Here is a 51,556-nt window from a genome sequence, read left to right on the forward strand (position 1 = left end):
ACCGGCGGGAGAACCCGTTGATCGCGAGGAAGGCGTGCGCGGCGTTCGCCGGGTCGATCCCGACGCCCTGCACGAACCGGTTCGGGAAGTCACCCGGCAGGGAGAGCTGGTGCCAGCTCGACGGGTCGTCGACCCTGCCGACCGCGACGCCCCGGGCGAACCCGGCGTTGTTGCACGGTCCGCACCAACCGACGTACGCCATGCCGCCGGAGACGGCGACCGAGGTGGCGGTGTGGCCCGCGCCCAGGTCGAGGACGTTCGTCCAGCCCTTGCCGTTCTGGATGGCGTAGCCCTTGGTGTTCACCCAGACGTGCTGGCCGCCGGCCACCCAGACGTTGGCGTCGTGGTCGTCCGGCGCGAACGGCGCGATGAACCGGGCCAGTTCGTCGCCCGGCCGCGAGGTGTACGGCTGGATGTCCCGCGAGGTGGAGTCCGCCTGCGTGCCCGAGCCGGTGTTGGCGTTGCAGTTCTCGGTCACCCGCATGGCCAGGTTGGTGTACTCCTGGACCTGCCGGCAGCCGTTCGCCGGGTCGGCCTGCGAGTCGCCGCCGTCACCACCGAAGTGCGACCCCATCACGGTGTCGCCGGGGCGCAGGATCGAGGTGCCGTTGTCCTGCAGGCCACCGGAGACGATGGTGCCGGCCTTGGCCGGGTCCTTGCCCACCGCCACCGAGTAGTACTGGAGCGCGTCGATGGTGCCGTCGTTCAGGCTCTGCCAGTCGGTCGCGTGCCCGTCCTTGTCGGTCCTGCCGTTGATCGGCCGGCGGTACACACCACCGTCGTTCCCGACGTAGACGAACCCGTTGCCGACCGCCACGGAGTGCTGGTCGGAGTGGGTGGTCTTGTTGCACTTGTTCTGCGCGTCGTAGATGCTCCAGCAGGAGAAGTTGAAGTTCCAGTACGGACCGACGGTCTTCCAGGTGGCCCCGGCGTCGGTCGACTCGTAGACCTCCTCCAGACCCGCCCAGAGGTGGTTCGGGTTGGCCGGGTCGACCGCGAGGAACTGGTTGTACCAGGCCTGGATGCCCGGGCCGTAGCCCTTGCCCATCACCGTCTGCTTCAGAGCCGAGCCGGAGTTGCCCAGCTTCGACGAGTCGGCGATCTTGTTCCACGGGCCGGCCGGGTTGCCGGTGTTGGAGACGTAGATGCCGTCCAGGTAGCTGTTCACGTTGCCGGCCGGCTTGTTGAGCAGCCGCGGCGACTGGTTGATCGCGTACAGCTTGCCGCCGTCGGCGGAGAAGGCGAACGTCACGTAGCCGATGTCGTCGGCCGGCATCGCGCCGGTCGGGTTGACCTTCGTCCAGCCGCCGGCGGTGTAGTCGGCGGTCTCGTAGAAGCCGTTGTAGGTGTCGCCGGAGCGCCAGGCCGAGGCGACCACCACGTGCTTCGGGTTACGCGGGTCCTGGGCTACGTCGTTGACGATGTTCTTGTACGCGGCATTCGCGTCACCCGCGTTCGCCCCGCCGGGCAGGTAGCTCGGGTTCGGGGTGAACTCCAGCTTCCAGGCGCCGGAGGTGGTGCTCATCGCGTGCGAGAACAGGCCCCGGTTGGTGGCGACCCAGACCTTGCCGTCGAAGAACCGCAGCTTGTTGATGACCGTGCTCTCCAGCTCGGTCCCGCCGACCCGGTCGGTCGCCTTGAACGTGCCGGACTTCGGGTTGGCCAGCCGGTAGACGCCGGCGCCGACGTACGAGGTGCCGCCGGTGTTCGCCTCGCCGGTGGCGTACCAGAGCGAACCGTCCCCGGCGAGCACGATGTCGCCGCTGGACAGCGTGGGCAGCGCGTCCGTGATCGGCGTCCAGCTCCCGCCGCCGGTCGAGGAGCGCCATACGCCGCCGTCCGCGCCAGCCGCGTACACGTAACCGCCGTTGTCCGCGGCCAGGCCCGTGATCCGGCCGGTGACCAGGCCGGCACCCCCGGAGGAGTTGGACGCGTAGTCGCGGTAGCGCGGGTCGTCGCCGTCGTACTTGATGTTGGTGACCTCGCGCCAGCTGCCCTTGGTGGTGGGCAGCGCGTTGAGTTGGCTCAACGCGTTCGAGTACGCGCCCGGCGCGACGATGCCCGGGGCGTAGCGGGCCTGGGCGAACTGCTCGGCGATGGTGCGGGCCTCGAAGGCCTCCTCGCCGGCCTCCTCGGACGACTCGCCGGCCGCCATCTCCATGAACTCCCTAGGGTGCCAGGGCATGTTGGCGCCGGGCTCGTCCGCCAGGCCGAGCTTCTCCTGTACCTCGTGGTTGGTGGCGACGACGCCACCGAGCGCGGCGGCCAGCACCACGGCGCCCGCGATGGTCGCCGGCTTGCGCCAGCGGGATGTGGACATGTGAATCCTCCGGGATTCAAGGGAGTCCGGGTCGGTTGGCCCGGGTGGGAACCATGGCGGCGGTTGGCAGCCATGGCGCTTAAAAGCTGGACGGATGGTCCAAATTGGACCCGTTCCAAAGCTCGCGGCGACCGGCGGCTCACCCGTGTCGGCGGCGCGGGAGGGTCAGGCGACGGTCGGCGGGGCCCGGGTCGGCAGGGTGCCGCGCGGCGGCAGCGGCACGGCCGGCTGCCGGTAGCGGGTCGGGGCGGCGGCCGGGCCGGGCGTGCCTCCGACGCGCACCAGCGCGGCCGGGAGGAGATCGTCCGGTCCGTCGTTCGAAACGACGCCGGCGCGGTGGTCACCACGGTTCCCGTCAGGAAGGGCCGTCCACACGTCCGACGGAGCGTCGAGGTGCGCCAGGCGCGCCACGACGGCTCGGGGGTCGCCGGAGGGCGGGGCCGGACGGTCCGGCGTGGTGACGTCAACGGGCCGTCCGTGCGGTGGAAGCGCGGACGGCGCGTCGTGGACGATCGACCGGTGCGCGGCGGTGACCACCGCGCCGGGCTCAGGGGTCTCCCCGCGGCCGGGCACACCCAGTCCGGCCAGGACGAACGCCAACGCGACGACGACGGCGGTCAACCGGTCGAACACGCGCATGGGCAACCCTGCCGGGACGAGGGGACGCCGCCCGGGCGAGCGGCACGGTGGCCGCCAGCGGCGCAGTTGGCGAGGAGAGCGGTAAGGGTCGATCGCTTGCTGCGGGACAACGCTAGCAACAACTTTCCCAGCCGGGCAACGGGAGGGCGCTCGTACTTTCGGCTGGTCAGCGCTCGACTCGTGACATCGCTCCGGGCAGGAGTGCCAACGAATGAAACAGGGGCGCGGCCGGTCGGCCGCGCCCCTGTTGGTGTGCGCTCAGTGGAAGAAGTGGCGGGTGCCGGTGAGGTACATGGTCACCCCGGCCTCCTTGCAGGCGGCGATGGTCTCCTCGTCGCGGATCGACCCGCCGGGCTGGACGATCGCCCGGACGCCGGCCTCGATGAGGATCTTCGGACCGTCGGCGAAGGGGAAGAAGGCGTCCGAGGCGCAGACCGCACCGCGCGCCCGGTCGGCGCCGGCCCGACGGACCGCGAGCTGCGCCGAGTCGACCCGATTCACCTGGCCCATCCCGACGCCGACGGTGGCGCCGTCCTTGGCCAGCAGGATCGCGTTGCTCTTCACCGCGCGGACCGCCCGCCAGGCGAACACCAGGTCGCGCAGGGTCGCCTCGTCGGCCGCCTCGCCGGTGGCCAGCCGCCAGTTGGCCGGGTCGTCGCCCTCGGCGTCGATCCGGTCCCGCAACTGCACCAGCACCCCGCCGGTGACCTGCCGCCACTCGGCGGGCAGCGGGTTGAACGCCGGGGCGCGCAGCAGCCGGATGTTCTTCTTCCCCTGAAGGATCTCCACGGCGCCGGGCTCGAACCCGGGCGCCACCAGGACCTCGGTGAAGATGTCCGCCACCTGCCGGGCCAGCTCGACCGAGACCTCGCCGTTCACCGCGATCACCCCGCCGTACGCGGAGACCGGGTCGCAGGCGTGCGCCTTGCGGTGCGCCTCGGCCACGTCCGCGCCGACCGCGATGCCGCACGGGTTGGCGTGCTTGATGATCGCCACCGCCGGCTGCCCCGGGAAGTCGTTCGCCGCCCGCCAGGCGGCGTCGGCGTCGACGTAGTTGTTGTACGACATCTCCTTGCCGTGCAACTGCTCCGCCTGCGCCAGCCCGGCCGGGCTCGCCGGGTCGGCGTAGAGGGCGGCCGCCTGGTGCGGGTTCTCGCCGTACCGCAGCACCGCCTGCCGCCGCAGCGCCAGGCCGGCGAACTCGGGCCAGCCGTCGGCGGCCGGGGCCAGGGTGGCCGCGAACCACTCGGCGACGGCCACGTCGTAGTCGGCGATGTCGGCGAAGGCCCGGGCGGCGAGCGCCCGGCGCTGGGCCAGCGTGAAGCCGCCCTCGGCGAGCGCGGCCAGCAGCGCCGGGTACGCCGCCGGGTCGGTCACCACGGCGACCGAGGCGTGGTTCTTGGCGGCGGCCCGCACCATCGCCGGCCCGCCGATGTCGATCTGCTCGACGCACTCGTCCTGGTCGGCGCCGGAGGCGACCGTGGCCTGGAACGGATAGAGGTTGGAGACCAGCAGGTCGATGCCGGCGATGCCGTGCTCGTCGAGCTGGGCGACGTGGGCGTCCTTACGCAGGTCGGCGAGGAGGCCGCCGTGGATCTTCGGGTGCAGGGTCTTCACCCGGCCGTCGAGGATCTCCGGGAAGCCGGTCACCTGCTCGACCGGGGTCACCGGCACGCCCGCGCCGGCGATCGTCGACGCGGTGCTGCCGGTCGAGACGATCTCCACGCCGGCCTCGTGCAGGGCCCGGGCCAGCTCGACCAGGCCGGTCTTGTCGTAGACGCTGACCAGGGCCCGCCGGATCGGGCGGCGGGCCTCCTCAGTGGTGCTCACGGAACACTGACCTTTCTGCCGGTGATCGTCCAACCTTCACGGACCAGCCGACCGACCTGCTCGACGAGCTGGCGCCGCTCGGCCTCCTTGATGCGCTCGGTGAGCGTCTCCTCGTCGTCGTCGTCCCGCACCGGCACGGCGACCTGGGCGACGATCGGCCCGGTGTCCATCCCGGCGTCGACGAAGAACAGCGTGGCCCCGGTGAGCTTCACCCCGTAGGCGAGGGCGTCCCGAGGGCCATGGATGCCGGGGAACGCCGGCAGCAGGGTGTTGTGGGTGTTGAGGTAGCGGTCGCCGAACGCGGCCAGGAACTGCGGGCCGACCAGCTTGAGGAAACCGGCGCTGATCACCAGGTCGGGCCGGTGCTCGGCGACCCGGGCGGTGAGCGCGGCGTCCCAGTCGGCCCGGGTCGGGTGGTCCTTCAGCCGCTCCACGAAGGTCGGCACCCCGGCCGCGACGGCCCGGTCCAGGCCGGCGATCCCGTCCCGGTCGGCGCCCACGGCGACGACCCGGGCGCCGTATCCGGGGTCGGCCGTGGCGTCCAGCAGTGCCTGAAGGTTGCTGCCGGAGCCGGAGACGAGGACGACGAGGCGGGCGACGGACGCGGGCTCGGTCACCCGGCCACCCTATCGGGCAGGTCGGGCCGTCCAACGTGCGGGCGGCGACGTCGCGGGTGATCTCCGGGTGGCACGGGCACGATACGCTGCCGTCGCCCGGTGCCTGGCGTACGCCCGGCCCGGCGTCGGCATCGTGACCTTGGTTCCGGGCCCGTCCGCCGCGGGGCCCCGGTGCTGGGCGGAATGATGAGCGGCAGCAACGGACCATGGACCGTCGACCCCAGTTTGAGGAGCACCCCGCAATGCAGCCCGGTTACCCCGGTCAGGACCCGTACGGCCAGCAGCCCAACCAGGACCCGACCTCCCCGCAGTACCAGGACCCGTACGCCCAGCCGCCCGCGGCGCCCTACGGGCAGCAGCCCACCTCCGGCCAGCCGCACGACCCGTACGCCCAGCCGCAGGCGCCGCAGTACGGGCAGCAGCCCACCTCGGGCCAGCCGTACGGCCAGCCGACCTCGGGGCAGCCCTACGGGCAGCAGCAGCCGTACCAGGACCCGTACGCGCAGCAGCAGCCGTACGGCGCCGCGCCGACGTACCCGGCCTCGGGCTACCCGCAGCCGAAGGCGCAGAGCAACACGCTCGGCCTGATCAGCATGATCACCGGTATCGCCTCGATCGTGCTCGCCCTCTGCTGCACGCCGCTGGGCATCGCCTCCGGCATCGCCGGCGTGGTGCTCGGCATCATGGGCCAGAAGAAGGTCCAGCAGGGTGAGGCGACCAACGCCGGCCAGGCCAAGGCGGGCCTGATCTGCGGCGGCATCGGCATCGTCCTCTGCATCATCAGCGCCATCGCCGGCGCCGCCATCAACCTGAGCAACCTCAACTCCTGACCGGAGCGGAAAGGGGGCGTCCGGCACCGCCCGGGCGCCCCCTTTCCATGCCCGCCCCCACCGCCACCGGGTGAGCAAGAGGTTTAGCGTCGGGATCTCGTCGTCTCCCGACGCGAACTCCTTGATCAGCGCGGCGGGGCGGGTGGACGAGGAGTGGCGGCGGGGCGCGAGGAGGCGGGGCGGCTGGGGGTCTGCGCGCGGGCCAGCGTCTTGGTGGCGGCGGCGCCGAGCAGGGTGCCGGCGGCGACCACCAGGGTCGCCACCCCGGCCACCTGCCACCAGACCGGGCCGATCTCGACCAGCCGGCCGCCGCCGAGCGGGCCGCCGGAGAGCGCGGCGGCCAGGCCGAGCAGCGCCCCGGCGACGGGGCCGGCGAGCGCCGCCGGGACGAGCAGCGCGGGCCAGCCGAGCGTCGCCCGCTCGTCGGCGGCGATCCGCAGCAGCCGCCGGGCCAGCAGCCAGCCGGCCGCCATACCGGCCAGCACCGGCACCGCGAGCAACCCCGCGCCGGCCCCGTCCATCGGGCCGCGCGGCAGCCCGGCCAGCAGCGGTACGGCCGGTAGCGCGCCGAGCGAGACCTCTCTGATCTGGACGGCGGTGCCGGTGCCGACGGCGAACCCGGGCCCGAGCAGGTAACTGGCCGACCAGACGGTGGCGTTCGGCGCGTACGCGAGGCTGACCAGGGTGATCCCGGCCTGACCGGCCACCCCGGTCCGGTAGGCGCCGATCATGTCGGCCGCGTCGCCGCCCCCGGTCGCCACCGAGAGGCCGGCCGCCCCGGCACCCGCCCCGAGCAGCAGCAGCCCGGCGACCAGCCCGGTCCGCACCCCGTCCCGCAGCGACGGCGGCGAGCGCCGGGCCAGCAGCACCGACACGGCGGTGGTACGCGCCGCGCCGACCAGGGCGCAGGCCGTACCGAAGATCGCGAAGGTCACGCCGGCCCGGACCGGGGACACCCGCGGGCCGCCCGCGCCGACCGCGATCGCGGCGACGGCGCCGAGCAGCGCGTACCCGATCCCGACGGCGACCGCGGCGGTGAGCGCCTGCCGGGGCGAGCGGCCACCGCGCGCGCCGATGGCCCGGCTGACGTGCACGCCGGCCCTGGTGAGCCGCCAGACAGCGAGCGCGGTGAGGGCGAGCGGCGCCAGGCCGAGCGGCCCGGCGGAGGTCTCCAGCGGCACCCCGTGGCCGAGCAGCCAGCCGGCGGCGCCGGCGCGCAACGCGCCGGGCAGCGACCCGGCGTCCGCGCTGAGCTGGGCCAGGCCGAGCACCAGGGTGACCGGCAACCAGGACGTCACGGCGGCCCAGCCGGCCGCCACCCCGGCGGCGACGGGCAGCGGGGCCCGACCGCGCGACGGCTTCCCGGAGCGGGGCGCGGGCACCCGGGGCGCCGGTCCGGCGCGGCCGGTCGGCCGGGCGCCGTCGGCGACACCGGCGGCAGGGCGGCGGGGCTGGTCAGGGGTGACGGGTGACATCGGGCTCTACTCTGGCATGTCACACGGGCGGCGGCAGTCCGATACCGCTCCGGCAGCACGGCGAGTTCCCTGATCCACCGGCCCGACCGCGGTGATCCGGTTAGCCTCGGCCCAGGACGCGACCGCTCGTCGCGGCCCGGCCCGCTCGGAGGAAGCCGTGAACGCTCCGTATCCGCCGCCGCCACCACCGCCGGCCACCGGCCGGGACCGGACCACTCTCTGGGGCGTCCTGGGGATCGTCCTCGGCCTGCTCTGCTGCGGCATCCTGGGCATCGTCCTCGGCTACCTGTCGATCCGGGACGCGCGGCGCTTCGGGCGGTCCCAACTGCTCGGCTGGCTGGCCATCGCGCTGGGCGTCATCAACCTCATCGCCAGCGCGATCGTCCGGGCGCGGGGCGCCTACTACCACCCCTACTGGTACCGCTGAGACGGCGAGGGGGCCGACCGGACCCGGTCGACCCCCTCGGCCGTGACACGACCGCTCAGCGGCCGGACATGATCTCCCGCATCAGCTTGGCGGTCTCGGTCGGCGTCTTGCCGACCTTCACGCCGACCGCCTCCAGCGCCGCCTTCTTCGCGTCGGCGGTGCCCGCCGAGCCGGAGATGATGGCGCCGGCGTGGCCCATGGTCTTGCCGGGCGGGGCGGTGAAGCCGGCGATGTAGCCGACCACCGGCTTGGTCACGTTGGCCTTGATGAACTCGGCCGCCCGCTCCTCGGCGTCGCCGCCGATCTCACCGATCATCACGATGGCGTCGGTCTCCGGGTCCGCCTCGAACGCGGCCAGCGCGTCGATGTGGGTGGTGCCGATGATCGGGTCGCCACCGATGCCGACGCAGGTCGAGAAGCCGATGTCGCGCAGCTCGTACATCATCTGGTAGGTCAGCGTGCCGCTCTTGCTGACCAGGCCGATCCGGCCGCTGCCGGTGATGTCGGCCGGGATGATCCCGGCGTTGGAGGCGCCCGGCGAGGCGATGCCCGGGCAGTTCGGGCCGATGATCCGGGTCCGCTCGCCCTTCGCCACGTTGTACGCCCAGAACGCGGCGGTGTCGTGCACCGGCACGCCCTCGGTGATCACCACGGCCAGGTCGATGCCGGCGTCGATCGCCTCGATGACCGCGGCCTTGGTGAACTGCGGCGGCACGAAGATGACCGTGACGTCCGCGCCGGTCTCCTTCATGGCGTCCGCGACGGACGCGAACACCGGCAGCTCGGTGCCGTCGAAGTCGACCTTCTGACCCGCCTTGCGCGGGTTGACGCCGCCGACGACGTTAGTGCCGGCGGCGAGCATCCGCCGGGTGTGCTTGGAACCCTCGGAGCCGGTCATCCCCTGCACGATGACCTTGGAGTCCTTGGTCAGCCAGATAGCCATTGTCAGACCCCCGCAGCTGCCAGCTCGGCGGCCCGCTCGGCCGCGCCGTCCATGGTGTCGACCCGCTGGATCAGCGGGTTGTTCGCGTCGTCGAGGATCGCCCGGCCGGCCTCGGCGTTGTTGCCGTCGAGGCGGACGACGAGCGGCTTGGTGGCCTTCTCGCCGCGCTGCTCGAGCAGCGCCAGCGCCTGCACGATGCCGTTGGCGACCGCGTCGCACGCGGTGATGCCGCCGAAGACGTTGACGAAGACGCTCTTCACCGACGGGTCGGAGAGGACGATCTCCAGGCCGTTCGCCATCACCTCGGCGCTCGCGCCGCCGCCGATGTCGAGGAAGTTGGCCGGCTTGACGCCGCCGTGCCGCTCACCGGCGTACGCGACCACGTCGAGGGTGGACATGACCAGGCCCGCGCCGTTGCCGATGATGCCGACCTCGCCGTCGAGCTTGACGTAGTTGAGGTCCTTCTCCTTGGCGGCCTGCTCCAGCGGGTCCACCGACGCCTGGTCGACCAGGGCCTCGTGGTCCGGGTGCCGGAACGCAGCGTTCTCGTCGAGGGTGACCTTGGCGTCCAGCAGCAGCAGCTTGCCGTCCTTGGTCGTGGCCAGCGGGTTGACCTCGACCAGCGTGGCGTCCTCGGCGACGAACGCCTGCCACAGCTTGACCGCGACCTCGACCACCTGGTCGGCGACCTCGGCCGGGAAGCCGGCCGCGCTCACGATCTCGCGCGCCTTCGCCTCGTCCACGCCGGTGTTGGCGTCGATCGGGGCCTTGACGACCTTCTCGGGGGTGTCGGCGGCGACCTGCTCGATGTCCATGCCGCCGGCCACGCTGGCGATGCAGAGGAAGGTGCGGTTCGCCCGGTCGAGCAGGTACGAGAAGTAGTACTCCTCGGCCACGTCCGCGGTCACGGTGATCATGACCTTGTGGACCGTGTGACCCTTGATGTCCATGCCGAGGATGTCGGTGGCGCGGGCCACCGTCTCCTCCGCGCCCTCGGCCAGCTTCACGCCGCCGGCCTTGCCGCGGCCGCCGACCTTCACCTGCGCCTTGACGACCACCCGGCCGCCGAGGCGCTCGGCGATCGCGCGGGCCTCCTCCGGGGTAGTGGCGACGCCGCCGGCGAGCACGGGCAACCCGTGCCGCTCGAACAGGTCCCGCCCCTGGTACTCGTACAGGTCCACGATTGCGCGTCCCGTCCCGTCTCCGCGGCGCGCCCTCGCGCCGCCACCAGCGTTGGAAAATCAGTTTGACGCCTGTCATCAGAAGAGACAGGCCATTTGCCGCAGCCTAACGAGATGGGAACCAGGGGCAACCGAGCGGGTGCGTGGTGTGCGGTAATGCACAGCCGCCGGACGCCTCGGGTCAGCCCACCCGGCAGCGGCCGGCCGCGTACCCGATCACCGCCCGCATGATCTCCTCCTCGGAGCGGTCGGCGTACCGGACGGTGGCGGTGAAGCCGGTGCCGAAGAACGCCTGCTGCATCCCGGAGTCCAGCGCGGTGAACGCCCCCAGGCCGGTCCCGGCGCGCGGGTCGCGCGGCTTCACGCAGAGCATCTTCTCCAGCGCCCAGCGCCGCAGGTAGATCCGGTCGATCGCCTCCCAGGGCAGCCAGATCGCCTGCCCCCGCGTCGGCCGAGTCTTGATCCACAGCCCGGCCGGCCCCACCGCGAGCAACGGACCGCCGGAGGAGACCAGCCAGAGCTGCAGGCCCAGCGGCAGCGCGGCGAACAGCAGGAACACCGGGATGACGAACAGCAGTACGGGGCCGCCGTCGCCGGACGCCGCGATGCCGATCGGGCAGGCCAGTACCAGACCGATGAAGAGCATCAGGCCCCCGAAGAGCAGCGCCCGCCGGCCCAGGCTCGGCCGAGCCACGAACGGCAGGTCCTCCGGGATCCGTTTCGCCGTCCGCGTCGGCGGCGGCGGCCACTGCCCCGGCCCGAACCCACCCGGGTACGCCGGCCCGGCAGGGTGCCCCGGCCCGCCCGGGTACGCGTGCTGCGGCGGCCCGGGCCAGGCCGCGCCGGGCTGCTGCCCCGGCGCGCCGGGGTGATGTGGCGCGGACCAGCCCGGAGCCGGGTACGTGTGCTGCGGCGGCCCGGACCAGCCCGGCGTCGGCGGCTGGTGCGGCGGCGCGGGCCAGCCGGGGACGGCCTGGTGCGGCGCGGACCAGCCGGGACCAGGGGGTGTGGGCGCGTCTGGCCCGGTGGGCGGCCATTCGCCGCCGGCGTCACGCTGCGGGTACGGCGGCTGGGTCACGGCGGGCTCCCGGCGGGATCGTCGACCGCGGAACGCGGTACGGGCAGCCACACGATACGACTCCCGGCGGGAAGGCCCGGAGAGCCGGGCTGCTCGGGTGCCGCCCCAGGGCACCGGATCGGCGCGACGTCAGATGATTGGGCGCGGGTCAGCCGTCCGGGGGATTTGCGGATGGGGCGTAACCGCCCGGTGGGGGCGTCGTTGAGTCTGATGTCGGAGCGCTGGTACAGCGCGACGACGGGAGCGGCCGATGCCCTGTCGGTCGAGGGGTGGCGGCGGGGCATCGTGCATAGAGGGGCCGGACGTGTGAGGGGTGCGTCCGGCCCCTCCCCCTGTCCGGGTTCCGGTCCCGGTCGCTCCAGGTCGGCGACACCCCGGGTATCCCGCCACTCCGGCACTCCGGCGCGGCTCAGCGGTCCGACCCCGGTCGGCACGCGACCCTGCCGGACCGGACGCCGGTCAGGCGACCGGCTGGGCGACGTTCTGCCGGACCCAGTCGACGATGGACTGCGTGGTGGCGCCCGGGGTGAAGATCTTCGCGACGCCGAGCCGCTCCAGCTCGGGGATGTCGGCGTCCGGGATGATGCCGCCACCGAAGACCACGATGTCGGCCGCGTCCCGCTCGGCGAGCAACTCCAGGACCCGCTTGAAGAGCGTCATGTGCGCCCCGGAGAGCACGGAGAGGCCGACCGCGTCGGCGTCCTCCTGGATCGCGGTCTCCACGATCTGCTCCGGGGTCTGGTGCAGGCCGGTGTAGATGACCTCCATGCCGGCGTCCCGCAGGGCGCGCGCGACGACCTTCGCGCCCCGGTCGTGGCCGTCCAGGCCGGGCTTCGCGACGACGACCCGGATACGAGAGCTCATCAGCGCACACCTTTCACCGGCTACGGCACTGTCACCTGAACGAACGGTAACCCGCCCGGCCGGCTGCCGGAAACCCGGGCCGGCACCCTTGGGGGCCTGTCTTCATACGGGCCCCTCCCGGCCGACCGCGCCCGTCCGCGCGGCACCCGGCCGGCGGCCACCCGGAGCGCCGCGGCCATTACCGTGCGGCGCCGTACGCGGAAAGCCGGACACCTCCGCCGAACGGTCACTGTGCGCGACGAACGGACGGTTACCGGGCCACCCGACCGGCGGCACGAGACATGACAAGAGCGGATGTAAAGGGACAGAAAGAAACACCATTTCGGCGCTTTGGCTTGTGACCAGAGTGGCGGTTGGCTAACGTGTCCACGGTTGTCATCAGGTCCACGGACGGGTGACGACGCGGCCACCGGACGTTCGACGGAGCTTCACCGAACGGCTCGAGGTCGCATCGGATCCCCGACAACGGAGGGTGTGCGTGCGCCAGCGCCTGTCGTCTGAGCCCGATAGATATCGCGGTCGACGCCGCGTACCCACCCCCCCGCGGAGCCGCTACGCCGCGGTCGTGACCACCGCCTTCGTGGGAGCCGGCATCGTTGCCCTCGGCGCGAACGCCCTCCCCGACGCCAAGAGCGTCAGCCCTTCGGTCCTCGACGAGCTCAAGCAGGCGTCGGTCACCAGTCAGGACGCGGCGAGCCGGGCCGACAGCGCCGACCGGGCGACCCGCGACAGCCGCGCCCAGAGCAAGGCCTCCACCGAGCAGGACGCCTGGCTGCTGCCCCTGCACGGCTACGACTTCAACTCGCCCTACGGCATGCGCTGGGGCAAGCTGCACAGCGGCATCGACCTGGTCGCCCCGGAGGGCACCCCGTACGTCGCCATCCACGGCGGCACGGTCACCAAGGCGGGCTGGTTCGGCGGCTACGGCTACGCGGTGATCGTCCAGCACTCGGACGGCAGCGAGGCCATCTACGGCCAGTCCTCGGCGATCAGCGTCAAGGAGGGCCAGCAGGTCAAGGCCGGCGACCAACTCGGCCTGGTGGGCAGCACCGGCCACGCCTACGGCTCCCACCTGCACCTGGAGATCCATGTCAACGGGCAGCCGCTGGACCCGGTGCCGTGGCTCAAGGACCGCGGAGTGGACATCCAGCTGCAAATCGAGGCAATCTACAGCGAGGTAGCCGCGTCCTAACGCTGCGTACCGCCCGCTCGCCGCCCGGATCGCTCGATCCGGGCGGTTTTTCGTGGGGGCAAAGTTGGCTGGGTCACAGCGGGAAGTGTGAGCAGCGCCACGACCGCACATGATCCTTTTCTCGAGCAAATCGCACCGGAATGGGCTGAACCCGGACACGAGCGATCACCAGTCCGGCCCGTCCTCCCGGACCCAGTACCCACCACGACCGGAGCCGACACCAGTATTTCGAGGTCACGTGCCCCTCGACTGATGAAGGTCCCCGTGCAGGAAGACAGCTCCACCCCGAACGAGAACATCCCGGCCGCCCCCGGCCGGCACCGGCGGCGCGCCAGCACGGGTCGGCGGGCCACCTACCTCGTCCTCGGCGCCGTCGCCCTGGTCGCCCTCGGCCTCGGCGGCGTCTCCGTGGCCACCGCCGACCGCGGCACCCCGGCCCCGGCCGCCGTCGACTTCGACGCCCAGGCCCGCGCCGAGGACGCCGCCCGGGCCGACCGCTCCGTCCGTGAGTCGATCGCCCCGGTCACCCCGTCGGCCACCCCGGTCAGCCCGTCCCCGAGCCCGACCGCGGCCAGCCCCACGCCGACGAGGACCGCCACCGCCAAGCCGAAGCCGCAGCCGAAGAAGACCGTCAAGCCGAAGCCCAGCTGGGTGATCCCGATGAAGGGCGCCACGATCACCTCCTGCTACGGGCCGCGCTGGGGCACCCTGCACGCCGGCATCGACTTCGCCATGCCCGCCGGCACCCCGATCCACGCCGCCGCGGCCGGCACCGTCGTCAAGGCCGGCGACGCCAGCGACGGGTACGGCAACTCGGTCTTCATCGACCACCACAACGGCTACCTGACGCACTACGCGCACCAGAGCCGGCTGATCGTCAGCGTCGGCGACAAGGTGAGCGCCGGCCAGGTCATCGGCTACGAGGGCGCCACCGGCGACGCGACCGGCCCGCACCTGCACTTCGAGGTGCATCAGGGGCAGATGTGGAACCAGATCGACCCGGCGCCGTTCCTGCGCGCCCGGGGCATCAACGTGGCCTGCTGACGGCCACGGCACGAGGAGAGACCCGGTCCGGCACCCGCCGGGCCGGGTCTCGCCGTCAAAGCTTGTCGATCGGGGCGTGCCGGAGCACCAGCCACATGGTCTGATCACCGAAGTCGATCTGTGCCCGGGCGCCCGGGCCGTGCCCCTCCACGGCCAGCACCCGGCCCAGCCCGTAGCGCTGGTGGTTGACCCGGTCCCCCACCGACACCTTCGGCACCTGCCGCAGCTCGCTGGCGGTGGACAGCCGGCTGCCGTCCACGCCGAGCCGCTTGGCGAGCTGGGTCGCCTTCGGCGTACCCCCGGTGAAGCCGCCACGCCCGCCGGGCGCGCGGTCCGCGCGGCCGCCGACGCCACCGCCCCCGCCGGCCCAGGAGGTGTACGAGGCCTCGACGCGCTCCCAGCGGACCAGCTCCGGCGGCAGCTCCTCGAGGAAGCGCGACGCCGGGTTGTATGCCGGCGCGCCCCAGGCCGAGCGGGTGACCGCCCGGGACAGGTAGAGCCGCTGCCGAGCCCGGGTGATGCCCACGTACGCCAGCCGCCGCTCCTCCTCCAGCTCCCGGTTGTCGCCCAGCGAGCGCAGGTGCGGGAAGACGCCGTCCTCCAGGCCGGTCAGGAAGACCACCGGGAACTCCAGGCCCTTCGCCGTGTGCAGCGTCATCAGGGTGACCACGCCCTGGTGCTCGGGGTCGTCGGCGGGGACCTGGTCGGCGTCGGCGACCAGCGCCACCTGCTCCAGGAAGCCGGCCACGGTGGCCCGCTCGCCCTCCTCGCCCAGCGCCTCGATCCGTTCGGTGTATTCCCGGGCGACGCTCACCAGCTCCTGGAGGTTGTCCACCCGGCCGGCGTCCTGCGGGTCCAGGCTCTCCTCCAGCTCGGTGAGGTAGCCCGAGCGGGTCAGCAGGGCCTCCAGCACATCCTCCGGGGTGCCCGTCTCGGCCAGCTCGCGGGCGGAGTCGAGGAGTGCGACGAACTCCGCGATCCCGTTGGCGGCCCGGGTGGAGATCCCGGGCGCGTCCTTGGCCCGGCGCAGCGCCGCGCCGAAGGAGATCCGGTCCCGGCTGGCCAGCGCCTCCACGCACGCCTCGGCCCGCTCGCCGATGCCCCGGCGCGGGGTGTTGAGGATCCGGCGCAGGCTGACCGTGTCGTCGTCGTTGACCACCGCGCGCAGGTAGGCCAGCGCGTCGCGGACCTCCTTGCGCTCGTAGAACCGCACCCCGCCGACCACCTTGTAGGGCAGGCCGACCCGGATGAACACCTCCTCGAAGACCCGGGACATGGCGTTGGTGCGGTAGAAAACGGCCACGTCGCCGGGGCGGGTGTCGCCCTGGTCGACCAGGCGGTCGATCTCCCGGGCCACCCAGTCCGCCTCGGCGTGCTCGGTGTCGGCCACGTACCCGACGATCTGCTCGCCGGCCCCGGCGTCGCTCCACAGCCGCTTGGGCTTGCGAGAGGTGTTCCGGTCGATCACCGCGTTGGCGGCGTTGAGGATGGTCTGGGTGGAGCGGTAGTTCTGCTCCAGCAGGATCGTCCGGGCGTCGGTGAAGTCGCGCTCGAACTCCAGGATGTTGCGGATGGTCGCGCCCCGGAACGCGTAGATCGACTGGTCGGCGTCACCCACCACGCACAGCTCGGCCGGCGGGATCCCCTCGGTGCCGGAGACGAGCTCCTTGATCAGCACGTACTGGGCGTGGTTGGTGTCCTGGTACTCGTCCACCAGCACGTGCCGGAACCGGCGCCGGTAGCTCTCCGCGACGTGCGGATGCGACTGGAGCAGGTGCACCGTCGTCATGATCAGGTCGTCGAAGTCCAGCGCGTGCGCCTCGCGCAGCCGCCGCTGGTAGAGCGTGTACGCCTCGGCCAGCGCCCGTTCGTTGGGCCCCTTGGCCCGGGCGGCGAACGCCTCCGGGTCGACCAGCTCGTTCTTCAGGTTGGAGACCTGGGCGGCCAGGCCGCGTGCCGGGTAGCGCTTCGGGTCCAGGTCCAGCTCACGGGCGACGAGCTGCATCAGCCGGCGGGAGTCGTCCGCGTCGTAGATCGAGAAGGTGGACTTGAGCCCGGCGTGCTCGTGCTCGGCGCGCAGGATCCGGACGCAGGCCGAGTGGAAGGTCGACACCCACATCAACCGGGCGCGCGGACCGACCAGGGCGGCCACCCGGTCCTTCATCTCACCGGCGGCCTTGTTGGTGAAGGTGATCGCGATGATCTCGCCCGGGTGCACGTCCCGCGCGGCCAGCAGGTAGGCGATCCGGTTGGTCAGCACCCGGGTCTTGCCGGAGCCGGCACCGGCCACGATCAGCAGCGGGGAACCGGCGTGGGTGACCGCGTCCCGCTGGGGACCGTTCAACCCGTCGAGGAGAGCCTGCGGGTCCTGCCGGGCCGACGGCTCCAGGTCGTGGCGCGGCGACAGACGCGCCGAGCTGGAGTCGTCGTAGGCCCCGGGCCGGCGCGACGGGGTCGGCCGGGACTCCGGCGCGGGCGGGGACGCGGGGATGTCGAAGAGAGGATGCATCGCACGGCGAGTCTATGCCGACGGGCGGACACTTCCCGCCCATGCCGGCCCGGACGAGACGGAGCCGTCACCGCCGTGCCCCGTCCCACCTGTTGGCCGGTTTCCTTGCGCGACGCGCCCGCCGGTCGGCATACTCGACGACGTGTTCGGTCAGCGCTTCTACTTTTACTACGGCACCGGGAGTCCGGCAGCCGTAGGTCGCGCCTGATCACAGACCTGCGAAAGCCCCGGGCTCCTGGAGCCCGGGGCATTTTCGTCCCGGGATCCGGGCACCGGGCCCGAGACCCGGAAGGTACGACGATGATGACTGACGTGGTGGAGTCCAGCGGCAGCCTGGCACGGAACGAGCGGCCCGACGGCGCCGACCCGACCGGGGCCGCGGCGGCGCGGACCGGCACCGGCGACTCGGCGGCCGCCGAGCGGATCGTGGCCATCCGCGAGCGGATCGACGAGATCGACCGCACGATCATCGCCCTCTGGCAGGAGCGGGCCGCGCTGTCCCAGGAGGTCGGAGCCACCCGGATGGCCTCCGGCGGCACCCGCCTGGTGCTGTCCCGGGAGCGGGAGATCCTGGAGCGGTTCCGGCAGGCGCTCGGGGCCGACGGCACCCAGCTCGCGCTGCTGCTGCTCCGCGCCGGTCGTGGCCCGCTGTGAGGGGCCCCGACATGACGAACCGCCTGCCGGCGTCGAGCTGACGCCGGCAGGCGGTTCGTGGTCGGTCAGGCCGCCTCGTGGGTGGGGACGATCTCCCGCCGCTCCGCGAAGTGGCAGGCGCTCGGGTGGTCCGAGCCCGGCCGGATCTGGAGCAGCGGCACCTCCTGGGCGCAGACGTCCTGCGCCTTCCAGCACCGGGTGCGGAACCGGCAGCCCGAGGGCGGGCTCACCGGGGAGGGGACGTCGCCGGTGAGCCGGATGATCGCCTTGTTGTCCCGCAGCGTCGGGTCCGGCACCGGCACCGCCGAGAGCAGCGCCTGGGTGTACGGGTGGGTCGGCCGCTCGTAGATCTCGTCCTCGGTGCCGATCTCCACCATCTTGCCCAGGTACATCACGGCGACCCGGTCGGAGAGGTGACGCACGACCGAGAGGTCGTGGGCGATGAAGACGTACGACAGACCGAACTCGGCCTGGAGCTTCTCCAGCAGGTTCATCACCTGCGCCTGGATCGACACGTCCAGGGCCGACACCGGCTCGTCGCAGACGATGACCTCGGGCCGCAGGGCGAGCGCCCGGGCGATGCCGATGCGCTGCCGCTGGCCGCCGGAGAACTGGTGCGGGTACCGGTTGATGTGCTCCGGGTTCAGGCCGACCAGGTCGAGCAGTTCCTTGACCTTGCTCCGGCGGCTGCCGCGCGGGGCCACCTCGGGGTGGATCTCGAACGGCTCGCCGATCAGGTCACCGACCGTCATCCGCGGGTTCAGCGAGGTGTACGGGTCCTGCATCACCAGCTGGATCTGCCGGCGCAGGCGCCGCAGGGCCGAGCCGGAGAGCCGGGAGATGTCCTGCCCCTTGTAGAGCACGTGACCGCTGGTCGGCCGCTCCAGGTTCATCAGGACCCGGGCGAGCGTCGACTTGCCGCAGCCGGACTCACCCACCACGCCCAGCGTCTCGCCGGCCTTCAGCTCGAAGGAGACGCCGTCGACCGCCTTGACGTGCCCAATGGTCTTCTTGAACACGACACCCCGGGTCACGGGGTAGTGCTTGACCAGGTCACGAACCTCGATGATGTTCTCAGTCACGGTTCACGAGCTCCTCGGCGAAGTGGCACGCGCTGGCCCGGCCGCTGCGGATCTGCAGCAGCGGGGGCAGCTTCTCCCGGCACACCGGCTGCGCCATGGGGCAGCGCGGGTTGAACGGGCAGCCCGACGGGATGTTCATCAGGTTCGGCGGGAGGCCCTTGATGGTGCGGAGCTCCTGCCCCTTCTCGTCCAGCCGCGGGATCGAGTTCAGCAGGCCGAGGGTGTACGGGTGCGCCGGCTTGGCGTACAGGTCGTACACGTCGGCTTCCTCGACGATCCGGCCGGCGTACATCACCGCGATCCGGTCCGCGACGTCGGCGACCACGCCGAGGTCGTGGGTGATCAGGATCATGCCCATCTGCCGCTCCCGCTGGAGCTCGCCGAGCAGGTCCATGATCTGGGCCTGCACGGTCACGTCCAGCGCGGTGGTCGGCTCGTCGGCGATCAGCACCTCCGGGTCCAGCGCCAGCGACATCGCGATCATGGCGCGCTGCCGCATACCGCCGGAGAACTGGTGCGGGTAGTTGCTGAACCGACCCTTGGCGTTCGGGATCTTCACCTGGTCGAGCATCTCGATCGCGCGCTTCTTGGCGTCCGAGCGGCTCATGCCGCGCCGGATGCGGAACTGCTCGGCGATCTGGAAGCCGACGGTGAAAACCGGGTTGAGGGCGGAGAGCGAATCCTGGAAGATCATCGCAATGCCCTCGCCGCGGATGCGGCGCCGCTGCTCGGCGGACATCTTGAGCATGTCCTTGCCGTGGAAGCGGACCTGGCCACCGGTGACGAAGCCGGGCGGAGTGTCGAGGATGCCCATGATCGTCTGCGCGGTGACGCTCTTGCCGGAGCCGGACTCGCCGAGCACGGCGAGGGTCTCCCCCGCGTCGACGTGGTACGTCACCCCGTTGATGACCTTGGCGACGCCGTCCCGGGTGCGGAACTCGACCCGCAGGTCGTCAACCTCGAGCAAGCGGCCGGAGGGGCGGCCGGATCCGTCGGCGCCCGGCGCGGACTGCTCGGACACGAGAATGTCGGACAACTGAGTCTCCCCTATCGGAGCTTCGGGTCGAGGGCCTCGCGGACCGCCTCGCCGAGCATCACGAAGCTCAGCACTGCGGTGACAAGGAACGCGGCGGGGAAGAAGAGCAGGAAGGGCGAGACCCGGATGTAGTTCTGCGCCTCACTGATCATGATGCCCCAGGACACGACCGGGCTCTTCAGACCGATGCCCAGGAAGGACAGCGTAGCCTCGGCGCCGATGAAGCTGCCAACCATGATGGTCCCGTAGACCAGCAGCGGCGCGAGGCAGTTCGGCAGCAGGTGCTTGAGGATGATCCGGCCGGTGCCGGCGCCCAACGCCCGGGCCGCGACGATGTAGTCGGCCTCCTTGGTGGCCAGCACCGAGGAGCGCATCAGCCGCATCACGACCGGCCAGCTCAGCACGCTCAGCGACAGGATGACCAGACCCATGATCGTCCACTCGCCGTTGTCCGTGCCCGAGCCGTTGAAGGTGGTCAGGATGACGATCGAGCCGAGCACGAACGGCAGGCCGAAGAAGATGTCCGCGATCCGGGAGAGCAGCGCGTCCACCCAGCCGCCGCGGTAGCCGGCGATGATGCCCATCGTGCCGCCGATCAGCAGCGTGCAGATCACCGAGAGCAGCGCCACCACGATCGAGGCGCGGGCACCGTAGATCACCCGGGAGTAGACATCCCGGCCCTGCACGTCGTAGCCGAACCAGGCGTGGGCCGACGGCTCCACCCGGCTGCGGGACAGCGTGCCGTTGACCGCGTCGCCGGAGGTGAACAGCGACGGGAAGGCCGCCATCAGCACGAACAGCACGATGAACGCGGCAGAGATCCAGAACAGCGGCTTGCGGCGCAGGTCGCGCCACGCGTCGCCGAGCAGGCCGCGCGGCTTCTCCTGCTTCTGCGCCGGCAGGCCGGCGTTGGCCGGAGCGCCGATCTCGGTCGGCTGCTCGGGGCGGGGGGTGCTGACAAGCGATGCGGCGCTCGGGTCACTCATAGCGAATCCTCGGGTCCAGGGCGGCGTAGAGCAGGTCCACCAGCAGGTTCATCACCAGATACACGACCACCAGCACCACCACGATGCCGACAACGGTAGCGCTCTCCTTGGTGACGATGGCGCGCAGCACCTGGCGGCCGATGCCGTTGATGCCGAAGATGCCCTCGGTGATGATGGCGCCACCCATCAGGGCGCCGAGATCGGTGCCGAGCAGGGTGACGACGGGGATGAGCGAGTTACGCAGCAGGTGCACGCCCACCACCCGGCGCATGGGCAGGCCCTTGGCGATGGCGGTACGGACGTAGTCCGCGCGGCGGTTCTCCGCGATGCTGGTGCGCGCCACCCGGGCGATGTACGCCGACGAGGCGCTGCCCAGCACGAAGCCCGGCAGGAGCAGCTCGGTGATCCGCATCTCGCTGGAGACGGTAGGCGTGATGATGCCCCACTTGACGCCGAAGAACCACTGGAGCACGAAGCCGATGACGAAGACCGGCAGGGCGATCAGGAAGAGGCTGGAGACCAGGACCAGGTTGTCCAGGAAGCCGTTGCGCCGGAGACCGGTCAGCACGCCCGCGCCGAGACCGATGACGGCCTCGATGATGAGCGCGACCACCGCCAGCTTCAGGGTGTTGGGGTACGACGTCGCGATGATGTCGCTGATCGGCCGATTACCGAAGGTAATGCCGAAGTCACCCTGGAACAGGTTCTTCATGTAGCTGGCGTACTGCACCCAGATCGAGTCGTCGAGGTGGTACTTCGCGGTCATGACCGCGCGGTAGTTCTCCGGGCAACCCCGGTCACCGCACTTGCCGGCGAACGGGTCGCCGGGCACCGACCAGACGAGCCAGTAGATCAGGAATGTCGTGCCGATGAACACCGGCACGAGTTGCAGCAGCCGTCTCAAGAGATAACGGCCCATGGGGTGGTCCTCCAGACAAGGGGCGCGTCGGATCAGCCGACACGGGTGGCGACAACGTGCGAGGGGTTTGTTGTACACCCCCTCGCGGAACGGCCCCGGGTCGGGCTCACCGGTAGGCGAGCCCGACCCGGGGTCAGACCGTTCGGATCAGAGCTCGACCGAGGTGATGTCGAGCTCGCCGACGTTGGTCAGCTCGATCTTCTTGATCTTCTCCGAGTGGCCGGACTGCTCACCACTGAAGTAGATCGGGATGGACGGAACGTCCTGGTCGATCAGCTTGACAGCGTCCGCGAACTTCTTGTGCGCCTCGTCCAGGCTGGGGGCCGCGGAGGCCTCCTTGGCCAGAGCGTCGACCTGCGGGTTGCTGTACAGGCCGTCGTTCGAGGAGCCACCGGTCACGTAGAGCGGGTTGATCCAGTTCTCCACGTCCGGGTAGTCCTGCTGCCAGCCGGCCCGGTACATGCCGGTCATCTTGTGGGCGTTGATGTTGGCCCGGAAGACCGCGAAGGTCGGCACGCCCACGGCGACGGCGTCGATGCCCAGGTTGGTCTTGATCTGCTGGGCGACCGCCTCCATCCACTCCTTGTGGCTGGCGTCGGCGTTGTACGACAGGGTCAGCTTGCCGGTGAAGCCACCGGCCTCCTGGAGGAGCTGCTTGGCCTGGGTCGGGTCGAACTTGCAGGCGGTGCAGTTGCCCGGCTCGGCGCCCGGGGTCAGCGGGTTGGCCCAGCTGTCGGCCGGCTTGCGGTTACCGAAGAAGATCTTGTCGGTGACCTCCTGCCGGTTGATCGACAGCGAGATCGCCCGACGCAGCTTCGGGTTCTGGAAGCGCTTGTCGTAGATCGGGAAGGCGATGATGCCGGACGACGGGATCGTCGTCTGGATCGCCCGCTCGCCCAGGTCGGTCTTCCACTTGTCGCCAGCCAGCGACGAGACCGGAACCTGCTGCATGAAGTCCAGGTTGCCGGCGAGCAGGTCGTTGTACGCCGCCGTGTCGTCCTGGTAGATCTTGACGGTGACGTCCTTGATCTTCATCTTGTCGCGCAGGTTGTAGTCGTCGAAGCGGGTCAGCTTGATGTCGACGTCGTCCTGCCACGAGACGAACTTCACCGGGCCGTTACCGACCGGCTTCTTGCCGAACTCTTCCGGCTTCTGGGTGAAGAAGACGTCCGGCAGCGGCATGAAGGCGCTGTAGCCCAGCTTGGTCGGGAACACCGCGGTCGGCGCGGAGAGGGTGACCTCGAAGTTCCAGTCGTCGACGACCTTGAGGCCGGACATCTCCTTGACCGACGGGGTCGGGGCCTTCTTCGGGCCGTCGCCGTCCGGGTCAGCCGGGTTCAGGTCGGAGTAGCCCTGGATGTCGGCGAAGAAGCTGGCGTTCTGCGCGCCGTTCGGGGCGTACGCCGCCCAGTTCCAGGCCTTGACGAAGTTCTCGGCCTTGACGGTGGTGCCGTCGTGGAACTTGGTGTTCTGCTTGATCTTGATCTTGAAGACCTTGGAGTCGCTCGTGTCGATCGACTCGGCAAGGGCGTTCTGCGGGGCGCCACCGTTGTTCGGGTACTCGACCAGACCGGTCCACAGCCAGTCGATGATCTTGCCGCCGCCGGTCTCGGTGGTGTTTGCCGGAACCAGGGGGTTCTCCGGCTGGGTGCCGTCGATGACGATGGCGCCGTCCTTGCTGGCGCTGGCGTCGCCACCGTCGTTGTTCCCGCTCGAGCAGCCGGACGCGACGAGCGCGAACGCCGCGCCCACCGCGAGCGCGCCGCTCGCCCGCTTCGAGACTCTCATTCCGAGGGGCCTCCTCTTTCTAACCTGGTTCCGTCGTGAGTTTCACGCACGTCTGGGGGGTGACACCAACCGCCGGCCCGAACCACAGGCCGCCGGCTTACCGCAGAGGAAATCGGGACACCCCAGGGGTACCGATCCGCCGGGCACCGCGCCCCCGACCAGGACACCGCGCAGGGCCGGCGGCCACGCGGCGTCACGCGAAGGTGGCGTCACGTGGTCGGCAGGCCCGACGAGGTGCCTCAGACCGGGGGGTGAGGTGCTGCAACTGTGACACTCACCGGCCGGTTCCGTGAAGGTGCCGTTATCAAGACGTTAGTTGGCCGCCACGTTGCCGATACTTGAGAAAAGATCATGAAATCGGCGAGTCGTACCAGTCCGAACAGGCAAAACACGGTCACATCGGGCGAAGAACCGCGCGTAGGCTCACGGCTGTGAGCTTTCCTGCCTCCGCTCCGGTGCTTCCCGACGTCCGCCGGGCGCTGGCGGTTTTTGCCCATCCGGATGATGTCGACTTCGGCTGTGCGGGCACCATCGCTGGCTGGGTGGATGAGGGTATCGAAGTGGCGTACCTCATCGCCACCCGGGGGGACTCCGGCGGCTTCGACGACACCCCGCGCGCGGAGCTGCCCGCCCTGCGCGAGGCGGAGCAGCGGGCCGCGGCGGCCGCCGTCGGCGTGCACCGGGTCGACTTCCTCGACGGCCACCCCGACGGCATCCTCACCCCCGGCCCGGAGCTGCGGCGCGACATCGCCGCCGGGATCCGCCGGTTCCGCCCGGACCGGGTGCTGACCAGCTCCCCGCTGCGCCGCTGGGAGCACCTCACCGGCCCGAGCCACCCCGACCACCTGGCCGTCGGCGAGGCCACCACCTGCGCCGTCTACCCCGACGCGCGCAACCGCTTCGCCTTCCCGGAGCTGCTCGACGCGGGCCTGGAGCCGTGGGTGGTCCGGGAGCTCTGGTACGCGGGCGGCCCGGGGCCGGACCACGTCGTCGACGTGACCGACCGGGTCGACCGCAAGATCGCCGCGATGCGGGCGCACCGCTCGCAGACCGCGGACCTGGACGTGGTGACGTGGGTGCACGACCTGCTCGGCTCGATCGCCGGCACCGCCGGACTGCCCGCCGGCCGGCTGGCCGAGGCGTTCACCGTGCTGCGCACCGACTGATCGGAACCGGTCGCGGACACCGGACGGGTCAGCAGGCGCCGCAGCCGCGAGGGCGGCCCCTCCCGACGCGGACAGCGCGCAGCCCCGGCGCCACCCGGGCCGGAGCGGGACTCCCGGGCGGTCAGACCAACCGGCGGTCGGCCGCCCAGCGGGACAGCTCGTACCGGTTGGACATCTGGAGCTTGCGCAGCACGTTGGAGACGTGCGTCTCGACCGTCTTGATCGAGATGAACAGCTCCCGGGCGATCTCCTTGTACGCGTACCCCCGGGCCAGCAGCCGCAGCACCTCGCGCTCGCGGTTGGTGAGCTGGTCCAGCTCCGGGTCGGCGACCGGCGCGTCCGGCCGGGCCGCGAACGCGTCCAGCACGAACCCGGCCAGCCGCGGGCTGAACACCGCGTCCCCGTCGGCCACCCGGCGGATCGCGTCGGTCAGCTCCTCCGGCGAGATGGTCTTCGTGACGTAGCCCCGGGCCCCGGCCCGGATCAGCCCGATCACGTCCTCCGCCGCGTCGGACACGCTCAACGCCAGGAACCGCACCTGCGGGTGGGTACGCCGCATCGCGTCCAGCACCGCCCGGCCACCGCCGTCGGGCATGTGCACGTCGAGCAGCACCACGTCGGGCTGGGTCGCCGCGATCCGGCTGACCGCCTCGGCCACCGTGCTGGCCTCACCGACCACCTCGACGCGCGCGCCGAGCTCGGCGCGTACGCCCGCCCGGAACATGGCGTGGTCGTCGACGAGGAACACCCGCAGCCGCCCGTCCCGGGGCTGCGCCTCCTCGACCGGTTCGTGCTCGGCCATGGTCACCTGTCCTTTTCCGTCGTGCCGCCCGAGCCGCTGATCGGCAGGATCAGCCGGACCTCGGTGCCCTCCCCCGGCGCGGAGCGGATCTCCGCCCGGCCCCCGTGCCGCTTCATCCGCCCGATGATCGAACCCCGGACGCCGTGCCGGTGATCCTCCACCGTATCCGGGTCGAAGCCCTTGCCGCGGTCCCGGACGAAGGCGCTGACCTGGTCCGGCTCCACCTCGGCGTAGAGGGACACCGTCTGCACCCCGGCGTGCCGGGCCGCGTTGACCAGCGCCTCCCGGGCGGCCGCGACCAGCGCGCCCACCCGCTCGTCGGTCTCCCGGTCGCCCACCACCACGGTCTCGACCGTGATGGCGAAGGTGTCCTCCACCTCCGCGGCGGCCTGCTCCAGGGCTGCGGCGAAGCGCTCCGTCGGTGAGGCGGTCGGCTTGTAGAGCCAGTTCCGCAGCGACCGCTCCTGCCCCCGGGCCAACCGCTGCACCGTCTTGACGTCGCTGGCGTTGCGCTGGATGAGGGCCAGGGTGTGCAGCACCTGGTCGTGCACCATCGCGGCCAGCTCGGCCCGTTCCTGCTCCCGGATGCGTCCCTCCCGCTCGGAGCGGAGCTGGTTCCAGGTGCGCCAGAGCACCGGGCCGGCCACCACGCCCACGCCGGCCAGCCCGACCAGCGCGAAGATCACACCGTTGAGCACGGCGTCGAAGTTCTGCACCGGGGAGTAGACCGCCGCCACGCCGATGATGCCGACCGCGACGAGGACGCCGCCGCCGACGAAGCGGAGCACGAACGCGCGTCGGTCGCTCTCCTCCACCACCGCGCCCAGCCAGGGCACCGGCATCGACCCGCCCCACTGCTGGCGGCGCTCCGGCGCGGACTGGTGCCAGATCACGCCGGCGCCCACCGCGATGATCGCGACCAGCCAGCCGGCGGTGCCGGCCGCGCCGACCGAGTGGAAGGCCATCATCTGGACCAGCAGCACGCCGAGCCCGATCGCCACGAACGGCAGGAGCTGGGCGAGGTCGCGGCGGGGCGGGACGCCGGTGTCGCCGGGGCGCGGTGGCACGACCGCCCAGAAGGCGGCGTAGAGGAGCAGTCCGAGGCCGTTCAGCCCGAGCAGCACCATGAAGGCGATCCGGACACGGAGCACGGAGACGCCGAGGTGCTCGGCGATGCCGGCGGCCACCCCCGCGGCCAACCGGTGCTCGGTGGCCCGGTAGAGCCGCGGCGGGGGTGGGGTCGTGGTGGTGCTGATCGGAGGCTCCCAGGTCGGGGACGGAGTGGTGCGTCCCGATCGTCACACGCCCGGACCGCCCCCGACCACGGGGACGCCCCCGACATTCGGGGCCGCGGATCTCAGGGTGGGGTCAGGGTCGGGTCCGGAGGACGCTCGGGCGAGCGGGGCAGCAGGATCGAAGGCATGACCGACGACCCTGCCCGTCCGCCCCGGCCCGGGGCGGCACCACAGGACGGGCCACCGCCACCCCCGTCGGGGCCGGCGGCCACCCCCACCGACGCCCCGACGCCGCCGCCGGCCGGATCCGCCGGCCCGCCACCGGGCGCGTCGACCGCGGGGTCCGCACCGTTCGCCGACGCGCCACCGCCCGGGTACGCCCCACCGCCCGGCACCGCGGGCTTCACCTCCCGGTACGGGCTGGTCCGCCCGCGGGACGGCCGCTACCTGGCCGGCGTCTGCGCCGCCATCGGCCGCGCCACCAACACCGACCCGGTGCTGTGGCGGGTGCTGCTCGCCGTGCTGGGCTTCTTCGGCGGCATCGGCATCCTGGTCTACGTCACCGCCTGGCTGATCATCCCCGGCGAGGGGGACACCGCCTCGCCGGTCGAGTCGATGCTGGGCCGGGGCCGGTCGAGCATGTCCCCGATCACCGTGATCGTGCTCAGCATCGCGGTCGCGGTCGGCTTCGGCTACGTCGTCACCAACGCGTTCCGGGCGATCCTGCTCGGTGCGGTGATCCTCATCGGCGGTGCGCTGCTGCTCAACCGGGACCAGCGCGGCCCGCTGGGCCGGCGGCCGGCCGCGGCCGGGCCTGGCACGCCGCCCGGTCCGGCCGCCTGGCCCGGTTCCGGCGCCACTCCGTCCGCCGGCACGCCCGCCACCGGCCCGGCCTGGTCCGGCTCCGCCACCGCCGGCCCGGCCGCCGCGCCGACGACCGGCGCGGCGGGCTGGCCGACGAGCGCCCCGGCGACCCCGGCCTGGCCGGAGGCCCCGACCGCCACGACCCCGACCTGGGCGGCGGCGTCCGCCGAGACCGTCGACCAGCCGGTCGGCGGCACCCGGCCGGCTTCCGACGCCGGGCCCGCCCCGGAGGTCGCAACGGGCTGGTCCAACCCCGAGCGCACCGCCGCGCAGCCGGCCTGGCCGGCGACGGGTCACCCCGCGGAGCCGGCTCCGGTCTCCGGCGCGGCGTGGCCGGGCGACGCGACACCGGCCTGGTCCGGCGCGCCGACGACGGGCAGCCCGCTCGGCCAGCCGGTCTCCGTGCCGCCGCCCGCGCCGGTGGGCGCGCCGCTGGCACCGGGCGGCTACCGGCCGCCGTTCGCGCCGCACGGCCCGTACGCCCAGGCGTACCCGCCGGCGCCGCCGGCCCCCGCCCGGCCGGCACGGCCACCGAAGCGGCCGAAGGAGCGTTCCGCGCTCGGCGCGGTCACCTTCTCGCTGATCTTCCTGGCGCTGGGCGTGGTGACCCTGCTCGACCTGCTCGACGTCTTCACGGTCGGTGCGGCCGGATACTTCGCCGCGGCGCTGGCCACCATCGGCCTCGGGCTGCTGGTGGGCACCTGGTTCGGGCGGGCCCGCTGGCTCATCGCGCTCGGCCTGGTCACCGCAGCGGCGCTCGGCATCGCCACCGTCGCCGATTCCTACGACCGGATACGCGGCATCGACGGCAACGTCACCTGGGCCCCGGCCGACTACCGCGACCTGGCGGTCCGCTACCAGAACAACTTCGGCGACGCGGTGCTCGACCTGCGGGCGGTGGACTTCGACAAGAAGGACACCCAGATCACCGTGGACATCAACTTCGGCAAGGCGACGGTGGTCGTACCGCCGAACGTGGACGTCACCACGGTGACCGACGTGAACGCCGGTGACGCCACGGTCTTCGGCCGGCGGACCAGCGCGGTCAACGGCCGCCAGGGGGAGACCACCGACCTCGGGCCGGACGGCCGCGGCGGGGGCACCCTGCGCCTGCTCATCCACGTGAACGCCGGAGACCTGGAGGTGACCCGGTGAAGGCCCACCGCACCGACCTCGTGTCGTTCGCCTTCGGGCTGGTCTTCCTGGCCCTCGCCGTCTGGTGGCTGCTCGCCCGGATCCTCGGGCTGGCCCTGCCACCGGTGGGCTGGTTCCTGGCGGGCGGGCTGATCGTGATCGGGCTGCTCGGCCTGGTCGGCGCGCTGCGCTCCGGGCGCCACGCCGACAGCGAAGCGGTCCACCCGCGACCCGATGCGACGGTCGCGGCACCCTATGTGGACGCCGCCCCGACCGGCGGCCCAGCCACCGCCCCGGTGGCTGACGAGTGGGCCACCGACGCGGTGGCCGAGGCGCCCGTTCCGGCGTGGGAGGACCGGCCCGCCGGCGGGGAGCCGCGCTGGTCGCCCACCACGCCGCCGAGCGACCGTGGGGACGGCGACCCCGCCACCCGCGAGCTGCCCGTCGAACCGGCGGGGGCAGTCCTCGGCGGGAGCGAGCCGGTGACCCGCGAGCTGCCCGCGATGGACGGTCCGGAGCAGGCGGCCGAACGGGACGCATCGGATGGTCCGGGCACCGGCGGGGGTGCGGCCGGTCGGGCGGAGCCGCCGCCGGGCTGACCGCGGCGGTGCAATGCCGGGACGCCGCCGCCTATGCTGGCTGGTGGAGATCTCGCCTCCGCCGGCCGGCCCCCCGGGTGGCGCGGCCGCGGCCGGTACCCCCGGTCGTCGGGCCCCGTCCCGCCCCGGCCGGCCAGGTCACCGTGGTGGTCCCGCCGCCGTCCGTCTCTACGTCGTCAGGAGCCCGTCCGACATGACCCAGTCCCCCGCCGTGCGCACCCCCGGTCCGTCCGGTCCGGTCCGCGTCGGCGAGCGTGCCGCCCGTACCCTCGTCAGCGAGTTCGCCCGGCGCAACGACCCGAAGGCCGGCCTGCTGGTCGGCGCGACCCCGGAGTCCCCGGTGCTGGCCGCGGCGATCGAGGCACTGCTCCCCGGCGACCGGCTCACCGTCGTGCCGGCGGAGGGCTCCGCCGCCGCACTCCGCGAGCACGTGTCGGCCCAGGGCCGCTGGGTCGCCGAGCGGGTACGGGTGGTCGACACCCTCGCCGAGGCGGACGCCGCCGAGGTGGTCATCGCCGCCGAACCGTTCACCGGCACCGCCGACGAGGCCCGGGTGGCCGTCGACGGGCTGTCGAAGTACCTGACCGAGGGCGCGGTGCTGAGCGTGGCCGCGCCGGTCTTCCGCAGCGCGGGCGCCGGGGCCGAGCTGGACCGGCAGGGTGTGCTGCACGGCGCCCGCGCCGATCTGGTGCTGCGCAACTCCCCGCCGGTACGCGTGCACCACCTCCGCTTCACCCCGGCGAGCGCCGCGCTGGCCGCCCAACTGTCGCCGGCGTACCGGCCGTCGAGCGTGCCGCTGACCCGGACCATGCACATCGACTCCAACGGCGTCGCGGCGGCCGGCATCAGCCTCGGCCTCGCCGCGCTGGCCAGGGTGACCCGGCCGAAGTCGAAGCTCTGGCTGCTGCCGGCGCTGGCCGCCGCGCCGGTGGCCGCGTTCTTCCGGGACCCGGAGCGGGACGTCCCGGAGGACCCGTCGGCCGTCGTCGCCGCGGCGGACGGCCAGGTGCTCTCGGTGCAGCGGTTGCACGACGAGCGCTTCGGCGACGGCGAGTGGCTGCGCGTCGCGGTCTTCCTGTCGGTGCTGGACGTGCACGTCAACCGGTCCCCCGTGGCCGGCAAGGTGGTCGACTACTTCGTCGCGGACGGCGGGTTCGTCAACGCGATGAAGCCGGAGGCCGAGCACAACGTGGCGGCCTACACGGTGCTGGACACTGCGCACGGCACCGTGGTGGTGGCGCAGCGGACCGGCCTGATCGCCCGGCGGATCGTGCAGCGGGCGCCGGTCGGCGCGCTGCTCGCGAAGGGTGAGCGCTTCGGCCTGATCCGGTTCGGCTCGCGGACCGACGTCTACCTGCCGGCGGACGCGGCCGAGCCGCTGGTCGGCCCGGGCGACAAGGTGGTCGGCGGTGCGACGGTGATCGCCCGCTGGGTCTGATCCCCGGACACGAAAAGGGGCGCCGCTCGTCGCGGCGCCCCTTTCTCGTGGTACGGGTCAGGCGGTGCGGCGCTGGTGCAGCCAGAGCACCGGGCCGCTGATCAGGTAGCCCACCACCACGACGGCGAAGGTGAGCCGGATGTCGACCAGCGCGCCGACCACCGGGGCCAGCCAGAGCCACGGCGGCAGCTTCACCAGCCGGGCGAGCTTCGCGTACGGGAAGCTGGAGACCATGGCGAAGGCGAGCAGGGCCACCCCGCCGACCATCACCAGGCCGGAGACCGGCACCCCGATCGCCACGGTCAGGGCCAGCACGGCCGCCGCCATGGTGGTCGGCACGCCGCAGAAGAACCGGCCGTCCTTGGGCGAGACGTTGAACCGGGCCAGCCGGATCGCGGCGCACCCCGCGACCAGGGCGCAGGCCACCGCGGCGGCCGCGGCCGGCACCGAGCCGGCCAGCGAGGCGTAGACCACCACCGGGGCGGCGAGGCCGAACGAGCACATGTCGGCCAGCGAGTCCATCTGGGCGCCGAACGGGCTGGCCACGCCGAGCTTGCGGGCCAGCGCGCCGTCCAGGCCGTCGAACGCGACGCAGGCGATCAGGCAGAGCGCCGCCACCCGGACCTCGCCCCGCATGGCCAGGAAGATCGCCAGCATGCCGAGCATCAGGCTGCTCAGGGTGCAGGCGTTGACCAGGGTGAACTTGGCCCGGCGGGCGGCGGTGCGCTCGCCCGGCAGGAGTGGGATCGACATCGCCGACGGCTCGTCGACCGGCGCCGCGGGGGCGAGCGCCGGGCTGACCGGGGCCACCGCCTCGACCTCCGGGTCGAACCGGCCGTAGCGGCGGCGCTGGCGGTCCGCCCAGCGGTGGTCGGGGGTGACCAGGTCGCTCGCGGAAGCGGCGCCGTCCCGACGGCCCACCCGGACCAGCAGCACCTGGCGGGCGAACGTGCTGCTGCGGCGCAACCGGCCCGCCCAGCGACGCCCTGCGGGGCGCGGACTGTCACTCGTACGACGCCGGCGCCATGGGGCTCTCGGCACGTTTCCTCCATCACCGGATCGGCTGACCGCCGTGGGGCGGGTGTCCGGCTGTCTCGTGCCGGACCCTTTCTGGTCCGGCAGCCCGTTTGCGGAGTACACCATTGCACAGGGATGTGGGGCTTGGCGATAGCTGCCGCCGGTACTTATAACTCCCTTAACCGCGCGAACCGCTCACATATCCTGATCCCGGGCGTCATCGCCCGTTTTCGTCCGCCCAATCCCTCCCGACTGTACCGGAGCTCCCCCACCCCGACCCGGCCGGCGGGCGTCACCTACCTCGATGTCCGGTTGCCCGGGCAGCCACCTCCGTCATCCGCAGGCCACGGAGCCGATCCGGAGCGAACCAGGCGGCCCGCGCGGTGGACCCACCCGCCAGCTCCGTCACCACCGCCTCGGTCGGGGCGTCGACGCTCACCCGGTAGATCACCCGGACGCTGTGCCAGTCCATCGGCCGCCCCTCCGGGCCGAGCGCGGCGGGATTGTGCAGGTTGTCCACCGCGAGCAGCTCGACCACCCGGCCGAGCTGGCCGGCCTCCTCGACCAGCTCGCGGAGCAGCCCGGCCGTCGGCTGCTCGCCGTGGTCGGTGCCGCCGCCGGGCAGGTGCCACTTCCCGGCCCCCGGGTACCCGTCGGCGATCATGGTGAGCAGCACCCGCCCGGCCGGATCGGTGACCAACCCGTACGCGGCGAAGCGCTGCCCGCGGTCGGTGGGCAGCGGCCCGAACGGCGGCCGGGGCGTCTCCCGGGCGGCGTGCGCCGGCAGCGGGTCGACGGGCAGACCGAGCAACTCGGCGGTGAACGGCAGCAGGGCGTGTTCCCGCGCCTCGTCGAGGGTGCACCAGCGGGCCCGGTCCGTGGTGTTGTCGGGCTCGTCCCGGAGCGTCCCGCCGACGGCGGCGACGTCGAAGATGATCCGGTCGGTGTGCAGGGCGACGCCGAGGTCGGCGTAGCGGGTCACGTCGGCGACCGCGTCCCGCAGCCCGGTCACCCGGACCGTCAGCCCGGTCTCCTCGGCGAACTCCCGGACCGCGGCGGTCTCCGGGTGCTCGGCGTGGTCGACGCCACCCCCGGGCAGCTGCCACACGCCGGGGAAGTCGGCGCGGGCGGACCCCCGGACGAGCAGCACCCGCCCGGCCTCGTCCCGGAGGACCCCGTACGCCCCGATCCGCCGCCGCTGCTCCACCCCGCACCACTCCCGTCGCCGCCGTACGCACGTCGATCATGAGGTTAGCGGCCCGGCGCCGGGGCACCGCACCGTCAACCTCATGATCAACCAGGACGGGGGCAGCGGGTGGTCAGATGAGTTGGGCGGCGTGGACGGCCTCGGCGGTGACCTCGGTGAGGCGGTCGGTGGGGAGGGCGCCCAGCTCCTCCCGCCGGAACCAGCGGGCCTCGCAGGTGGAGCCGCCGACGTCGGCCACGGTGGGCGGGGCCGGCTGGTCGACGACCACCCGGTAGAAGGCGCGTACGCCGTGCCAGTCGATCGGGTAGCCCTCCGGGCCGAGCGAGGCCGCGTCGCGGTGGCTGGCGACGCCGAGCAGCTCGACCAGGCGGCCGGTCTGCCCGGTCTCCTCGACCAGCTCACGGATCAGCGCGGCGCCCGGCTGCTCCCCGTAGTCGGTGCCGCCGCCGGGCAGGTGCCAGCAGCCGGCGCCCGGGTAGCCGTCGGAGACCCGGGTAAGCAGCACCCGCTCCTCCGGGTCGGTCACCACCGCGTACGCGGCGAAGCGCTGCGCCCGGTGCAGCCCGTCCGGCCCCGGGACCGCGTAGAACGAGGGGAACTCGGGGACCTCCTCCGGGACGACGTCGTCCGTGCGGGAGGGCAGGCCCAGGGCACGCGCGGTGAACGACCGGAGCGGCAACTCCCGGGCCTCGTCGAGGGTGACCCAGCGGGCCAGGTCCGTCGGCCGGCCCTCCCGGTCGGTCAGCGTCCCGCCGCGCACCGAGACGGTGTAGAGCAGCCGGTCGGTGTGGATGGTGATGCCGCGCTCGGGCAGCGCCCGCATGTCGGCGATCACGTCCCGGAGACCGGAGACGGCGACCGAGAGCCCGGTCTCGGCCGCGGTCTCCCGGACGACGGTGTGGTGGGGGTCCTCACCGTGGTCGACCGCCCCACCGGGCAGCGACCAGGTGCCGGGGGTGCCGGAGCGCTCCGATGCGCGGACCAGCAGCACCCGGTCGTCTGAATCGGCACAAACTGCGTATGCCGCGATCCTGCGGAGCGGCTCCAGCGAGGTAGTCACGGGACAAAATTCTCCCCCGCTGTCGTTACCCCGATCGAAAAGAGTCAGATTCCTGACTCTTGGCTGGCGCCTCAGGGATCGGTCAGGGTAGAGGTCCGGGCGCTCACCGAGGTCGGCCGGCGCGCCGCGCGGCACCGTGGACGCATGACCTCTCCGAGCACCCCTCAGGCCCCGTACAAGCAGCTCCGTCGTCCCACCACGGACCGGATGGTCGCCGGCGTCGCCAGCGGCCTCGGCCGCTACTTCGCCGTCGACCCCACCCTGGTCCGGGTCGTCTTCGCCGTCGCCACCCTGCTCACCGGCGGGGTCGCCGCGCTGGCGTACCCGATCATGTGGTTCCTGATGCCCGAGGAGCCGGCGGGCGCCCCCGCCTGGCCGCACCCGGCGGGCACCGCGCCGGGCTGGCCGCCGGTCCCGCCGCAGCCGACCACCCCCACCCACGCGGGGGCGACGCCGCAGACCGCGCCCACTCCGGCCGCCGCACCGCCCCCAACCCAGGTTGGGCCGACGCCGGAGCCGGCGCCCGGGACCGCGCCTCAGCCGCCGACGCCGCCGGCGGCCTGAGCCGGGCTCACTCCCACTCGATGGTGCCCGGCGGCTTGCTGGTCACGTCCAGGACCACCCGGTTCACCTCGGCGACCTCGTTGGTGATCCGGGTGGAGATCCGGGCGATCACGTCGTAGGGCAGCCGGGACCAGTCGGCGGTCATCGCGTCCTCGCTGGAGACCGGACGCAGCACCACCGGGTGGCCGTAGGTGCGCCCGTCGCCCTGCACGCCGACGCTGCGCACGTCGGCCAGGAGCACCACCGGGAACTGCCAGACGCCCCGGTCCAGCCCGGCGGCGGACAGCTCCTGCCGGGCGATCAGGTCGGCCTTGCGGAGCACGGCGAGCCGCTCCTCGTCGACCGCGCCGATGATCCGGATGGCCAGGCCCGGGCCGGGGAACGGGTGCCGCCAGACCATCGCCTCGGGCAGCCCCAACTGCAGGCCGAGCGCGCGGACCTCGTCCTTGAACAGCGTGCGCAGCGGCTCGACGAGCGCGAACTTCAGGTCCTCGGGCAGGCCACCGACGTTGTGGTGGCTCTTGATGTTGGCGGTGCCGGTGCCGCCACCGGACTCCACCACGTCCGGATAGAGGGTGCCCTGCACCAGGAACTCGACGTCGCCGTGCGCGGCGACCTCGCGGGCGGCGGCCTCGAAGACCCGGATGAACTCCCGGCCGATGATCTTGCGCTTCTGCTCGGGGTCGGTCACCCCGGCCAGCGCGCCCAGGAACCGCTCCCGGGCGTCGACCACCTTGAGCTTGATCCCGGTGGCCGCGACGTAGTCCTTCTCCACCTGCTCGGCCTCGCCGGCCCGCAGCAGGCCGTGGTCGACGAAGACGCAGGTGAGCTGGTCGCCGATGGCCTTGTGCACCAGCGCGGCGGCGACCGCGGAGTCGACGCCGCCGCTCAGGGCGCAGATGACCTCCTTGTCGCCGACCTGCTCCCGGATCCGGGCCACCTGCTCGTCGATGATGTTCTCCGGGGTCCAGGTGGGCTCGATCCCGGCGATGTCGTACAGGAAGCGGGTGAGCATCTCCTGGCCGTGGGCGGTGTGCCCGACCTCCGGGTGGAACTGCACCCCGGCCCGCCGGCCGACCAGGTCCTCGAACGCGGCGACCGGCGCGCCGGCCGACTCGGCGATGACCGTGAAGCCGGTCGGCGCCTCCGTGACGCAGTCGCCGTGGCTCATCCAGACCGGCAGGTCGTCCGGAAGGTCGCGGAGCAGCACGCCGGCCTCCGGGCGGGCGTGCAGCGGGGTGCCGCCGTACTCCCGGTTGCCGGTCCGCGCGACGGTGCCGCCCAGCGCCTGGGCCATCGCCTGGAAGCCGTAGCAGATGCCGAAGACCGGGACCCCGGACTGGAACATGTCGGCGTCGACCTGCGGGGCGTCCGGCGCGTAGACGCTGGCCGGACCGCCGGACAGGATGATCGCGGCCGGGTTCTTCGCCAGCATGTCGGCGACCGGCATGGAGTGCGGGACGATCTCCGAGTAGACCCTCGCCTCGCGTACGCGGCGCGCGATGAGCTGGGCGTACTGGGCTCCGAAGTCCACCACAAGGACGGGGCGAGGCGTGCTCATGTGCAGCAAGCCTACCGACAGTCACCGCCGGGCCGGGCGCGCCCCGGCCGCGTCACGCCGTGAAGTCGATGACACCCCGTCCGGGTGAGCCCTCGCGCAGCGCGGCGGGGGCGTGCTCGGGGACCGCGGGGTGGCGCGGGGCGACCGGGTCCAGCCGCCGGTACGCCGCCCCGAGCGGCGGCCGCGGGTCCTCCTCACCCTTGTTCGGCCAGAACGACATGGCCCGCTCGGCCTGCGCGGTGATGGTCAGCGACGGGTTAACCCCCAGGTTCGCCGACACCGCCGCACCGTCCACCACATACAGCCCCGGGTGGCCGTGGACCCGGTGGTACGGGTCGATCACCCCGCGCTCCGGGGTGACCCCGATCACCGCCCCACCGAGGAGGTGCGCGGTCATCGGGATGTTGAACGGCTCGGTGACCGCGCCGCCGGGCGTGCCGTCGATCTCCTCGGCGAGCAGCCGGACCGCCTGGTTGCCGGCCGGGATCCAGGCCGGGTTGGGCGCCCCGTGCCCGGGGCCGGAGACCAGCCGCCGGCCGAAGAGCCCGCGCCGGGAGCGGGTGGTGAGGGAGTTGTCGGCCGACTGCATAACCAGGGCGATCACGGTCCGCTCGGACCAGGCGCGCACCGACAGCATCCGGGCCGCCAGCCGGGGCTGCCGCAGGATGCTGCCCAGCCAGCGCCGTACCCGGTGCGGGCCGCCGTCGACCAGCAACGACTGGAGCAGGCCCATGGCGTTCGAGCCCTTGCCGTAGCGGACCGGCTCGATGTGGGTCTGCGGGTCGGGGTGGAACGAACTGGTGATCGCCACCCCCTCGGTGAAGTCGAGCCCGCGCCGCCGGGCCTGACCGTGGGCGACCGAGGCGCCGAGGATCGCCTCCGAGTTGGTCCGGGTCAGCTCGCCGAGGCGGGGCGAGAGCCCGGGCAGCGCCCCGGTGGCCCGCACCTCGTGCAGCAGCCGCTGGGTGCCCAGCGCGCCGGCCGCGAAGACGACCTGGTCGGCGTGGATCACCTGCCGGCGCCGGCGCACCCAGGCCCCGGTGCGCACGGTGTGCACGTCGTACCCACCGCCAGCGGCCGGTCGGACCGCGGTCACCGTGGTCAGCGGGTGGACCTGCACGCCGAGCCGCTCGGCCAGCCAGAGGTAGTTCTTGACCAGGGTGTTCTTCGCGCCGTGCCGGCAGCCGGTCATGCAGGAGCCGCAGTGACGGCAGCCGGTCCGGTCCGGCCCGGCCCCGCCGAAGTACGGGTCGGACACCCGCTCGCCGGGCCGGCCGATGTGCACGCCAACCGGGGTGGCGTGGAAGGTGTGCCCCACCCCCATCCGCTCGGCCACCGCCCGCATCGCCCGGTCCGCGCCGGTGACCACCGGGTACGTGGTGACGCCGAGCATCCGCTTCGCCTGGTCGTAGTGGCGGGCCAGCTCGTCCCGCCAGTCGGTGATGTCCCGCCACTGCGGGTCGGCGTAGAACGCGTCGAGGGGTTCGTAGAGGGTGTTCGCGTAGACCAGGGAGCCGCCGCCGACCCCGGCGCCGGAGAGCACCAGGACGCCGCCGCCGGCCTTCCGGTCGGCCGAGCGCAGCAGGTCGATCCGCTGCAGGCCGTAGCAGCCGAGCTTCGGGGCCCACAGGAAGCGCCGGACCCGCCAGGAGGTCTCCGGGAACTCCTCGTCCGCGAACCGCCGGCCGGCCTCCAGGACACCGACGCGGTAGCCCTTCTCGGCGAGGCGGAGCGCGGTGACACTGCCACCGAAGCCGGACCCGACGACCACCACGTCGTACCGCATGAACGCATCATTACCGACGAGTAGCCATCGCGCCAGGGCCAGTTCTTCGGAGATCATGCAGAGCGCCCGACGAGCCGGGACCGGGGCCACGCAACCTGTGGGGCCCCCTGGCGCGTTGAGTGAACACCGGGGGAAGGGGACCACCATGCCGGGCGCGACACCGAGCCGACGCTGGCCGTTGGGGTTGGCCGCACTGGTGGCCGTGCTGCTGGTCGCCGCCGGTGCGGTGGTGGCCGCCCGGCTCGTCCCCCGCCCGACCCCCGACGCCGCGCCCGGGACGACCGCCGGCGCGGCCACGCCCACGCCGTCCGCCGACACTCCGAGCCCGACCCCGACCAGCCCGGCCCCGCCGCCGGGCGCGGACCTGAAGGGGCCGCTGAACTTCCTCGTCGTAGGGGTGGACACCCGGGTCACCGTGCCGGGCTGGGAGCCGCACGCCGACGCGGTGCTGGTCCTGCACGTGCCGGCCGGCCTGGACCGGGCGTACCTCTTCTCCCTCCCCCGCGACCTGGTGGTGGACATCCCGGCCTTCCCGGCGGCCGGCTACCCCGGCGGCCGGACCAAGCTGACCCACGCGATGAGCTACGGCAGCCGGGTCCCCGGCGACAAGGCCCACCCCAGCACCGCCCAGGGGTACGAGCTGCTGCGCACAACGGTCAGCCGCTACACCGGGCTGCGCATCGACGCCGGGGCGGTGCTCACCTTCGGCGGGTTCGACAAGCTGGTCGACACCCTCGGCGGGGTGGACCTCTACGTGGACCAGCGGGTCGCGTCGATCCACCGCCGGCCCGACGGGCAGCTGCGGGACCGGGCCGGCAGCACCTACACCGGCCCGCAGATGGTCTACGAGAAGGGCGACCGCCACCTGACCGGCTGGCAGGCGCTGGACTACGCCCGGCAGCGCTACACCGCCGGCGGCGACTACACCCGGCAGCGCCACCAGCAGCAGCTGATCCGGGCGCTGGCCCGGAAGATCCTCGACCAGGGGCTGGCCCGGGACCCGGCGCGGGTCGACCAGGTGGCCGCCGCCCTCGGCGACACCCTGGTGTACGTCGGCGGCGGGCGCCGGCTGGTGGAGTTCGCGTACGCCCTCGGTGGGCTGCCCGCGGCCGGCTTCGTCCTGGTCGGGCTCCCCGGCGACGCGGTGGGCAAGGGCGGGTCCTACCGGGGCGAGCAGCTCGAGCCCGTGGGCCGGCAGTTCCTCGCCGCGCTGCGCGGCGGCACCGCGGACGCGTTCCTGGCCGCGCACCCGGCACTGCGCGTCAAAACCTGACCGCGGTCAGCAGGGGCCCCTGCTACGCGGGAGGCGTTGACGGGGCTCGGCCTTACCGCGGCTTCGGCGCGGCCGGCCGCTCGGTGCCGTAGAGCCAGGCGTCGAAGAGCTTGCCGAGCTTCTTGTGCGAGATCCGCTCGGCGAGGGCCACGAAGTCGTCCGTGGTGGCGTTGCCGTTCTTCTTCTCCTCGGCCCAGGTCCGCAGGATGGTGAAGAAGGCGGAGTCCCCGACGGCCACCCGCAGCGCGTGCACGGTCATGCCGCCCCGCTCGTACACCGACTGGCTGAACAGGTTCGCCACCCCCGGCTTGCCCGGCGGGGTCCGCCAGACCTGCCCCGACGCGCCCGCGTACTTCTGGTCGAAGGTCCCCTGGACGGTGGACTCGCCGGTGTGCTCGGCCCAGAGCCACTCGGCGTACGTGGCCAGGCCCTCGTTGAGCCAGATGTCCTGCCACTTCTGCAGCGCCACGCTGTTGCCGAACCACTGGTGGGCCAGCTCGTGCGCGACCACCCCGGTGTTGTCGCCCTGCCGGAAGAAGCTGGCCGAGTAGACCGGCCGGCTCTGCGTCTCCAGCGCGTACCGGATCCGGTCGTCGGCGACCACCACCCCGCCGTACGCGTCGAACGGGTACGGCCCGAAGACGCTCTCCAGGTAGTCGGCGACCTCGGTGGTCCGGGCGATCGACCGGTCCGGGGCGCCCGCCGCCACCTTCGTGGAGACCGCGCTGTACACCGGTCGTCCCTTGTGCTCCCCGGTGGTCACCCGGAACTTCCCGATCGCCACCGTGGTCAGGTAGCTGGCCATCGGCGACCCCTCGGACCAGCGCCAGGTGGTCCAGTCACCCTGAGTGGTCCGTCCCTTCGGGACGCCGTTGCCGACCGCGGTGAGCCCCTTGGGCACGGTGATCTCGAAGTCGTAGGTGGCCTTGTCGGAGGGGTGGTCGTTGACCGGGAACCAGGTGCTCGCCGACTCCGGCTGGCCCAGCGCGATCGCCCCGTCGGAGGTGTGCAGCCAGCCGCCCTCGCCGAGCACGTCGTTGGCCAGGGCGGCCGGCTCGCCGTCGTACCGGACCTCGACGAGGAAGCCGTTGCCGGAGGTCAGGCCGGTGGCCGGGGTGATGACCAGTTCGTCGTCGGTGCGGGTGTGGGCGGCCTCAACCCCGTCCACGGTCACCGACCGCACGGTCAGCCCGGCCAGGTCCAGGTTGAACGCGGACAGGTCCGCCGTGGCGGTGGCCCGCACCACGGTGGTGCCGGTGAGCTGGTCCTTCGCCGGGTCGTAGCGCACCTGCACGGTGTAGTGGGCGACGTCGTAGCCGCCGTTGCCGTAGCTCGGGAAGTAGGCGTCACCGGCCCCGGCCGCCCCCGGTCCGAAGGTCCGCGCGGCCGTCGCGGTGGGCGGCCCGACCGTCGGCGCGCCCGGGTCCGGGTCGGCCGAACCGCAGCCGGCGAGCAGCAGCGTGCCGCAGACCAGCAGCCCGAGCCGTCGTCGTCCGCCCCGCAGCGCCCGCGTCATCGCCCGATCCCTCCTCGGCCCGGCGCGACCCGTGCCGGGGCCGCTCCGCCCGCGGCAGCCTACCGAGCGACGATCACGTGCGCGTCACGGCAGGGCGGGCGCGGTGGCACCGACCAGCCAGGCGTCGAACAGCGGGCGCAGCGACCGGCCGGCGACCTGCTCGGCGTACCCGACGAAGTCGGCGGTGGTGGCGGTGCCGTTGCGCCGCTCGGCCAGCCAGCCGCGCAGCACGCGGAAGAAGGTCTCGTCGCCGACCGCGCGGCGCAACGCGTGCACGGCCAGCGCACCCCGCTGGTAGACCGCGTCGCCGAACATCGCCGCCCGGCCCGGATCCACCGACGGCTTCGTCCAGTCGGTCGCCGCGTACCGGTCGGCGAAGGCCTGGGTCACGGGGCGGACGCCGTCGTGCTCGTTCCAGAGCCACTCCGCGTACGTGGCGAAGCCCTCGTTGAGCCAGATGTCCTTCCATCGGGACAGCGAGACGCTGTCGCCGAACCACTGGTGGGCCAGTTCGTGCGCGACCACCTCGGTGTTCGCCCGGCCGCCCCGGAAGAAGCCCGGCCCGTAGACCGGCCGGGTCTGGGTCTCCAGCGCGTACCCGATGCGCTCGTCGGCGACCGCGATGCCGCCGTACGCGTCGAACGGGTACGGCCCGAAGCGCTCGGCCAGGAAGTCGGCGACCTCGCCGGTCCGAGCCAGCGCGGTCGCGGCCGGCCCGTCCGCCGGCAGCCCGGCGGCGACCGCGGTGACCAGCGGCTTCCCGGCGTGCGTGCCGGTCGACACCCGGTAGTTCCCGATCACCAGGGTGGTCAGGTAGCTGGCCATCGGCGCCCCCTCGGACCAGCGCCAGGTGGTCCAGCCGTCCTGGCTGGACTGTCCCTTCGGCACCCCGTTGCTCAGCGCGGCGAGTCCGGCTGGGACGGTCACCTCGACGTCGTAGGTGGCCTTGTCGGAGGGGTGGTCGTTGACCGGGAACCAGGTGCTCGCCGACTCCGGCTGGCCGAGCGCGATCGCCCCGTCGCCGGTGGCGTGGAAGCCGCCGTCGCCCAGTTCGCCGCTGGGCAGCGGCTGCGGCACCCCGCCGTACCCGACCTCGACGGTGAACCGCTTCCCCGCCGGCAGGCCGTGCGCCGGGGTGACCACCAGCTCGTTGCCGTCCCGGCGATGGGTGGCCGGGGCGCCGTCGACGCGTACCTGGTCGACGGTGAGGCCGGCGAGGTCGAGGTGGAACCGGGACAGCCCGGTGGTCGCGGTGGCGGTGACGGTGGCCTGGCCGGTGAGCCGGTCGCTGGCCGGGTCGTAGCGGACCCGCAGCGCGTAGTGGGCGACGTCGTAGCCGCCGTTGCCGGCCCCCGGCACGTACGGGTCGCCGAGGTCGGCCGCCCCCGGCCGGAAGCGTGCGTCGTCGTCCTCGTCGGTGCACCCGCCGGCCAGCAGCGCGACGGCCAGCACCGCCGCGGACCACCGCCGCCCCCGTGTCATCCGCCGAGCCTAGACGCGCGACGGCGCGGGTGGGACGGAATCCCCACCCGCGCCGTCGGTCGTCGGTCGCCTTCGGTCAGCGGTCCAGGACCAGGCCGACCTTCTGGAACTCCTTGAGGTCGCGGTAGCCGCACTTGGCCATCGCCCGGCGCAGGCCGCCGAAGAGGTTGAGCTGACCGTCCGGCTCGTCGGCCGGGCCGAACAGCAGCTTCTCCATCCCGCCGAGCGGCTCGCCGGCCACCTCGAACGCGCCGCGCGGCAGCGACGGGTGGCTGGCCGCCGAGTGCCACCAGGCGCCGCCGGCCGGGGCCTCCTCGCACCGGGAGAGCGGCTCGCCCAGCATCACCGCGTCCGCGCCGCAGCCCAGCGCCTTGGCGATGTCGCCGGAGGTCTGGATGTCGCCGTCGGCGATCAGGTGCACGTACCGGCCGCCGGTCTCGTCCAGGTAGTCGCGGCGGGCCGCGGCGGCGTCGGCGATGGCGGTGGCCATCGGCACCCGGATGCCGAGCACCGACTCGGTGGTCGACCAGTCGTCGCCGCCGATGCCGACGATCACGCCGGCCGCGCCGGTGCGCATCAGGTGCAGCGCGGTCTTGTAGTCGGTGCAGCCGCCGACGATGACCGGCAGGTCGAGGTCGGCGATGAACTCCTTGAGGTTGAGCGGCTCGTCGGTGGTGGAGACGTGCTCGGCGGAGACGATGGTGCCCTGGATGACCAGGATGTCCACGCCGGCGTCGAGGATCACCGGAGCGAGCGCCAGGGTGTGCTGCGGGGAGACCCGGACGGCCACCGTGCCGCCGCCGGCCCGCAGCTCGCGGACCCGCTCGGCGATCAGGTCGGGGCGGATCGGCTCGGCGTACACCTCCTGGAGTCGCTTGGTCGCCCGGGCCTCCTCGTCCAGGCCGGCCAGCTCCTCCAGCACCTTGGTCGGGTTCTCGTAGCGGGTCCACAGGCCCTCGACGTTGAGCACGCCGAGGCCGCCGAGCTGGCCGAGCTGCACCGCCGAGGCGGGGCTCATGGTCGCGTCGGACGGGTGCCCGACGCAGGGGATGCCGAACGGGTACGCGTCGAGCTGCCACGCGGTGGAGACGTCGTCGACGTCCCGGGTGCGGCGGCTCGGCACGATGGCGATCTCGTCCAGGTGGTAGCCGCGCTGCGCGGTCTTGCCCAGCCCGATCTCGACCACGTCACGCATGGGGACTCCAGGTGGTTGGGGGTGATGGTCAGCGGGAGTGGTAGTTGGGCGCCTCGACCGTCATCTGGATGTCGTGCGGGTGGCTCTCCTTGAGGCCGGCCGCGGTGATCCGGATGAGCTGGCCGCGGCGGTGCAGCTCGGGGATGCTCTCGGCGCCGACGTATCCCATGGCGGCGCGCAGGCCGCCGGTGAGCTGGTGGGCGACCTGGGCGAGCGGGCCCCGGTAGGGCACCTGGCCCTCGACGCCCTCGGGGACCAGCTTGTCCTCGGCGAGCACGTCCTGCTGGAAGTACCGGTCCTTGGAGTAGGACTTGCCCTGGCCGCGGGACTGCATCGCGCCGAGCGAGCCCATCCCCCGGTACGCCTTGTACTGCTTGCCGTTGATGAAGATCAGCTCGCCCGGGCTCTCCTCGCAACCGGCGAGCAGGCTGCCGAGCATCACCGTGTCGGCGCCGGCCACCAGGGCCTTGGCGATGTCGCCCGAGTATTGGATGCCGCCGTCGCCGATCACCGGCACGCCGGCCGGGCGGGCCGCCCGCGCCGCCTCCATGATCGCCGTGATCTGCGGTACGCCCACCCCCGCGACGATCCGCGTGGTGCAGATGGCGCCCGGGCCGACGCCCACCTTGACGCCGTCCGCGCCCGCGTCCACCAGCGCCTTCGCCCCGGCGTACGTGGCCACGTTGCCGCCGACGATGTCGATCGCGACGTCCTTCTTGAGCCGGGCGACCATCTCCAGCACGGCCCGCTGGTGGCCGTGCGCGGTGTCCACGATCAGCACGTCGACGCCCGCGTCGACCAGGGTCCGGGCCCGCTTGTACGCGTCCTCGCCCACGCCGACGGCGGCGGCGACCCGGAGCCGGCCGGCGGAGTCCTTGGTGGCGTTCGGGTACTGCTCGCTCTTGGTGAAGTCCTTGACGGTAATCAGCCCGCGCAGCTTGCCCGACTCGTCGACGATCGGCAGCTTCTCCACCTTGTGCCGGCGCAGCAGGTCGAGCGCCTCGTCCTTGCTCACCCCGACCGAAGCGGTGACCAGCGGGGTCCGGGTCATGATCTCGCGGACCGGGGTGGCCGGGTCGGAGACGAAGCGCATGTCGCGGTTGGTGACGATGCCGACCAGCTGGCCCTGGCCGTCGACCACCGGCACGCCGGAGATCCGGTACCGGCCGCAGAGCGCGTCGACCTCGCGGAGGGTGTCGTCCGGGCTGGCGGTCACCGGGTTGGTGATCATGCCGGACTCGGAGCGCTTGACCAGATCGACCTGGAGCGCCTGGTCCTCCACGGAGAGGTTGCGGTGCAGCACCCCGATGCCGCCCTGGCGGGCCATGGCGATCGCCATCCGCGCCTCGGTGACGGTGTCCATCGCGCTGGACAGCAGCGGCACGTTCAGCTCGATGGTCCGGGTGAGCTTGGTGCGGGTGTTGACCCGGCTGGGCACCACGTCCGACTCGCCGGGCTGGAGAAGCACGTCGTCGAAGGTCAGCCCGAGCGGCACCACCCGCGCCGAGCCGGCCGGCAGCTCGGGCAGGTGACCGCCCAGCTCGCCGCCGTCGGCGCCGGCAGGAAGGTTGGTGCTGGGCGAATTCTCCACGATTGCTCCCCTGAGCTGTTTCGGACGGGCTTCAGCGAGGCGGCGCGCGCCTGGACCGGCGCACGCCGGGTGACGGCGCGTCGCTTCATCGTACCCACTGGGCAGCGCCGGGCCCGGCAGCGGCGGGCCAGGGTAGGCGGCGCCACAGGGAGTCCCGGGGGCGGGCTTTTCGGGGTGGCGGGGACTACGGTGAGGGGGTGCACGACGAGCCCATCGACCCGTTCAACGGCGACCCGGCCGATCCGGCTGCCGGCCTGCACGACCCGCGCGAGGACGACCCGCTCGACCCGCTGACCGAGGTCGAGCGGCAGGACGTCCTGGAGGACCTCGCCGACCTGGAGATCTACCAGGCCCTGCTGCAGCCGATCGGGGTGCGTGGCCTGGTCATCGAGTGTGAGGACTGCCGCGAGCCACACTACTTCGACTGGGACCTGCTCCGGGGCAACCTGCGCCACCTGCTCAACTCCGGGCGGCCGCGGGTGCATGAGCCGGCCTACGACCCGGACCCGGACCACTACGTCAGCTGGGACTACGCCCGGGGCTACGCGGACGGCGTGCACGACACGCTGACCGAGGGCACCGAGGACGACACGCCCGCCGAGGACTGACCGCCGGCCGCGCCGCTCAGGCCACCAGGCCGGCGCGGAAGCCCGCCGCCACGGCGTGCGCCCGGTCCCGGGCGCCCAGCTTGCGGAACAGCCGCCGGGCGTGCGTCTTGACGGTGTCCTCCGAGACGAACAGTTCCCGCCCGATCTCCGCGTTGCTCTTGCCCTCGGCCATGCCGAGCAGCACCTGAAGCTCCCGCTCGGTCAGCCCGACGGCAGCGCGGGCGTTCGGCGCGGCGCGCTGCGGACCGCCGGCCGGCGCGGCCTCGGTGCCGGCCGGGTCGGGCGCGTCCTCGCCCCGCTGCACCGGCACCATGGTGGGGGCGCCGCCCGGGCCCTCCGGCGGGCTCGCCGACCAGGCCGGCGTCGACCCAGCGGGAGTACGCCCCGGCGCGGCCGACCGGGCCGTCCCGCCGACCGCCGCGGCGTCCCGGGCCGGGTCGGTCACCCGGTGCTTGGCGGCCCGGCCGGGGGCGGCGAGCAGCAGCAGGGCCTTCGCCACCGCGCTGGTCAGATCGTGGTCGGTGCCCTGGATGAGCCCGCGCGCTCCGGCGCTGATGGTGGCGGCGGCCGCCTCCGACTCCTCGACCCCGAGCAGCAGCACCGCGGCCTGGGGCGCCCGGGCGAGCACCCGCCGGACGAAGCCCGCGCTGTCCGGCCGGGTGAGGGCGGTGTCGGCCAGCACCACGTCGACCGGACGTTCGGCGAGCCGCAACATCACCTCGGGATCGGAGACCGCCGTCCGGACGACGCCGGACAGCCCGAGCCGCGCCGCCGCGGAGGCCAGGTGCTGGGCCGCGATTGGTGTCCGAACGCACACGAGAACGCTACGCACAGTCGTCTCCTCTCCGCCTCAGAGCAGACCACGACGGGGTCCGCTCAGGAGGAGGTTCCGGGCAATCATCGGAACTTTTCCGGCAGATGGGGCATATGCCGCCTACTGTCCGGGGTTTTCGATCAAAGATGTGTGAGCGCGGGACAGCCCGGGTATCGAGGGGCCAGCCGGAGAGGTGTCCCGCGCGGACCGCCGACCGGTAGCTGGCCACGAAGGATTCTCCGCGGTGCCGCGCGGGAGGAGGGGTGCTGATGTCGAACGTACGCAGACTGCCTGGACCCATCATCGACCTGTGGGACTGGCAGCGGCTCGGTGCCTGCCGGGGGAGGGACAGCGCGCAGTTCTTCCACCCCGACGGGGAACGTGGCTCCTCGCGGCTGCGCCGCGAGTCCGGCGCCAAGGCCGTCTGCCGGGCCTGCCCGGTGCGGGCCGAGTGCGCCGCCCACGCCCTGTCGGTCCGCGAGCCGTACGGCGTGTGGGGCGGGTTCAGCGAGTCGGAGCGGCTCCGGCTGCTGGCCCTCGGCTGGGAGGACCTCGCCGACCGTCGGCACTCCCGGGTCGACGTGGCCCGGTTGGAGGCCCGGCTCGGCCAGCCGCACAAGTCCACCGTGCCGGCACAGCGCAAGGTCGCCTGACCGGCCGCACCGGCATCCCGACGCCGCGTCCCCACCGGGGCGCGGCGTCGTTTCTTGATCGACACTGTCTCGCCGATGTTGCGGTATCCGAGCGACCGGGGCACCGCAACGTCGCGTATGTGGAGTGGATCAAGCTCAGCCGACGGTGACCCGGACGGTGTGCCAGCCGGTGGCCCCGTCCGGCGCGACCGGCCGCCGCTCCCCCGGCTGCGTCTCGCCGTCGGCGTCCGTGGCGCGTACCTGCAGGGTGTGCTCGCCCGGGGTGGCGGCCCAGCGCCAGGACCACTGCACCCAGGTGTCCACCGAGACCGTCGGGGCGAGCACCGCCGGCTGCCAGGGGCCGTCGTCGACGCGTACCTCGACGGCCCGGATGCCCCGGTGCTGGGCCCACGCCACCCCGGCGACCATGACCGGGCCGGCGGTGAGCCGAGTGCGCGGCCGCGGCGTGTCGATCCGCGACTGGGTCCGCACCGGCCCCTGCGCCGACCACCCACGCGGCACCCAGTACGCGTCGAAGTCGGCGAAGCTGGTCAGCTCCAGCTCGGTCACCCACTTGCACGCCGAGACGTACCCGTAGAGCCCGGGCACCACCATGCGCACCGGGAAGCCGTGCTCGACCGGCAGCGGCTCGCCGTTCATGCCGACCGCCAGCAGCGCGTCGCGGCCGTCCCGCAGCACCGCCGTCGGGGTGCCGCAGGTCCAGCCGTCGACCGAGCGCCCGACCACCTGGTCCGCGCCCTCCTCCGGCTCGGCCTCGTCCAGCAACTCCCTGATCGGTACGCCGAGCCACCGGGCGTTGCCGATCAGGTCCCCACCCACCTCGTTGGAGACACAGGCCAGCGTGACGTAGCGCTCGACCATCGGCCGGGCGAGCAGCTCGGCGAAGCTCAACTCGATCGGATTGCGCACCCGGCCGTGGATGCGCAGCCGCCAGGTCGCCGGGTCCACCTGCGGCACCACCAGGGCGGTGTCGATCCGGTAGAACGCCCGGTTCGGCGTGACGTAGGACGCGAGCTGGCCCACCGACAGGTCCGCGCCGGCCGGCACCGGCGGGGCGGGCGCCACCGGGGTGGGCAGGGCCACCGCCTGCCGCGCCGCCGAGACGCCCCGCCGGCCGGCCAACCAGTGCCCGCCGAGCCCGGCCACCGCCGCCGTCCCGGCCAACAGGCCGACACCGCGCAGGAACCGCCGCCGCGACCCCGGATCGCCGCGCTCCAGTGGCTCCCACCCGGCGAGGGGCTGCTCCGAAGCGAGCGCGGCGACGGCCGGCGGTGGCGTGGGCCCGGCCCGGTGTGCGGTGCCCGGGGCCGCCGGCCCGGAATCCACCCGCAGCGGGCCGGCGACGAAGGCCCAGAGCGTCAGCGCCCCCAGCCCGCCGCCGACCAGCGCGGGCAGCGCGTCGGCGGCGTCCGCGCCGGCCCGGGTCAGCGCGGCGGCCACCCCGAGGGCGGCGAACCCGGCGATACCGGCCAGGCCGATCCACCACCGCCGGGCCGCCAGCACGCCGAGCAACGCGGCGAACGCGGCCAGCAGCACCGCCGTCCCGACCAGCAGGGCGATCTTGTCGTACGTGCCGAAGACCGCGATGGCGAACTGCTTGAGCGGCTCGGGCACCACGTCGACGACCAGCCCGCCGACCGCGATCAGCGGCGCGGAGCGGGGTCCGGTCAGGACGGCCACCGGCTCGGCGGCGCCGATCGCCACGGCCGCTGCGGTCACCCCGGCCAGCGCGGCCCGGGGGCGGGACATGCTGCTCACGCCGACCAGTGTGGGCGCGCCCACCCGCCGACCACCAGCCACGTCAGCGTTCCGTAAGCAGATGCGAGTCAGGGCACACCGCGTCTGCGGTGTGCCCTGACTCAGGCCGTACGGGTCGGGATCAGAAGCCCGGGCCGTGCTGGTGGCCGTGACCGTGGCCGTGGCCGTGCCCACCGGCGGCGGCCGGCTCGGCCTTCTCCGGCTTCTCCACCACCAGGCTCTCGGTGGTGAGCAGCAGGCCGGCGATCGAGGCGGCGTTGGTGACCGCGTTGCGGGTCACCTTCACCGGGTCGATGATGCCGGACTTGACCAGGTCGACGTACTCGCCGCGGGCGGCGTCGAGGCCGTGGCCCCACTCCTTGCCGGCGACCTTCTGCACCACCACGTAGCCGTCGTGGCCGGCGTTCTGGGCGATCCAGCGCAGCGGCTCGACCAGCGCCTTGCGCACGATCGAGACGCCGACCTTCTCGTCACCGGTGAAGCCCAGGTCGTCGTCGAGCGCCGGCAGGATCTGGGCCAGGGCGGCGCCGCCGCCCGGGACCGTACCCTCCTCCACCGCGGCCTTGGTCGCCGCGATGGCGTCCTCGATGCGGTGCTTGCGCTCCTTCATCTCGACCTCGGTGGCCGCGCCGGCCTTGATGACCGCGATGCCGCCGGAGAGCTTCGCCAGCCGCTCGGCCAGCTTCTCCCGGTCCCACTCGGAGTCCGAGGCCTCGATCTCCTTGCGGATCTGGGCGACCCGGTCGGCGACCTCCGCGGCCCGGCCGCCACCGTCGACGACGGTGGTGGTCTCCTTGTCGACCACGACACGGCGGGCGGTGCCGAGCACCTCCACGCCGACCTGGTCGAGCTTGTAGCCCAGCTCCGGGGCGACCAGGTCGGCGCCGGTCAGGATCGCCATGTCCTGGAGCATCGCCTTGCGGCGGTCGCCGAAGCCGGGGGCCTTGACCGCGCAGACCTTCAGGGTCTTGCGGAGCGCGTTGACCACCAGGGTGGACAGCGCCTGGCCCTCGACGTCCTCGGCGATGATCAGCAGCGGCTTGTTCTGCTGGAGGACCTTCTCCAGCAGCGGCAGCAGCTCCTCGATCGCCGAGATCTTCTGGGTGGTGATCAGGACGTACGGGTCCTCCAGGACCGACTCCTGCGCCTCCGCGTCGGTGACGAAGTTGGGCGAGATGAAGCCCTTGTCGAACTGCAGGCCCTCGGTCACCTCCAGCTCGGTGGTGAGCGCGGAGCCCTCCTCGACGGTGATGACACCGTCGCGGCCGACCTTCTCCATCGCCTCGGCGATCAGCTCGCCGATGGTGGCGTCCTGCGCGGAGATCGTCGCGACGTGCGCGATCGACTCCTTGCCGGCCACCTCGACGGCCCGGCCGAGCAGGGCCTCGGAGACCTTGTTCGCCGCCGCGTCGATGCCCCGCTTGAGGCCGGCCGGGTTGGCGCCGGCCGCGACGTTGCGCAAGCCCTCGCGGACCATCGCCTGGGCCAGCACGGTCGCGGTGGTGGTCCCGTCGCCAGCGACGTCGTTGGTCTTCGTCGCCACCTCCTTGACCAGCTGCGCGCCGAGGTTCTCGTACGGGTTGGTGAGCTCGATCTCCTTGGCGATGGTCACGCCGTCGTTGGTGATCGTCGGTGCACCGAACTTCTTGTCCAGGACGACGTTGCGCCCACGCGGGCCGAGAGTGACCTTGACCGCGTCCGCGAGGGTGTTGACACCGTGCTCGAGCAGGTGCCGGGCGTCGTCCGAGAAGCTGAGGATCTTCGCCATCGGTATCCCTTCGAAGCGACGCTGCCCCGGCCCGGCGAGCCGGACCGGGGCAACGACACTGATCGGTTGCTTACTTCTCGATGACCGCGAGGACGTCGCGGGCGGAGAGCACCAGGTACTCCTCGCCGGCGTACTTGACCTCGGTGCCGCCGTACTTCGAGTACAGGACGGTGTCGCCGACCTTCACGTCGATCGGCACACGGTTGCCCTTGTCGTCGATCCGGCCCGGGCCGACAGCGAGGACGGTGCCCTCCTGCGGCTTCTCCTTGGCGGTGTCGGGGATCACGATGCCCGACGCCGTGGTGGTCTCAGCCTCGTTCGCCTGGACCACGATCCGGTCCTCGAGCGGCTTGATCGCAACCTTGGTCGCGGTAGTCACGGGCATACCCTCCTGGGGTACTGGTTTCGTTGCCGGTCGGCATGCCGACCAGCGTCAATCTGCCACATGCCACCGGGCGGGGCCGTCGTCGCGGGTGCCGGTCCGCCTGGCGTTCAACCCCCGGACACCAGGGCCCGGGCGTTGGCACCCTCAGGGTGAGAGTGCTAATCGCAGGTTATTCCTCGGCTAGCACTCCGTCAAGGAGAGTGCCAACGCCGGCCCTCGTGTCGCCACCCTCCGGGCAACCCGGCTCGCCGCCCTCGCCAGATCGGCGACGTCGCGGTGTCCCCGGCCGCCGGACCCCGCCACGTGGGCAATGTCGCGATGTCCCGGGCCGCCGGACCCCGCCACGTCGGCGACCTCGCGGCGTCCGCCCCGCCGACACCACCACATCGGCGACCTCGCAGCGTCCGCCCCGCCGGCCCCCACCAGGTCGGCGACGCCGCGGTGTCCCGCCCCGCCGGACCCCACCACATCGGCGACCTCGCGGTGTCCCGCCCCGCCAACACCACCACATCGGCGACCTCGCGGCGCCCGCCCCGCCGGACCCGCCACGTCGGCGATATCGCGGTGTCCCGGGCCGCCGGACCCCGCCACATCGGCGACCTCGCAGCGTCCGCCCCGCCGACACCACCACATCGGCGACCTCGCAGCATCCGCCCCGCCGGACCC

42 protein-coding genes and 1 pseudogene (1 of these 43 running past the window's edge) are annotated in these 51,556 nt (G+C 72.9%); 13 read left to right on the forward strand and 30 right to left on the reverse strand.

Annotated features, from left to right (window positions below; translation table 11 throughout):
• From ACY34I_RS22870 to purN, 4 genes are all read right to left on the reverse strand, one after another.
• Positions 1 to 2,320, reverse strand: the 5' portion of a protein-coding gene (locus ACY34I_RS22870) for a beta propeller repeat protein (RefSeq protein ID WP_462757115.1). It extends 314 nt beyond the left edge of the window; 2,320 of the gene's 2,634 nt are visible here — the first part of the coding sequence; its start codon is at positions 2,318 to 2,320; the stop codon falls past the left edge of the window.
• 165 nt (positions 2,321 to 2,485) lie between these two features.
• Positions 2,486 to 2,959, reverse strand: coding sequence for a hypothetical protein (locus tag ACY34I_RS22875; RefSeq protein ID WP_462757116.1), 474 nt, complete (start codon positions 2,957 to 2,959; stop codon positions 2,486 to 2,488).
• 258 nt (positions 2,960 to 3,217) lie between these two features.
• The gene (gene purH, locus ACY34I_RS22880; RefSeq protein ID WP_462757117.1) at positions 3,218 to 4,789 is read right to left on the reverse strand and encodes a bifunctional phosphoribosylaminoimidazolecarboxamide formyltransferase/IMP cyclohydrolase; all 1,572 of its coding nucleotides are present in this window, start codon (positions 4,787 to 4,789) and stop codon (positions 3,218 to 3,220) included.
• Positions 4,786 to 5,406, reverse strand: coding sequence for a phosphoribosylglycinamide formyltransferase (purN, locus tag ACY34I_RS22885; protein ID WP_148793639.1), 621 nt, complete (start codon positions 5,404 to 5,406; stop codon positions 4,786 to 4,788). The genes purH and purN overlap by 4 nt, the downstream gene beginning before the upstream one ends.
• A 242-nt stretch (positions 5,407 to 5,648) precedes the next feature.
• On the opposite strand from purN, the gene ACY34I_RS22890 reads away from it, so the two are divergent.
• The gene (locus ACY34I_RS22890) at positions 5,649 to 6,236 is read left to right on the forward strand and encodes a DUF4190 domain-containing protein (protein ID WP_462757118.1); all 588 of its coding nucleotides are present in this window, start codon (positions 5,649 to 5,651) and stop codon (positions 6,234 to 6,236) included.
• Between the two features lie 125 nt (positions 6,237 to 6,361).
• Here ACY34I_RS22890 and ACY34I_RS22895 read toward each other — a convergent pair whose 3' ends face one another.
• Positions 6,362 to 7,711 (reverse strand): cell division protein PerM, encoded by a 1,350-nt coding sequence (locus ACY34I_RS22895; RefSeq protein WP_462757119.1) that lies wholly within the window; start codon positions 7,709 to 7,711, stop codon positions 6,362 to 6,364.
• 157 nt (positions 7,712 to 7,868) lie between these two features.
• Between ACY34I_RS22895 and ACY34I_RS22900 the strand changes: the two genes are divergently transcribed.
• Positions 7,869 to 8,138, forward strand: a complete 270-nt coding sequence (locus ACY34I_RS22900) for a DUF4190 domain-containing protein (protein WP_148793636.1) — start codon at positions 7,869 to 7,871, stop codon at positions 8,136 to 8,138.
• 55 nt (positions 8,139 to 8,193) lie between these two features.
• On the opposite strand, the gene sucD is transcribed toward ACY34I_RS22900, so the two are convergent.
• From sucD to ACY34I_RS22920, 4 genes are all read right to left on the reverse strand, one after another.
• Positions 8,194 to 9,081 (reverse strand): succinate--CoA ligase subunit alpha, encoded by an 888-nt coding sequence (gene sucD / locus ACY34I_RS22905; protein ID WP_462757120.1) that lies wholly within the window; start codon positions 9,079 to 9,081, stop codon positions 8,194 to 8,196.
• Between the two features lie 2 nt (positions 9,082 to 9,083).
• A complete protein-coding gene (sucC, locus tag ACY34I_RS22910) occupies positions 9,084 to 10,262 on the reverse strand; it encodes an ADP-forming succinate--CoA ligase subunit beta (protein ID WP_355351352.1) in 1,179 nt (392 codons plus the stop codon).
• Positions 10,263 to 10,443: 181 nt separating this feature from the next.
• Positions 10,444 to 11,340, reverse strand: coding sequence for a hypothetical protein (locus ACY34I_RS22915; protein WP_462757121.1), 897 nt, complete (start codon positions 11,338 to 11,340; stop codon positions 10,444 to 10,446).
• A 459-nt stretch (positions 11,341 to 11,799) separates the two neighbouring features.
• Entirely contained in the window at positions 11,800 to 12,204 is a 405-nt protein-coding gene (locus ACY34I_RS22920) for a cobalamin B12-binding domain-containing protein (RefSeq protein ID WP_148793632.1), read from the reverse strand.
• Between the two features lie 478 nt (positions 12,205 to 12,682).
• Between ACY34I_RS22920 and ACY34I_RS22925 the strand changes: the two genes are divergently transcribed.
• Together ACY34I_RS22925 and ACY34I_RS22930 are read left to right on the forward strand one after the other, a co-directional pair.
• Positions 12,683 to 13,396, forward strand: coding sequence for a M23 family metallopeptidase (locus tag ACY34I_RS22925; protein WP_462757122.1), 714 nt, complete (start codon positions 12,683 to 12,685; stop codon positions 13,394 to 13,396).
• Between the two features lie 252 nt (positions 13,397 to 13,648).
• On the forward strand, positions 13,649 to 14,440 hold the full coding sequence (locus ACY34I_RS22930; protein WP_462757123.1) for a M23 family metallopeptidase: 792 nt from the start codon (positions 13,649 to 13,651) through the stop codon (positions 14,438 to 14,440).
• 55 nt (positions 14,441 to 14,495) lie between these two features.
• Here ACY34I_RS22930 and pcrA read toward each other — a convergent pair whose 3' ends face one another.
• On the reverse strand, positions 14,496 to 16,949 hold the full coding sequence (pcrA, locus tag ACY34I_RS22935) for a DNA helicase PcrA (protein WP_462757124.1): 2,454 nt from the start codon (positions 16,947 to 16,949) through the stop codon (positions 14,496 to 14,498).
• Between the two features lie 300 nt (positions 16,950 to 17,249).
• On the opposite strand from pcrA, the gene ACY34I_RS22940 reads away from it, so the two are divergent.
• Positions 17,250 to 17,603 carry a chorismate mutase gene (locus tag ACY34I_RS22940; RefSeq protein WP_148793628.1) on the forward strand — a complete coding sequence of 118 codons (354 nt, stop codon included), beginning with the start codon at positions 17,250 to 17,252 and terminating at the stop codon, positions 17,601 to 17,603.
• 65 nt (positions 17,604 to 17,668) lie between these two features.
• Here the strand turns inward: ACY34I_RS22940 and ACY34I_RS22945 are convergent, their stop codons facing one another.
• The 5 genes from ACY34I_RS22945 to ACY34I_RS22965 form a co-directional block, all read right to left on the reverse strand.
• Complete coding sequence (locus ACY34I_RS22945; protein ID WP_148793627.1) at positions 17,669 to 18,685, reverse strand: ABC transporter ATP-binding protein; 1,017 nt, start codon at positions 18,683 to 18,685, stop codon at positions 17,669 to 17,671.
• The gene (locus ACY34I_RS22950; protein ID WP_148793721.1) at positions 18,678 to 19,706 is read right to left on the reverse strand and encodes an ABC transporter ATP-binding protein; all 1,029 of its coding nucleotides are present in this window, start codon (positions 19,704 to 19,706) and stop codon (positions 18,678 to 18,680) included. Before ACY34I_RS22950 ends, ACY34I_RS22945 begins: the two co-directional genes overlap by 8 nt.
• Positions 19,707 to 19,732: 26 nt before the next feature.
• Positions 19,733 to 20,707, reverse strand: coding sequence for an ABC transporter permease (locus ACY34I_RS22955; RefSeq protein WP_462757125.1), 975 nt, complete (start codon positions 20,705 to 20,707; stop codon positions 19,733 to 19,735).
• Entirely contained in the window at positions 20,700 to 21,626 is a 927-nt protein-coding gene (locus tag ACY34I_RS22960) for an ABC transporter permease (RefSeq protein WP_462757126.1), read from the reverse strand. Before ACY34I_RS22960 ends, ACY34I_RS22955 begins: the two co-directional genes overlap by 8 nt.
• A 147-nt stretch (positions 21,627 to 21,773) precedes the next feature.
• Positions 21,774 to 23,414: a peptide ABC transporter substrate-binding protein gene (locus tag ACY34I_RS22965; protein WP_462757127.1), complete on the reverse strand. Its 1,641-nt coding sequence runs from the start codon at positions 23,412 to 23,414 to the stop codon at positions 21,774 to 21,776.
• A gap of 431 nt (positions 23,415 to 23,845) precedes the next feature.
• On the opposite strand from ACY34I_RS22965, the gene ACY34I_RS22970 reads away from it, so the two are divergent.
• Positions 23,846 to 24,580, forward strand: coding sequence for a PIG-L deacetylase family protein (locus ACY34I_RS22970; RefSeq protein WP_462757128.1), 735 nt, complete (start codon positions 23,846 to 23,848; stop codon positions 24,578 to 24,580).
• A 121-nt stretch (positions 24,581 to 24,701) separates the two neighbouring features.
• Here ACY34I_RS22970 and ACY34I_RS22975 read toward each other — a convergent pair whose 3' ends face one another.
• Together ACY34I_RS22975 and ACY34I_RS22980 are read right to left on the reverse strand one after the other, a co-directional pair.
• Complete coding sequence (locus tag ACY34I_RS22975) at positions 24,702 to 25,382, reverse strand: response regulator (protein ID WP_148793623.1); 681 nt, start codon at positions 25,380 to 25,382, stop codon at positions 24,702 to 24,704.
• A gap of 2 nt (positions 25,383 to 25,384) precedes the next feature.
• Positions 25,385 to 26,638 (reverse strand): ATP-binding protein, encoded by a 1,254-nt coding sequence (locus ACY34I_RS22980; RefSeq protein WP_148793622.1) that lies wholly within the window; start codon positions 26,636 to 26,638, stop codon positions 25,385 to 25,387.
• 165 nt (positions 26,639 to 26,803) lie between these two features.
• Between ACY34I_RS22980 and ACY34I_RS22985 the strand changes: the two genes are divergently transcribed.
• The 3 genes and pseudogenes from ACY34I_RS22985 (at position 26,804) to ACY34I_RS22995 (ending at position 30,652) form a co-directional block, all read left to right on the forward strand.
• Positions 26,804 to 28,636 (forward strand): PspC domain-containing protein, encoded by a 1,833-nt coding sequence (locus ACY34I_RS22985; protein WP_462757129.1) that lies wholly within the window; start codon positions 26,804 to 26,806, stop codon positions 28,634 to 28,636.
• Positions 28,633 to 28,863: pseudogene (locus tag ACY34I_RS22990) on the forward strand (hypothetical protein); the annotation flags it as partial. The gene ACY34I_RS22985 and the pseudogene ACY34I_RS22990, both read left to right, overlap by 4 nt.
• A 544-nt stretch (positions 28,864 to 29,407) precedes the next feature.
• Positions 29,408 to 30,652 carry a phosphatidylserine decarboxylase gene (locus ACY34I_RS22995; protein WP_462757130.1) on the forward strand — a complete coding sequence of 415 codons (1,245 nt, stop codon included), beginning with the start codon at positions 29,408 to 29,410 and terminating at the stop codon, positions 30,650 to 30,652.
• Between the two features lie 57 nt (positions 30,653 to 30,709).
• Here the strand turns inward: ACY34I_RS22995 and ACY34I_RS23000 are convergent, their stop codons facing one another.
• From ACY34I_RS23000 to ACY34I_RS23010, 3 genes are all read right to left on the reverse strand, one after another.
• Positions 30,710 to 31,618 (reverse strand): CDP-alcohol phosphatidyltransferase family protein, encoded by a 909-nt coding sequence (locus ACY34I_RS23000; protein WP_462757131.1) that lies wholly within the window; start codon positions 31,616 to 31,618, stop codon positions 30,710 to 30,712.
• Between the two features lie 343 nt (positions 31,619 to 31,961).
• A complete protein-coding gene (locus ACY34I_RS23005) occupies positions 31,962 to 32,876 on the reverse strand; it encodes an NUDIX hydrolase (protein WP_462757132.1) in 915 nt (304 codons plus the stop codon).
• A 112-nt stretch (positions 32,877 to 32,988) separates the two neighbouring features.
• Complete coding sequence (locus ACY34I_RS23010; RefSeq protein WP_462757133.1) at positions 32,989 to 33,936, reverse strand: NUDIX hydrolase; 948 nt, start codon at positions 33,934 to 33,936, stop codon at positions 32,989 to 32,991.
• A gap of 144 nt (positions 33,937 to 34,080) precedes the next feature.
• Between ACY34I_RS23010 and ACY34I_RS23015 the strand changes: the two genes are divergently transcribed.
• Positions 34,081 to 34,500: a PspC domain-containing protein gene (locus ACY34I_RS23015; RefSeq protein ID WP_462757134.1), complete on the forward strand. Its 420-nt coding sequence runs from the start codon at positions 34,081 to 34,083 to the stop codon at positions 34,498 to 34,500.
• Between the two features lie 7 nt (positions 34,501 to 34,507).
• Here the strand turns inward: ACY34I_RS23015 and guaA are convergent, their stop codons facing one another.
• Both guaA and ACY34I_RS23025 read right to left on the reverse strand, forming a co-directional pair.
• Entirely contained in the window at positions 34,508 to 36,061 is a 1,554-nt protein-coding gene (gene guaA / locus ACY34I_RS23020) for a glutamine-hydrolyzing GMP synthase (protein WP_462757135.1), read from the reverse strand.
• Between the two features lie 52 nt (positions 36,062 to 36,113).
• Positions 36,114 to 37,847 (reverse strand): FAD-dependent oxidoreductase, encoded by a 1,734-nt coding sequence (locus ACY34I_RS23025; RefSeq protein ID WP_462757136.1) that lies wholly within the window; start codon positions 37,845 to 37,847, stop codon positions 36,114 to 36,116.
• Between the two features lie 145 nt (positions 37,848 to 37,992).
• On the opposite strand from ACY34I_RS23025, the gene ACY34I_RS23030 reads away from it, so the two are divergent.
• The gene (locus tag ACY34I_RS23030) at positions 37,993 to 39,120 is read left to right on the forward strand and encodes an LCP family protein (protein WP_462757137.1); all 1,128 of its coding nucleotides are present in this window, start codon (positions 37,993 to 37,995) and stop codon (positions 39,118 to 39,120) included.
• Positions 39,121 to 39,172: 52 nt separating this feature from the next.
• Here ACY34I_RS23030 and ACY34I_RS23035 read toward each other — a convergent pair whose 3' ends face one another.
• The 4 genes from ACY34I_RS23035 to guaB all read right to left on the reverse strand — a co-directional run bounded on the left by ACY34I_RS23035 (position 39,173) and on the right by guaB (position 44,904).
• Positions 39,173 to 40,636 (reverse strand): M1 family metallopeptidase, encoded by a 1,464-nt coding sequence (locus ACY34I_RS23035; protein WP_462757138.1) that lies wholly within the window; start codon positions 40,634 to 40,636, stop codon positions 39,173 to 39,175.
• An 84-nt stretch (positions 40,637 to 40,720) separates the two neighbouring features.
• Positions 40,721 to 42,118, reverse strand: a complete 1,398-nt coding sequence (locus ACY34I_RS23040) for a M1 family metallopeptidase (RefSeq protein ID WP_462757139.1) — start codon at positions 42,116 to 42,118, stop codon at positions 40,721 to 40,723.
• 76 nt (positions 42,119 to 42,194) lie between these two features.
• Positions 42,195 to 43,313, reverse strand: a complete 1,119-nt coding sequence (locus tag ACY34I_RS23045; protein WP_148793605.1) for a GuaB3 family IMP dehydrogenase-related protein — start codon at positions 43,311 to 43,313, stop codon at positions 42,195 to 42,197.
• 28 nt (positions 43,314 to 43,341) lie between these two features.
• Positions 43,342 to 44,904 (reverse strand): IMP dehydrogenase, encoded by a 1,563-nt coding sequence (guaB, locus tag ACY34I_RS23050; protein WP_462757140.1) that lies wholly within the window; start codon positions 44,902 to 44,904, stop codon positions 43,342 to 43,344.
• Between the two features lie 197 nt (positions 44,905 to 45,101).
• On the opposite strand from guaB, the gene ACY34I_RS23055 reads away from it, so the two are divergent.
• Complete coding sequence (locus tag ACY34I_RS23055; RefSeq protein ID WP_148793602.1) at positions 45,102 to 45,512, forward strand: DUF5319 domain-containing protein; 411 nt, start codon at positions 45,102 to 45,104, stop codon at positions 45,510 to 45,512.
• 16 nt (positions 45,513 to 45,528) lie between these two features.
• Here ACY34I_RS23055 and ACY34I_RS23060 read toward each other — a convergent pair whose 3' ends face one another.
• Entirely contained in the window at positions 45,529 to 46,344 is an 816-nt protein-coding gene (locus tag ACY34I_RS23060; RefSeq protein WP_462757141.1) for a helix-turn-helix transcriptional regulator, read from the reverse strand.
• A 251-nt stretch (positions 46,345 to 46,595) separates the two neighbouring features.
• Here ACY34I_RS23060 and ACY34I_RS23065 point away from each other — a divergent pair, with 251 nt between their 5' ends.
• The gene (locus tag ACY34I_RS23065) at positions 46,596 to 46,979 is read left to right on the forward strand and encodes a WhiB family transcriptional regulator (RefSeq protein WP_148793599.1); all 384 of its coding nucleotides are present in this window, start codon (positions 46,596 to 46,598) and stop codon (positions 46,977 to 46,979) included.
• Positions 46,980 to 47,114: 135 nt separating this feature from the next.
• On the opposite strand, the gene ACY34I_RS23070 is transcribed toward ACY34I_RS23065, so the two are convergent.
• The 3 genes from ACY34I_RS23070 to groES form a co-directional block, all read right to left on the reverse strand.
• Positions 47,115 to 48,728, reverse strand: coding sequence for a molybdopterin-dependent oxidoreductase (locus ACY34I_RS23070; protein ID WP_462757143.1), 1,614 nt, complete (start codon positions 48,726 to 48,728; stop codon positions 47,115 to 47,117).
• 130 nt (positions 48,729 to 48,858) lie between these two features.
• Entirely contained in the window at positions 48,859 to 50,505 is a 1,647-nt protein-coding gene (gene groL / locus ACY34I_RS23075; protein ID WP_462757142.1) for a chaperonin GroEL, read from the reverse strand.
• Positions 50,506 to 50,575: 70 nt separating this feature from the next.
• Positions 50,576 to 50,890, reverse strand: coding sequence for a co-chaperone GroES (gene groES, locus ACY34I_RS23080; protein WP_018222648.1), 315 nt, complete (start codon positions 50,888 to 50,890; stop codon positions 50,576 to 50,578).
• Positions 50,891 to 51,556 lie beyond the last annotated feature (666 nt).

It is taken from the genome of Micromonospora sp. RTBAU3-60 (assembly GCF_054963695.1).

Excerpts from the sequence above, each read along its gene's own strand:
- ACY34I_RS22875 (WP_462757116.1), bottom strand. The coding sequence starts at position 2,959 with ATGCGCGTGTTCGACCGGTTGACCGCCGTCGTCGTCGCGTTGGCGTTC.
- ACY34I_RS22890 (WP_462757118.1), top strand. The coding sequence starts at position 5,649 with ATGCAGCCCGGTTACCCCGGTCAGGACCCGTACGGCCAGCAGCCCAAC.
- ACY34I_RS22895 (WP_462757119.1), bottom strand. The coding sequence starts at position 7,711 with ATGTCACCCGTCACCCCTGACCAGCCCCGCCGCCCTGCCGCCGGTGTC.
- sucD (WP_462757120.1), bottom strand. The coding sequence starts at position 9,081 with ATGGCTATCTGGCTGACCAAGGACTCCAAGGTCATCGTGCAGGGGATG.
- ACY34I_RS22920 (WP_148793632.1), bottom strand. The coding sequence starts at position 12,204 with ATGAGCTCTCGTATCCGGGTCGTCGTCGCGAAGCCCGGCCTGGACGGC.
- ACY34I_RS22930 (WP_462757123.1), top strand. The coding sequence starts at position 13,649 with ATGAAGGTCCCCGTGCAGGAAGACAGCTCCACCCCGAACGAGAACATC.
- pcrA (WP_462757124.1), bottom strand. The coding sequence starts at position 16,949 with ATGCATCCTCTCTTCGACATCCCCGCGTCCCCGCCCGCGCCGGAGTCC.
- ACY34I_RS22940 (WP_148793628.1), top strand. The coding sequence starts at position 17,250 with ATGATGACTGACGTGGTGGAGTCCAGCGGCAGCCTGGCACGGAACGAG.
- ACY34I_RS22955 (WP_462757125.1), bottom strand. The coding sequence starts at position 20,707 with ATGAGTGACCCGAGCGCCGCATCGCTTGTCAGCACCCCCCGCCCCGAG.
- ACY34I_RS22960 (WP_462757126.1), bottom strand. The coding sequence starts at position 21,626 with ATGGGCCGTTATCTCTTGAGACGGCTGCTGCAACTCGTGCCGGTGTTC.
- ACY34I_RS22965 (WP_462757127.1), bottom strand. The coding sequence starts at position 23,414 with ATGAGAGTCTCGAAGCGGGCGAGCGGCGCGCTCGCGGTGGGCGCGGCG.
- ACY34I_RS22975 (WP_148793623.1), bottom strand. The coding sequence starts at position 25,382 with ATGGCCGAGCACGAACCGGTCGAGGAGGCGCAGCCCCGGGACGGGCGG.
- ACY34I_RS22985 (WP_462757129.1), top strand. The coding sequence starts at position 26,804 with ATGACCGACGACCCTGCCCGTCCGCCCCGGCCCGGGGCGGCACCACAG.
- ACY34I_RS22995 (WP_462757130.1), top strand. The coding sequence starts at position 29,408 with ATGACCCAGTCCCCCGCCGTGCGCACCCCCGGTCCGTCCGGTCCGGTC.
- ACY34I_RS23015 (WP_462757134.1), top strand. The coding sequence starts at position 34,081 with ATGACCTCTCCGAGCACCCCTCAGGCCCCGTACAAGCAGCTCCGTCGT.
- guaA (WP_462757135.1), bottom strand. The coding sequence starts at position 36,061 with ATGAGCACGCCTCGCCCCGTCCTTGTGGTGGACTTCGGAGCCCAGTAC.
- ACY34I_RS23025 (WP_462757136.1), bottom strand. The coding sequence starts at position 37,847 with ATGCGGTACGACGTGGTGGTCGTCGGGTCCGGCTTCGGTGGCAGTGTC.
- ACY34I_RS23030 (WP_462757137.1), top strand. The coding sequence starts at position 37,993 with ATGCCGGGCGCGACACCGAGCCGACGCTGGCCGTTGGGGTTGGCCGCA.
- ACY34I_RS23035 (WP_462757138.1), bottom strand. The coding sequence starts at position 40,636 with ATGACGCGGGCGCTGCGGGGCGGACGACGACGGCTCGGGCTGCTGGTC.
- ACY34I_RS23040 (WP_462757139.1), bottom strand. The coding sequence starts at position 42,118 with ATGACACGGGGGCGGCGGTGGTCCGCGGCGGTGCTGGCCGTCGCGCTG.
- ACY34I_RS23045 (WP_148793605.1), bottom strand. The coding sequence starts at position 43,313 with ATGCGTGACGTGGTCGAGATCGGGCTGGGCAAGACCGCGCAGCGCGGC.
- ACY34I_RS23065 (WP_148793599.1), top strand. The coding sequence starts at position 46,596 with ATGTCGAACGTACGCAGACTGCCTGGACCCATCATCGACCTGTGGGAC.
- ACY34I_RS23070 (WP_462757143.1), bottom strand. The coding sequence starts at position 48,728 with ATGTCCCGCCCCCGGGCCGCGCTGGCCGGGGTGACCGCAGCGGCCGTG.
- groL (WP_462757142.1), bottom strand. The coding sequence starts at position 50,505 with ATGGCGAAGATCCTCAGCTTCTCGGACGACGCCCGGCACCTGCTCGAG.
- groES (WP_018222648.1), bottom strand. The coding sequence starts at position 50,890 with ATGCCCGTGACTACCGCGACCAAGGTTGCGATCAAGCCGCTCGAGGAC.